The sequence below is a fragment of the Desulfofundulus luciae genome (genome assembly GCF_030813795.1).
GTDB lineage: Bacteria > Bacillota > Desulfotomaculia > Desulfotomaculales > Desulfovirgulaceae > Desulfofundulus > Desulfofundulus luciae.
The window spans coordinates 1-51,332 of the sequence record NZ_JAUSUX010000020.1 but is presented as its reverse complement, the minus strand read 5'-3'; the positions used below and the strand labels follow the sequence as shown (position 1 = coordinate 51,332).

Annotated in this window: 58 protein-coding genes, 2 tRNA genes and 1 pseudogene; 25 read left to right on the top strand and 36 right to left on the bottom strand. The window is 54.7% G+C overall.

The features are described 5' to 3' along the window. The 5 genes from J2Z49_RS11315 to J2Z49_RS11295 all read left to right on the top strand — a co-directional run. A partial coding sequence (locus J2Z49_RS11315) for a helix-turn-helix transcriptional regulator (protein WP_307403068.1) occupies nucleotides 1-643 on the top strand: 643 nt, incomplete at its 5' end. A gap of 11 nt (nucleotides 644-654) precedes the next feature. Continuing rightward, complete coding sequence (locus J2Z49_RS11310; protein ID WP_307403067.1) at nucleotides 655-1,623, top strand: hypothetical protein; 969 nt, start codon at nucleotides 655-657, stop codon at nucleotides 1,621-1,623. A 149-nt stretch (nucleotides 1,624-1,772) separates the two neighbouring features. Continuing rightward, nucleotides 1,773-1,955 carry a hypothetical protein gene (locus J2Z49_RS11305; protein ID WP_307403066.1) on the top strand — a complete coding sequence of 61 codons (183 nt, stop codon included), beginning with the start codon at nucleotides 1,773-1,775 and terminating at the stop codon, nucleotides 1,953-1,955. 120 nt (nucleotides 1,956-2,075) lie between these two features. After that, nucleotides 2,076-2,243 (top strand): hypothetical protein, encoded by a 168-nt coding sequence (locus J2Z49_RS11300; RefSeq protein ID WP_307403065.1) that lies wholly within the window; start codon nucleotides 2,076-2,078, stop codon nucleotides 2,241-2,243. A 114-nt stretch (nucleotides 2,244-2,357) separates the two neighbouring features. Then, nucleotides 2,358-3,089, top strand: a complete 732-nt coding sequence (locus J2Z49_RS11295; RefSeq protein WP_307403064.1) for a restriction endonuclease — start codon at nucleotides 2,358-2,360, stop codon at nucleotides 3,087-3,089. A gap of 202 nt (nucleotides 3,090-3,291) precedes the next feature. Here the strand turns inward: J2Z49_RS11295 and J2Z49_RS11290 are convergent, their stop codons facing one another. The 4 genes from J2Z49_RS11290 to J2Z49_RS11275 all read right to left on the bottom strand — a co-directional run bounded on the left by J2Z49_RS11290 (nucleotide 3,292) and on the right by J2Z49_RS11275 (nucleotide 5,954). After that, nucleotides 3,292-4,104 (bottom strand): PI-PLC domain-containing protein, encoded by an 813-nt coding sequence (locus J2Z49_RS11290; RefSeq protein ID WP_307403063.1) that lies wholly within the window; start codon nucleotides 4,102-4,104, stop codon nucleotides 3,292-3,294. A 51-nt stretch (nucleotides 4,105-4,155) separates the two neighbouring features. After that, a complete protein-coding gene (locus tag J2Z49_RS11285) occupies nucleotides 4,156-4,734 on the bottom strand; it encodes a hypothetical protein (RefSeq protein WP_307403062.1) in 579 nt (192 codons plus the stop codon). A gap of 17 nt (nucleotides 4,735-4,751) precedes the next feature. After that, nucleotides 4,752-5,141, bottom strand: coding sequence for a hypothetical protein (locus J2Z49_RS11280; RefSeq protein WP_307403061.1), 390 nt, complete (start codon nucleotides 5,139-5,141; stop codon nucleotides 4,752-4,754). Nucleotides 5,142-5,645: 504 nt separating this feature from the next. Continuing rightward, a complete protein-coding gene (locus J2Z49_RS11275) occupies nucleotides 5,646-5,954 on the bottom strand; it encodes an IS110 family transposase (RefSeq protein WP_307403060.1) in 309 nt (102 codons plus the stop codon). 532 nt (nucleotides 5,955-6,486) lie between these two features. On the opposite strand from J2Z49_RS11275, the pseudogene J2Z49_RS11270 reads away from it, so the two are divergent. Further along, nucleotides 6,487-6,789 (top strand): annotated as a pseudogene (locus tag J2Z49_RS11270) (methyl-accepting chemotaxis protein); the annotation flags it as partial. Here the strand turns inward: J2Z49_RS11270 and J2Z49_RS11265 are convergent. The 4 genes from J2Z49_RS11265 to J2Z49_RS11250 all read right to left on the bottom strand — a co-directional run bounded on the left by J2Z49_RS11265 (nucleotide 6,786) and on the right by J2Z49_RS11250 (nucleotide 10,436). Next, nucleotides 6,786-7,655: a carbohydrate deacetylase gene (locus tag J2Z49_RS11265; protein ID WP_307403058.1), complete on the bottom strand. Its 870-nt coding sequence runs from the start codon at nucleotides 7,653-7,655 to the stop codon at nucleotides 6,786-6,788. The pseudogene J2Z49_RS11270 and the gene J2Z49_RS11265 sit on opposite strands and share 4 nt — an antisense overlap. Nucleotides 7,656-7,695: 40 nt before the next feature. Then, a complete protein-coding gene (locus J2Z49_RS11260; RefSeq protein ID WP_307403057.1) occupies nucleotides 7,696-9,081 on the bottom strand; it encodes an MFS transporter in 1,386 nt (461 codons plus the stop codon). Nucleotides 9,082-9,364: 283 nt separating this feature from the next. Beyond that, nucleotides 9,365-10,033: a flavodoxin family protein gene (locus tag J2Z49_RS11255; protein ID WP_307403056.1), complete on the bottom strand. Its 669-nt coding sequence runs from the start codon at nucleotides 10,031-10,033 to the stop codon at nucleotides 9,365-9,367. Nucleotides 10,034-10,229: 196 nt separating this feature from the next. Then, nucleotides 10,230-10,436 carry a hypothetical protein gene (locus tag J2Z49_RS11250; protein WP_307403055.1) on the bottom strand — a complete coding sequence of 69 codons (207 nt, stop codon included), beginning with the start codon at nucleotides 10,434-10,436 and terminating at the stop codon, nucleotides 10,230-10,232. Nucleotides 10,437-10,688: 252 nt separating this feature from the next. On the opposite strand from J2Z49_RS11250, the gene J2Z49_RS11245 reads away from it, so the two are divergent. After that, a complete protein-coding gene (locus J2Z49_RS11245; RefSeq protein ID WP_307403054.1) occupies nucleotides 10,689-10,925 on the top strand; it encodes a PIN domain-containing protein in 237 nt (78 codons plus the stop codon). 88 nt (nucleotides 10,926-11,013) lie between these two features. On the opposite strand, the gene rmuC is transcribed toward J2Z49_RS11245, so the two are convergent. After that, the gene (gene rmuC, locus J2Z49_RS11240) at nucleotides 11,014-12,390 is read right to left on the bottom strand and encodes a DNA recombination protein RmuC (RefSeq protein WP_307403053.1); all 1,377 of its coding nucleotides are present in this window, start codon (nucleotides 12,388-12,390) and stop codon (nucleotides 11,014-11,016) included. A gap of 258 nt (nucleotides 12,391-12,648) precedes the next feature. On the opposite strand from rmuC, the gene J2Z49_RS11235 reads away from it, so the two are divergent. Together J2Z49_RS11235 and J2Z49_RS11230 are read left to right on the top strand one after the other, a co-directional pair. Further along, nucleotides 12,649-12,963: an ArsR/SmtB family transcription factor gene (locus J2Z49_RS11235; RefSeq protein WP_307403052.1), complete on the top strand. Its 315-nt coding sequence runs from the start codon at nucleotides 12,649-12,651 to the stop codon at nucleotides 12,961-12,963. Between the two features lie 13 nt (nucleotides 12,964-12,976). Further along, nucleotides 12,977-15,064 (top strand): heavy metal translocating P-type ATPase, encoded by a 2,088-nt coding sequence (locus tag J2Z49_RS11230; RefSeq protein ID WP_307403051.1) that lies wholly within the window; start codon nucleotides 12,977-12,979, stop codon nucleotides 15,062-15,064. Between the two features lie 44 nt (nucleotides 15,065-15,108). On the opposite strand, the gene J2Z49_RS11225 is transcribed toward J2Z49_RS11230, so the two are convergent. From J2Z49_RS11225 to J2Z49_RS11170, 12 genes are all read right to left on the bottom strand, one after another. Beyond that, nucleotides 15,109-15,738 carry an ATP/GTP-binding protein gene (locus tag J2Z49_RS11225; protein ID WP_307403050.1) on the bottom strand — a complete coding sequence of 210 codons (630 nt, stop codon included), beginning with the start codon at nucleotides 15,736-15,738 and terminating at the stop codon, nucleotides 15,109-15,111. Nucleotides 15,739-15,886: 148 nt separating this feature from the next. Then, a complete protein-coding gene (locus tag J2Z49_RS11220; RefSeq protein WP_307403049.1) occupies nucleotides 15,887-16,906 on the bottom strand; it encodes a beta/alpha barrel domain-containing protein in 1,020 nt (339 codons plus the stop codon). 129 nt (nucleotides 16,907-17,035) lie between these two features. Beyond that, the gene (locus J2Z49_RS11215) at nucleotides 17,036-17,815 is read right to left on the bottom strand and encodes an enoyl-CoA hydratase-related protein (protein ID WP_307403048.1); all 780 of its coding nucleotides are present in this window, start codon (nucleotides 17,813-17,815) and stop codon (nucleotides 17,036-17,038) included. Nucleotides 17,816-17,829: 14 nt separating this feature from the next. Beyond that, complete coding sequence (locus J2Z49_RS11210) at nucleotides 17,830-19,377, bottom strand: acyl-CoA carboxylase subunit beta (protein WP_307403047.1); 1,548 nt, start codon at nucleotides 19,375-19,377, stop codon at nucleotides 17,830-17,832. A 431-nt stretch (nucleotides 19,378-19,808) separates the two neighbouring features. Next, nucleotides 19,809-20,111, bottom strand: a complete 303-nt coding sequence (locus J2Z49_RS11205; protein WP_072869820.1) for a spore coat protein — start codon at nucleotides 20,109-20,111, stop codon at nucleotides 19,809-19,811. 32 nt (nucleotides 20,112-20,143) lie between these two features. Next, nucleotides 20,144-20,365, bottom strand: a complete 222-nt coding sequence (locus J2Z49_RS11200) for a YvdQ family spore coat protein (protein WP_013821634.1) — start codon at nucleotides 20,363-20,365, stop codon at nucleotides 20,144-20,146. A gap of 166 nt (nucleotides 20,366-20,531) precedes the next feature. Beyond that, a complete protein-coding gene (locus tag J2Z49_RS11195; RefSeq protein ID WP_307403046.1) occupies nucleotides 20,532-21,425 on the bottom strand; it encodes a radical SAM protein in 894 nt (297 codons plus the stop codon). A 50-nt stretch (nucleotides 21,426-21,475) separates the two neighbouring features. Next, entirely contained in the window at nucleotides 21,476-22,567 is a 1,092-nt protein-coding gene (ychF, locus tag J2Z49_RS11190; RefSeq protein WP_307403045.1) for a redox-regulated ATPase YchF, read from the bottom strand. 36 nt (nucleotides 22,568-22,603) lie between these two features. After that, nucleotides 22,604-23,437 carry a carbon-nitrogen hydrolase family protein gene (locus tag J2Z49_RS11185; protein ID WP_307403044.1) on the bottom strand — a complete coding sequence of 278 codons (834 nt, stop codon included), beginning with the start codon at nucleotides 23,435-23,437 and terminating at the stop codon, nucleotides 22,604-22,606. Between the two features lie 59 nt (nucleotides 23,438-23,496). Further along, entirely contained in the window at nucleotides 23,497-23,718 is a 222-nt protein-coding gene (locus J2Z49_RS11180) for a NifU family protein (protein ID WP_307403043.1), read from the bottom strand. 91 nt (nucleotides 23,719-23,809) lie between these two features. Beyond that, nucleotides 23,810-25,159 carry an anti-sigma factor gene (locus J2Z49_RS11175; protein ID WP_307403042.1) on the bottom strand — a complete coding sequence of 450 codons (1,350 nt, stop codon included), beginning with the start codon at nucleotides 25,157-25,159 and terminating at the stop codon, nucleotides 23,810-23,812. A 13-nt stretch (nucleotides 25,160-25,172) separates the two neighbouring features. Next, nucleotides 25,173-25,811: an RNA polymerase sigma factor gene (locus J2Z49_RS11170; RefSeq protein WP_407650086.1), complete on the bottom strand. Its 639-nt coding sequence runs from the start codon at nucleotides 25,809-25,811 to the stop codon at nucleotides 25,173-25,175. A gap of 147 nt (nucleotides 25,812-25,958) precedes the next feature. Between J2Z49_RS11170 and J2Z49_RS11165 the strand changes: the two genes are divergently transcribed. The 4 genes from J2Z49_RS11165 (at nucleotide 25,959) to J2Z49_RS11150 (ending at nucleotide 28,123) form a co-directional block, all read left to right on the top strand. After that, nucleotides 25,959-26,047, top strand: a tRNA-Leu gene (locus tag J2Z49_RS11165). Nucleotides 26,048-26,229: 182 nt separating this feature from the next. After that, a complete protein-coding gene (locus J2Z49_RS11160; protein ID WP_307403041.1) occupies nucleotides 26,230-26,553 on the top strand; it encodes a hypothetical protein in 324 nt (107 codons plus the stop codon). An 81-nt stretch (nucleotides 26,554-26,634) separates the two neighbouring features. Beyond that, on the top strand, nucleotides 26,635-27,429 hold the full coding sequence (locus J2Z49_RS11155; RefSeq protein ID WP_307403040.1) for a DUF169 domain-containing protein: 795 nt from the start codon (nucleotides 26,635-26,637) through the stop codon (nucleotides 27,427-27,429). A gap of 43 nt (nucleotides 27,430-27,472) precedes the next feature. Continuing rightward, complete coding sequence (locus J2Z49_RS11150) at nucleotides 27,473-28,123, top strand: class I SAM-dependent methyltransferase (protein ID WP_307403039.1); 651 nt, start codon at nucleotides 27,473-27,475, stop codon at nucleotides 28,121-28,123. 192 nt (nucleotides 28,124-28,315) lie between these two features. Here the strand turns inward: J2Z49_RS11150 and J2Z49_RS11145 are convergent, their stop codons facing one another. Together J2Z49_RS11145 and J2Z49_RS11140 are read right to left on the bottom strand one after the other, a co-directional pair. Then, the gene (locus J2Z49_RS11145) at nucleotides 28,316-28,504 is read right to left on the bottom strand and encodes a hypothetical protein (RefSeq protein ID WP_307403038.1); all 189 of its coding nucleotides are present in this window, start codon (nucleotides 28,502-28,504) and stop codon (nucleotides 28,316-28,318) included. Nucleotides 28,505-28,828: 324 nt separating this feature from the next. Then, nucleotides 28,829-28,911, bottom strand: a tRNA-Leu gene (locus J2Z49_RS11140). Between the two features lie 121 nt (nucleotides 28,912-29,032). On the opposite strand from J2Z49_RS11140, the gene J2Z49_RS11135 reads away from it, so the two are divergent. The 4 genes from J2Z49_RS11135 (at nucleotide 29,033) to J2Z49_RS11120 (ending at nucleotide 31,541) form a co-directional block, all read left to right on the top strand. Beyond that, nucleotides 29,033-30,109, top strand: coding sequence for a hypothetical protein (locus J2Z49_RS11135; RefSeq protein WP_307403037.1), 1,077 nt, complete (start codon nucleotides 29,033-29,035; stop codon nucleotides 30,107-30,109). A 90-nt stretch (nucleotides 30,110-30,199) separates the two neighbouring features. Further along, on the top strand, nucleotides 30,200-30,544 hold the full coding sequence (locus J2Z49_RS11130) for a hypothetical protein (RefSeq protein WP_307403036.1): 345 nt from the start codon (nucleotides 30,200-30,202) through the stop codon (nucleotides 30,542-30,544). A gap of 40 nt (nucleotides 30,545-30,584) precedes the next feature. Next, nucleotides 30,585-30,719 carry a hypothetical protein gene (locus tag J2Z49_RS11125; RefSeq protein ID WP_307403035.1) on the top strand — a complete coding sequence of 45 codons (135 nt, stop codon included), beginning with the start codon at nucleotides 30,585-30,587 and terminating at the stop codon, nucleotides 30,717-30,719. Nucleotides 30,720-30,806: 87 nt separating this feature from the next. Continuing rightward, on the top strand, nucleotides 30,807-31,541 hold the full coding sequence (locus tag J2Z49_RS11120) for a hypothetical protein (protein WP_307403034.1): 735 nt from the start codon (nucleotides 30,807-30,809) through the stop codon (nucleotides 31,539-31,541). A gap of 56 nt (nucleotides 31,542-31,597) precedes the next feature. On the opposite strand, the gene J2Z49_RS11115 is transcribed toward J2Z49_RS11120, so the two are convergent. Next, complete coding sequence (locus J2Z49_RS11115; protein WP_307403033.1) at nucleotides 31,598-31,855, bottom strand: hypothetical protein; 258 nt, start codon at nucleotides 31,853-31,855, stop codon at nucleotides 31,598-31,600. A gap of 183 nt (nucleotides 31,856-32,038) precedes the next feature. Here J2Z49_RS11115 and J2Z49_RS11110 point away from each other — a divergent pair, with 183 nt between their 5' ends. Then, nucleotides 32,039-33,013: an inorganic phosphate transporter gene (locus J2Z49_RS11110; RefSeq protein WP_307403032.1), complete on the top strand. Its 975-nt coding sequence runs from the start codon at nucleotides 32,039-32,041 to the stop codon at nucleotides 33,011-33,013. A 113-nt stretch (nucleotides 33,014-33,126) separates the two neighbouring features. Then, nucleotides 33,127-33,711 carry a cell wall hydrolase gene (locus J2Z49_RS11105; RefSeq protein WP_307403031.1) on the top strand — a complete coding sequence of 195 codons (585 nt, stop codon included), beginning with the start codon at nucleotides 33,127-33,129 and terminating at the stop codon, nucleotides 33,709-33,711. A gap of 104 nt (nucleotides 33,712-33,815) precedes the next feature. On the opposite strand, the gene J2Z49_RS11100 is transcribed toward J2Z49_RS11105, so the two are convergent. From J2Z49_RS11100 to hisG, 4 genes are all read right to left on the bottom strand, one after another. Continuing rightward, entirely contained in the window at nucleotides 33,816-34,511 is a 696-nt protein-coding gene (locus J2Z49_RS11100; protein WP_307403030.1) for a rhomboid family intramembrane serine protease, read from the bottom strand. A gap of 176 nt (nucleotides 34,512-34,687) precedes the next feature. After that, nucleotides 34,688-35,374 carry an acetate--CoA ligase family protein gene (locus tag J2Z49_RS11095; protein ID WP_307403029.1) on the bottom strand — a complete coding sequence of 229 codons (687 nt, stop codon included), beginning with the start codon at nucleotides 35,372-35,374 and terminating at the stop codon, nucleotides 34,688-34,690. Then, nucleotides 35,371-36,765, bottom strand: coding sequence for an acetate--CoA ligase family protein (locus J2Z49_RS11090; RefSeq protein WP_307403028.1), 1,395 nt, complete (start codon nucleotides 36,763-36,765; stop codon nucleotides 35,371-35,373). The genes J2Z49_RS11095 and J2Z49_RS11090 overlap by 4 nt, the downstream gene beginning before the upstream one ends. 172 nt (nucleotides 36,766-36,937) lie before the next feature. Continuing rightward, the gene (gene hisG / locus J2Z49_RS11085) at nucleotides 36,938-37,807 is read right to left on the bottom strand and encodes an ATP phosphoribosyltransferase (RefSeq protein ID WP_307403027.1); all 870 of its coding nucleotides are present in this window, start codon (nucleotides 37,805-37,807) and stop codon (nucleotides 36,938-36,940) included. A 164-nt stretch (nucleotides 37,808-37,971) separates the two neighbouring features. On the opposite strand from hisG, the gene J2Z49_RS11080 reads away from it, so the two are divergent. Together J2Z49_RS11080 and J2Z49_RS11075 are read left to right on the top strand one after the other, a co-directional pair. Continuing rightward, on the top strand, nucleotides 37,972-38,736 hold the full coding sequence (locus tag J2Z49_RS11080) for an LCP family protein (RefSeq protein ID WP_307403026.1): 765 nt from the start codon (nucleotides 37,972-37,974) through the stop codon (nucleotides 38,734-38,736). 127 nt (nucleotides 38,737-38,863) lie between these two features. After that, the gene (locus J2Z49_RS11075; protein ID WP_307403025.1) at nucleotides 38,864-40,069 is read left to right on the top strand and encodes an amidase domain-containing protein; all 1,206 of its coding nucleotides are present in this window, start codon (nucleotides 38,864-38,866) and stop codon (nucleotides 40,067-40,069) included. Here J2Z49_RS11075 and J2Z49_RS11070 read toward each other — a convergent pair. Then, complete coding sequence (locus J2Z49_RS11070; protein WP_307403024.1) at nucleotides 40,066-40,593, bottom strand: BON domain-containing protein; 528 nt, start codon at nucleotides 40,591-40,593, stop codon at nucleotides 40,066-40,068. The two genes, J2Z49_RS11075 and J2Z49_RS11070, sit on opposite strands and share 4 nt — an antisense overlap. Before the next feature lie 188 nt (nucleotides 40,594-40,781). Between J2Z49_RS11070 and ade the strand changes: the two genes are divergently transcribed. Beyond that, nucleotides 40,782-42,587 (top strand): adenine deaminase, encoded by a 1,806-nt coding sequence (gene ade / locus J2Z49_RS11065; protein WP_307403023.1) that lies wholly within the window; start codon nucleotides 40,782-40,784, stop codon nucleotides 42,585-42,587. A 186-nt stretch (nucleotides 42,588-42,773) separates the two neighbouring features. Next, nucleotides 42,774-43,226 carry an MgtC/SapB family protein gene (locus J2Z49_RS11060; RefSeq protein ID WP_307403022.1) on the top strand — a complete coding sequence of 151 codons (453 nt, stop codon included), beginning with the start codon at nucleotides 42,774-42,776 and terminating at the stop codon, nucleotides 43,224-43,226. A 50-nt stretch (nucleotides 43,227-43,276) separates the two neighbouring features. Here the strand turns inward: J2Z49_RS11060 and J2Z49_RS11055 are convergent, their stop codons facing one another. From J2Z49_RS11055 to J2Z49_RS11025, 7 genes are all read right to left on the bottom strand, one after another. Beyond that, nucleotides 43,277-43,858, bottom strand: a complete 582-nt coding sequence (locus J2Z49_RS11055) for a peroxiredoxin (protein ID WP_307403069.1) — start codon at nucleotides 43,856-43,858, stop codon at nucleotides 43,277-43,279. A gap of 145 nt (nucleotides 43,859-44,003) precedes the next feature. Continuing rightward, the gene (locus J2Z49_RS11050) at nucleotides 44,004-44,765 is read right to left on the bottom strand and encodes an MBL fold metallo-hydrolase (RefSeq protein ID WP_307403021.1); all 762 of its coding nucleotides are present in this window, start codon (nucleotides 44,763-44,765) and stop codon (nucleotides 44,004-44,006) included. Nucleotides 44,766-44,820: 55 nt separating this feature from the next. After that, the gene (locus J2Z49_RS11045) at nucleotides 44,821-45,507 is read right to left on the bottom strand and encodes a hypothetical protein (RefSeq protein WP_307403020.1); all 687 of its coding nucleotides are present in this window, start codon (nucleotides 45,505-45,507) and stop codon (nucleotides 44,821-44,823) included. A 113-nt stretch (nucleotides 45,508-45,620) separates the two neighbouring features. After that, nucleotides 45,621-46,016, bottom strand: a complete 396-nt coding sequence (locus tag J2Z49_RS11040) for a DUF1284 domain-containing protein (protein ID WP_307403019.1) — start codon at nucleotides 46,014-46,016, stop codon at nucleotides 45,621-45,623. A 54-nt stretch (nucleotides 46,017-46,070) separates the two neighbouring features. Beyond that, nucleotides 46,071-46,901 (bottom strand): SPL family radical SAM protein, encoded by an 831-nt coding sequence (locus J2Z49_RS11035; protein ID WP_307403018.1) that lies wholly within the window; start codon nucleotides 46,899-46,901, stop codon nucleotides 46,071-46,073. 176 nt (nucleotides 46,902-47,077) lie between these two features. Next, nucleotides 47,078-48,541, bottom strand: a complete 1,464-nt coding sequence (locus J2Z49_RS11030; protein WP_307403017.1) for a hypothetical protein — start codon at nucleotides 48,539-48,541, stop codon at nucleotides 47,078-47,080. A 394-nt stretch (nucleotides 48,542-48,935) separates the two neighbouring features. Further along, on the bottom strand, nucleotides 48,936-49,142 hold the full coding sequence (locus J2Z49_RS11025) for a hypothetical protein (RefSeq protein WP_307403016.1): 207 nt from the start codon (nucleotides 49,140-49,142) through the stop codon (nucleotides 48,936-48,938). 297 nt (nucleotides 49,143-49,439) lie between these two features. On the opposite strand from J2Z49_RS11025, the gene J2Z49_RS11020 reads away from it, so the two are divergent. Together J2Z49_RS11020 and J2Z49_RS11015 are read left to right on the top strand one after the other, a co-directional pair. After that, the gene (locus tag J2Z49_RS11020) at nucleotides 49,440-50,357 is read left to right on the top strand and encodes an IS110 family transposase (RefSeq protein ID WP_307403015.1); all 918 of its coding nucleotides are present in this window, start codon (nucleotides 49,440-49,442) and stop codon (nucleotides 50,355-50,357) included. Beyond that, complete coding sequence (locus J2Z49_RS11015) at nucleotides 50,338-50,751, top strand: transposase (RefSeq protein ID WP_307403014.1); 414 nt, start codon at nucleotides 50,338-50,340, stop codon at nucleotides 50,749-50,751. The genes J2Z49_RS11020 and J2Z49_RS11015 overlap by 20 nt, the downstream gene beginning before the upstream one ends. Nucleotides 50,752-51,332 lie beyond the last annotated feature (581 nt).

The following is a 51,332-nucleotide window of genomic DNA, read 5'->3' as shown; positions in this document are numbered from 1 at the left end:
CCTGCGGCAGGAGATGGAGCGCTACGTATACGTCTCGGGGCACGGCCCGGCAAACCCGCAGAAGAACGCGCGCCTGGTAGAGCGGATACTCCAGGCCATCCGCCTGGCCAAAAGGGTACGGTTGGCCTACCGGCGCGCCTCCGACGGGCAACTGACCACACGCGAGGTCGAGCCGTACGGCCTGCTCTGCCGGCACGGGATCTGGTACCTGGTTGGCCGCTGCCTCGCCGCGGGCGAAAGGCGCGTCTTTCGCCTCGACCACATCGACCGCCTGGAACTGGTGGAAAGCAGCACCTACACCATCCCGCAGGACTTTTCGCTCCGGGATGCCTACGCGCACGCCTGGGGTGTCTGGACGGAAGAGGAGCCCGGCCCCCCGGAGACGGTGCGCCTCCGGGTCAGTCCCGGCCTTGCCCACAAGTTCCGCGTCACCCGCTACCACCCCAGTCAGGCCGTAAAGGAGCTGACGGACGGGGGCATCGAGGTGCGTTTTGAGGTGGCCGGCGCCGGAGAGATGATCCCCTGGCTGCTCGGCTGGGGCGCGGCTATAGAGGTACTGGAGCCGGGCTGGCTCCGGGAAGCCGTGGCCGAAGTGCTGAGAGAAACGCTCTCGCTTTACCGGCATGAAACCGGCAGTTTCTAGAAGGTGTGGGGATGCAGCCGAAATTTCGCTTCTCTTGCGATGGCAACCGGCTCATCTGGGTGGACTACGGGCCGGAAGATTACAGGAGGTTCCGGGGCGGAGACGACAACGCCTACCTTGACTTTTTGGCCGCTGCCAACCGTGCCTGCCAGGAGGCGCGGGATGAACACCCGCTGCACTGGCCGGTGCGCGTGCCTTTCGACGCGGAGGACTACGCGGCCTGGGCACGGGAAAACCCCACAAAGGCAGGTCAGCCGGACGCTCACCTGGAGTGGGCGGTATGGGTTGCCCGGCAGCCGCAACGTCTGGCAGCCCTGCGCTCGCGCCACCGGCTGCAGTGCTACGTCCCCTCGGACGAGCTACTCAGAACCGAAACCACGGTGTGGGGCCTCCCGGTCGTGGTATACGACGCGGCTACGGCCCACAGCCTTACCGCTCCCCTGCCGCCGGAATTTCTGCAGGCGGTCGTACGGGAGCTTTTCCGGAAGTTCTGGCGGGATGCCACACCCTTCGAGCGGCTTTCACCGCTGCGCGCCCGGGGGTTCGCCGCCGTTCCCGGCGACCGCCTGGTTCTGGCCATGCAGGTCAAGTACCTGCAGGCTGCCACAGCTCGCTTTGCGGCCCGCGTACCGGCAGAACTACCGGCCTCCTTCACCGTGCCCGCCCGCCACCGCATCAGGCCGCCCCGGTCTTACCCGTGGCTCGAGATCCTGAGCCTGCCGCTTTTATTAATCGGTGCCCATGACGACGTAGAGATAGCGGAAATACTGGCCCGCTGCTCCGAGCCGGAGGAACTCCCCCTGGAACTGTGGGAGAGTTTCTTTGCAGAGCGCGGAATCACTTTCCTGACCAGGGAGGCCCACCACTTTTTCTTCGAAGTCCATGCAGAGGGGTACATCGAGGAAATCAAGGGTAGTCTTCGCTCCGCGGTGGAGAAACCAAACCCGCTCCGCCGGAACAGGCTGCGCAGGGTAAAGTGAAGTATCAGAAATGGGGGGCGAGCCTAGCCGACCCCATCGGGCAGTGGGCGCTGGCAGTGGCACAGGACTCGCTGAAATTGTCTTCTTAGTGCCTCCGGCACGAAAACCGTCCCGGCCCCGTATTCCTCCGGCCGGACGAGCAACTGCATGTGGAGGTAGTGGCCTGGCTCGTAAAGGTCGAGGTGGGAGGAGACACCTGTTTTAGCCGGGAGCAAGTAAAACTGTGGAAAGAGTACCTGCTGTCTTTCGGAATTGACTCCTGCACCGGCGGTTTTGTAGGGGCATCTTGGGCCGGTGAAATCGTAGCGGGAATCAGGGAGGAAGAGTGCTAATGAACAACTATGGAGAATTAGAGAGAAATCTGTTACCTGCTGGCAGGAATTACCGGTTATGTTTAAAAAGTTTTACTTAAAATCCGCATTTTTATTTTCGGTGAAGGGGGATGTACGGTTATGACTACTGTTGAAAAGAGGTATTTCGTGTTTCGTACCGCCGATTCGGAGAAAGATTTTATCTGGAGCGAACTGCAGCAAGGCCGCCTGCGGCAAGGGTGGGGTATTCCGGGCACCCAGTTAAAAGAAGAAGACGGAACAATTGTAAACAAGGATGTTTGGAAGTAGCGATACAAACAGGCAGCCCAAAATATCTGGGAGGACCCCGTCACAGACCAAGAAGCCGAAAGCCGTTACTGGATACTTTATCCCCTCCTGGAAGCGAAAGAGGGAGATATCGTAGTGGTGCCTAAAGTGCCAACCTGGGGGCATTTTGTGATAGCCCGCGTTACCGATGGGTACTCTTTTGACTTTAACTTAAAGCCAGATGATGCCGATTTCCGGCACAAACTTATGGTCGATCCGAACAGCTTGCGGGTTTTTCCTCACTACGCCAATGAAGAAACTCTGATTGTTGCTGGCAAGCTGCGCGGATATCAGAAAGCCGTAAACAACGTATGGGACGAAAAGATGAAAGAAGCTATTGAAAGGCTGCTGGAAACTGAAGACAAGACAATAGGTTCCAAAGACATCGACCGAATCTTTAGAGAATCAATGGAAGAACTTTTGAGAAAAGTGCTACATAGTGTACAGAATTACCCACCCGGTACCTTTGAGAACCTCGTCAAAGGAATATTTGAGGCCAGCGGATACGAATTAGCCCGTTCCCACTTTTTCGACGGTTCCGGTGGAGACGCAGACTTTGTTTTTAGCCTCAAACCTCCAATTCTGTCAGAGGTTGCCTCTAAGAGCCTAACTGTGTATGTTCAGGTCAAGAACAAAAAAGGCGTTGATAATGGGGATGTTAACGGTATAGATCAGTTATCAAAAATTGCCAAAGAGCCAGATGCTTTGAAGATCTTGATCTCAAGCGCAGACAATTTTACTGAGGAATGCATACGCAAAGCCGAGGAAAACGGTGTTACCCTTATAGGAGGATTAGATGTTGCTAGATTGCTTCTGTTCAAAATCTAGATAGTTACTTCGAGCAACCACCCACTTGATGAGAAGCCGCTTTCGTAAGATATGGGCGAGCAGGAACCTATCAGGCAACCGGTACACCGGTCCAGCTACCTGCCCGTCTGTGAGCGCCGTGAAAACTTTTGTCCAGCCAGCAGGTTGCAACGTACCTGCCACGGTAATTTCTCGTTCGCCATGAAGTCGCTGGGTAGGTGCTTTAGCTAAACTTAAATTCTCTGGCCCATGAGTGCCGGCAGTTGTTTGTGCATGGCTTAGGGGTTTCTTTTTTTAGTTCGCCGTTATCTAACAGGTAATATGAGTGAATAAAAATCGTTAATATTTCCTCAGGCGCTTTCCTTATTATGTCTTTTATTTCCCCGAGGTAGTCCTTTTGTCGCTGATTATCTCTCCCGTGGGGATAAATGTTGCAAAAAACCAGGGATATACAACGCAAATTTCCTTTACTGTGTTGATAGGCAAGTTGCAACTTTCTAATGTCTTTCTTTATCTCATCAATAAAACCCTTGTTCAATCTGATAACATATTTGTACTCCAAAGCATATAAAAGTTCAGTGGTAATATCGTGATTCTTGAATATGCCTTGCCGTTTTTCTCGTTCCAGGGCGAGTATGTAGTCCTTATTGACAATATGATTCAGATATTTATACTTATCTTCAAGGCTGTCTGCAGCAGCAATTCCACTCAGGCAGAGATCTACAAAATCAGGGTTTAACAAGACCAGGTCATAATTTCCTCTATCCCCTTTTTTTGACTCTAATGAGTAGTATTGAGGTGGCTGGTTAAAGTCTTTAAGTTCATCTTCGATATAACGAAAATTAGTTGGGTATTCCTGGTGTAGGCAGTTGACAGCTATACCATTAACCTGCCTCTCCATTTTCCTGGTATATAGACAATAGTATAAATAAGAGCGTAAGTCAGCTTCGGTAAAAAATATTTTTGGCGCTTCCCTAAATTTGTTGATGGCTTTCAATACACCTGTTTTTAACAAATCATCTATTAGCGTCGACATGGGTAACTTCCCCTCCCAATATGGACTTGGCTTCCAGTGTTATCCAGAGAATCAAAGATTTATTTCTGAGACATTTCTCCCAGCCAGTAGATATGCTTCGACATGAGCCTCAGCTCTGATATTGCGTATATTTGCTTCCCAATCATAAAAAGCTGCAGGATCCCAGTTGTCTGTGATTAGTAAGGCAATTCTCGTTCGCCTATGACAATTTCCTTGCATGTGCTGTACAAGTTTCTCTATGGCCTGCCTGCAGTTTAGGTGCCCTTTACCTTTTGCATATGATGGCGAATTCAGCGAAATGAACAGTGCTATATCATAGCATCGAGAACTTGGAATTCCCGGATAGCAATTTATTTCGCCAGAGCCATGACCAACAGCTTCTTGAACTATTCGAGGTATATCATCTGAACGTATTCCCTGATTATTATTCTTTAGTTCATCAATTAATATTGCTAATTTTTCAACAATCCGACGAAATTCACTCATCTTCGTATTCCCCCTCATCTCGCTATCTGGTTTATTTTCCTTCCGGATGCTTGTTTTTTCTTCCAACCCAAAACCGAAGGCGGTGCGGCGAACAAGGTCTTGCCAAATACGATCTTGCCGGCTACAGAGTGAGATATAGTTCATTGCTTGCGGTTTTAGGTTCATTCCAGCAGGTACGGTTTTAGGTCTTCGAGGCTGATGTTTTCCCAGAACGCGCCGTCTTTTATTAACTTCATGGCTATATCTATTGCCTTCTCTTTGAAGTCTTCATAACCCATATCTTTGTCTGCCGGCCCGAAATTATGGTGGCAGTCTTTTGAATGAGCTCCCAAACAGCAAGTACCGAAAACAGACGTCTCTAAATTCACGGTGAATAAAAGCTCACCGTCATCTTTCCGGTAGCAGAGCAGCCGGTAAGGGTAGTTTACCATGGGGAATTCTTTCTCCCCTGCCTTCACAAAAACGCCCACGATTTCACTGGTGAGATCGACCTTTTCGATGATTTCCCCGTCTTCCAGGTAATCACCAAGGAACGGGTCGCATACGGCCATCGTAATCCCTCCTCCCTGCTTGTTTTTCTCTCAGGATAGCAGGAGGAGATGACACACTTGTGTCCGCGAAACTTAAGACGGGAAATTTTCTGATGCCGTCTTTTTCTGCATCAAACTCCCGGGACACTTAAAAGATGTGATATGAGCAGGTCTCGTATTGCCCAACCGGGCGGCGGTATCCCTTGTTTTCCTTGTTGCGGGACTACCGGCCGCCTTTATTATTTCAAGTTACTCGAATTTTTTTCGGACCCCGGCAAGGAAAGTTTAATTTTTGCCGAATTATTTTTCTGGATTGGCCAGATCATCATAAAGGCAACATTAGAGGGAAAGCGGTATTCTGCCGCCCAAGTGCAAACTCAAGTATTTTTATAAAGAGTGGGGTGAATATGTTAATGGGAGTTTTTTAAAAGCGTGCAAAAGAACTTGAGAAAAGAAAAATAAATCACCCTGGAAAAATAATTTCTTCCAGGTAATAGTAATCACTAACATTAGCATTAGCTGAGATTACTGATTAACCACTGTCCTTTCCGGTTTAGTGTAGGCCCGGTTATCGCGCGGCCCAAAGGGTGCTAACTCTGCCGCTCCGGTCAGGTACAAAGCCAGGTGCCAGGCATAAAAAGAGGTGGCTTCCATCCCGAAGGCGACCGCCTGAAAACCATGCCTGGCTAAAGCCCGGCAGGTCTCCCGGACCAGGGCTACGGCGCCGTCGGCATCATTGGGGAAAGCAAGGCGGTTCCAGCAGTCGTTGCCGCTGTCGTCAATGAATCTCGCCTTGTTTTCCTTCAAGCCGACGTCGATTCCGACGTATAACATCAAAATCACCTCCTTCCCAATGACCTGGGAGGTTAACAAGACTTTGGGGTTCCCCAGCAGCTCTGACCTCATTTTGCAGCCTTGCGGCATTAGCACTGTCCTGGCTTTTGGCGATGCACAAGCCGGCTGCTGCTACCGGGCCAAAAGGTAGGTGTGCAGAGTAGGGGTTAGCACTACAGGTCAGCAGTGGGGACGCAATCTTTCTAAGCACTATTATGCAGGGAGTGGTAGCGTTTCCCCAAAACCAGCCTCGCGGCAAAGATTCTCCTGGAGAACCCCAAAATCCTGCGTGTGAGCCTGTGGATATGCCGCTCGTGTGGACTTGTGGACAGGCGGAGGAGATTTTCTCCCCGCCAGGAGCTGTTAAACCGAAAAACTTCGTTTACAGGCGGTCCCTTGACCTAATTCTCGCCTGTCCACAGGGTCCACACTCGCTTGGACAACGCTTCGCGTTGCCCACATATCCACAGGCTCGGCGGCGATGAAATCATCATCATGACCATATCATTATTTGATTTTCAAAGAGCAAGCTCAAACCAAGCTCCTGGGATTGAACGCCGCCATTGAAGCGGCCCGCGCCGGCCAGATGGGCCGTGGATTTGCCGTGGTGGCCCAGGAAGTACGCAAGCTCGCCGAGGAAAGCAGCCGCTCCGCCAGGGAAATAGAGAAGACTCTAAACCAGTTCAAGCATTCCATTGAAAGGGTTACCGCCGGCATTGAAAAAAACAGCGCCATAACCCGGGAGCAGGCGAGGACAATGGAAAAGATAGCTGAAATGGTGGAGAAACTACAGCAAATCAGCTCCCACCTTCATGAAGTAGCCGGCAAACTCTAACCAGGGGGGGAACCTGCCAGATCCAGGTAACTCCCCAGTTTGACTCCTTGATCAAACAGCCATTCCTTGGTGGCAGGGTCACAGAGAATGGCCAGTTCCCTTTCCCGCTGCCAGGTGTAGCTGCTCCGTTGCCTCAGTTCTTCGTCCGCCAGACCGGGATGGGTCATCAACTCCATCACCCTGGCACCGCTCTGCAGCCCGGCAGCAACAAACCGGCGAAACGATTCTCCGGAAACCTGCTCACCAAACCATTGGCCGCAAAAGTAATCGGGAGTGGGCACACCCTGCCGGCTAAGCCCCTGGCGCATGGAAGAGTCCAGGCTCCGCACGGGCAGCCCGTAGCGCCGGGCCACGTCCAGCAGGGCTTCCAATATTACGGGATGTGTGTGGACATGATGGTGTGTATCCAGGTGGCTTACCCATACCCCTGCCGCCCTGACCTTTTCCACCTGGGCCAGGAATTCCAGCTTCACTTCCTCCACGTTTAAGAGCCCCGAGAGAAGGGCGTCCCTTTTTTTAAACCACCCCCGGCCATCTACCAGTGAAGGGACGGCTGCCGGGTCGCACAGGGGCCTGCCCGCCGTCAAGCAAAGGTGTACCCCGGCAGCCTTCAGACTACCCCGGCGTAAAACAGCCAGGGCATCCCCGGTCCCCGGCTGGTTGGCCATCAGGCTGGTGCTGGTGACCACCCCGCATTCCATGGCTTTAATAATCCCCCGGTTTACTCCCACCGTGTAACCGAAGTCATCGGCGTTGACGATGAGCAGCACAGCCCCTGTCCCTCCAGTCTCGCCGCCTTTATCATCCCCTCTATCCCCGACCCGTGATGTGGCCGCTGCTGGGGAAGCCGGACTTTTCACGGTCACGCCCGGGGAGAATCCTTTCTCCCGGTTTTAAAACCAGGGCTCACTCAGACCTGGGCGGTCCGACCCAAAGACATACCAGAGTACCGATCAGGGAAAGAAACATTGCCGTCAGGTAGGCTTCCTGTAGACCGGCCAGAAAGGCATCAGACCGGCCCAGATCCAGGTAAGCGGCCTGCCGGGTGGTCAGTATCGCGCCACCCAGGGCGATACCCAGCACCATGCCCACATTGCGGGTAGTGGCCAGCACCCCTCCAGCGATACCCAGGCGGAATTTTGGCACCGCCCCCATCACGGCACTGTTGTTGGGAGACTGGAACAATCCCGTACCCAGGCCGAACATACTCAGTCGCCAGGCGACGTCCCCAGGACCGGACTGCTGATTTAACCCGGCCATGGCCAGGGCGGCGACGGTACAGATTAACGATCCTGTAAAGGCCAGCCCCCGCTGGCCTATTTTATCCGATAACGCGCCGGCTAAAGGGGCGACCACCAGCACCGTCAGGGGAAAGGCGGTCATGATCGTCCCCGCCCGGCCGGCGGAATAACCCACTACCTGCTGCAGGAAAAAGGGCGTCAAAAATACGATGACATACTGGGTCATGAAATTCAAAAGAGCGGCCCCGTTACCGGCAGAAAAGACCCTGCTCTGAAACAGCTTCAAATCCAGCATGGGCTCGTCGGAACGCTTTTCCACCACGATGAACTCGCCGAGCAGAACTAAGGCGACAACGCCGAGCAACAAGATGGGCCAGGACCAGCCGGCAGCTTCGCCCTGGCTGGCAAACAAAAGCAGTGCACCAAGACCGCAAAAGGCCAGCAACGCTCCCGGCCAGTCAAATGACTGGCGCTTTTCGCTGCGGACATCGGGGAGAATGCGCCGGCACCACAGATAAGCAGCGACACCTATGGGCACATTGACATAAAAGATGGCCCGCCAGCCCAGGGTATCCACCAGCAGGCCGCCCAGACTCGGTCCCACGGCCAGGCCGAGGGCCATGATCATTCCGTTCATACCCAGAGCCCTGCCCCGTTCCTGGGGCGGGAAGGCAGCAGTAATGATGGCGGGGGACATGGCCATGGTCATACCGGCCCCGGTGGCCTGCAAAGCTCTCAAGAAGATCAGCCACCCCAGACCGGGAGCAAGGCCGCAGAGGGCGGAGGTAACGACGAAGATCAACAGCCCGATCAGGAACAGCCGTTTGAAACCGAACATGTCTCCCAACCGGCCAAAGGAAAGCAAAAAGCTGCCCAGCACCAGCAGGTAGGCCATGGACACCCAGCCCACCGTTGCCGGGTCCACGCCAAAAACCCGGGCAATGGCCGGCATGGCAATGTACACTATACTGGCATCAATGGGACCCATGATGGACCCAAGCAAAACCGCTGCCAGGACGTGCCACCGACCGGCATAATCTCGGTCCTTCACATCTTTCCGCCTCCAAACACTTGATATATCCCAGTCACCGGAACCTGCCCTGATCAATGTACCAGGAAAGCCCCATGGTAACCATACATGCGCGCAAAGAATAATTCGGCACGAATTCCTCCATCCGCCGACGAGCCCGGCCAGGTCGCCGGTATGATCCACGTGGTGGTGGGTAAAAGGATGAGGCGCCATACCGCCAAAAGGGGATGGCCGATTCCGGCCAGGTAATCGCAAATTTCTTTTTCCGCGTATTAATTATTTGCTTCATCAGTACGTATAGATGTTACAGCCAGCCTTTTTCCTGCCAGTAACGGTATTCCCAATCCCACCTGTCCCTCCGCTTAATGATTACGTCCCGGAAATATTTACGTAACCTTTCCTGTTCCTGGAGCTGCTCCGGAAATTCTTTCTTTTCCTCAATTGCCCGGGCCAGGGTGACTCCCAAGGCCCTCGCCTGCCTTAACGGTTCCGCATCCGCTGGTATTAGCCCGTCGTCCAGGACGCAAGCCACCCGTCCAACGCTTTGCGCTCCCAGCCGTTTCAACAGCCACTCCAGGTAATCGGCCGTTTCGCCCTGGCCGGAACCCCCGGCAGTACTTACCACCGCTCCGTATTTACCCATCAGGCGCTGGCAGTGAATGGCATTACCCAAACGGTCAGCCCAGGTCTTAAATTGAGCTGTGACATGGTAAATGTAAACCGGGCTACCCAGCACCAGCCCATCGACAGATAGGATCTTATCAAATAGAGAATTGAAGTCGTCTTTCTGGATGCATTGCCCCAGGTGATGGCAGCGATCGCAGCCGAGGCAGTAGTTTAATTTTAAATTTGTAAGATCAATATACTCGGTATCCGCTCCAACCGATTGGGCACCCGCCAGCACTTCTTTAAGCAGTTGTCCGGTCCGGCTGTGGTTTTTCCTGGGACTGCCGCAAAGCGCTACAATTTTCATCTCCCGCCGGTTGCCTGGATGGTAACCGGCTTCACCTCCTATCTTGTAAAGTAATAGTCCCCTGGAAGCTCACGGGAGAATAAAACATAACCTGACATCAGTTTATATCAGGTGGTATTGGTTGGCAATACCTGTTTTGGATAATTATTTATACCCCTATACCCCCATTCACGAAACCGCTATTTTGCCGGTATGTTTAGCAGGTTAAAGGCGGGATCCCTGCATTCGGCCGGAAGTCCAGGTCACGGTAGAGGTAATGCAATTCCAGAGCGTCAAAGTCTGACTGGTACACTTCTTTGAGCCATTCGTTAATGCTCCGCCTGGAAAGGGAATTGCTGATCCGGTTCAACACTATGTAACCATATTCAAAAATTCCCGGCACGCTCCAGCTTTTTCCCTGCATACCCCAGCGCCCGGCCAACCGCTTCGGCGGCCTGTCCCGGAGAAGGGGCGGGCCGCTCCGTTTCCGTCCACCAATAAAAAGCCGGGTACTCCGGAAAAGGGACGCCCGACCCTCGAAAAAACTACCTACCTACCGGCTTACCTGCCTTACAAATGGTCATAATATAAATTATACTTTACAATCGGGTACTACCGGGGCAAAGGGGGAAACAAGGAGGTAGACATAGTTGTTGCCTTTCCGAAGGGCAGGATTTTGATAGAGGTTAAGTACAGGGAAGACACTTCTTTAAAGAAGAACGATGCAATAGTTGAACTTGCGGATTCGACAGACACTCTGGGAGCCGTGCTTGTTACCAGGAATGCAGATGATTACGGAGTTTTGCCTTTTAAAACCAGCACGCCTATAGTTAAGATACCCGCATTCGCATTTCTTTACCTGTTGGGTCACGCGGAAAGGGAATCAAAAGAGGGGATGGCTTTCCCGCAATAACCTGGGAACATAGTCCCGACCCCGCCCTGCCGGGTTTTTTTCCGGGACGGCACCCCGCAGGAATTCAAGCACGGCTGCCCTTCACGCCCTACTCCCGCTCCGGGGGCAATTCCCGCAGCGCGATTTCCACCTGGCTTAAGGGTAAAAGTTCCTTACCCGGCATGGCGGCCCCCAGCTCTTTTAAGCGCCTGGCCCCCGGCACCACCCGGCTCTCCCAGGAACCGACGGCATTGTTAAAGGATTGAGTGGCCTTCTGCAGGCCATCTTTTATTTTAGCCAGGTGTCCGGCAAACTTGCACACCCGCTCGTAGAGCTCCATGCCCGCTTCGGCAATTTGCCGGGCGTTTTCGGCCATTTGATGCTGTTGCCAGCTCAAGGCCACAGTACGCAAAAGGGCAATTAAAGTGGTGGGAGTGGCCAGCAGCACCCGGCTGGCCAGGGCATCTTCAATCAACCGCCGGTCCTGCTCCACGGCGGCGCTGAAAAAGGACTCCCCCGGTAGGAAAAGGACTACGAAATCCGGGCCGGGCGTAAACTGGCTCCAGTAGGCCTTGGAACCCAGGGACTGCATGTGCGCCCGCACGGCCTGGGCATGCCTTTGCATGGCCTGGCGCCACGCGTTTTCATCGGCAGACTCGGTGGCTTCCATATAGGCCTTTAACGGGACCTTTGCATCCACCACCACCGTCCTGCCCCCCGGAAGCTTTACCACCAGGTCGGGACGCAGCCGCCCCCCCTCCGTCTCCACCGATACCTGTTCCACAAAGTCGCAGTACGGGGACATGCCCGCCACTTCCACCACCCGGCGCAGGGTTATTTCCCCCCATCTCCCCCGCACCTGGGGAGCTTTTAAGGCATTTACCAGGTTGCTCGTCTCCCTGTGCAGCAACTGCTGGGTCTGGCTGAGCTCCTGCAGCTGCCTTTTTAAGCTTCCATAAGCTTCCTGGCGGGCATTTTCCATAGCCCGCACCTGGGCCTCATACCGGGCGAGCTCCTCCTTCAGGGGCTTAATAAGGGCATCGATAGCTTCCTGCCGCTTCTGGAGATCGCCCCGGGCTTCCACAACAACGCCTTCCAGTACCTGGCGGGCCAGGGCAATGAAAGCCTGATTGTTGCTTTTTAATGCTTCGGCAGAAAGGGCTTTAAAGGTATCGGTAAGGCGCTGGGTGGCTTCGGCAAGGAGTTTTTTCTGCTCGGCAAGGCTATTTCTGGCCTCTTCCAGGGAAGTTTCCGCCCTAACCCGGGCCTGGTGTTCCCGGACCACCTGCAGGCGGAGATCATTTAATTCCTGTTGCACCTGGTTTAGCTGCTGGCGCAGTTCGGCATTAATGCCTTCCGCCGCCATCGCCTTGCTCCGGACGGCCACAACCTCAGCCGACAGGGCCCGTATACGGATGCCGGCCAAAAGCCAGCCGGCCAGCACCCCGGCAGTTAACCCTGCCAGCAGGTACAAAGCTTCAAACATGTCCGTCAGATCATCTCCTTTCCACCGAACACCTCCATTTTACTCCAGCCCGGGCACGGGGAGCAACAACCGGCTAACATACCCCCTCCGGGACCAAACGGACCGGTTTCATGCTGGCAACATTTTAGCAGCTTGACAAATAGTGATTGGTAAAATATAATTCACTTAAGTAATTGCTTAATCTTTTAATGATGGATAAGGGGGGTATTTCATACGACCAGATATTTTCCCAATAACGACGTCTGTGACACCTTTTGTGTGTCCACCGCAATCGAAGATCTCAAGGACAAAGTGCTGGAAGTAGCCGGTTTGTCCGAACTTTTTAAGGTGCTGGGAGACGAAACCCGCACCAAGATCCTCTACCTCCTGTCCTACAGGGAACTTTGTGTATGCGATCTGGCGGAAATCCTGGAAATGAGTTTACCTGCCGTTTCCCACCACCTCCGGCTGCTGAAGGCAATGCGCCTGGTGAAGTACCGCCGGGAAGGGAAAATGGTCTATTATTCCCTGGATGACGACCATATCGTCAACCTGATCCGGGAAGCCCAGGCGCACTTTGCGGAAGAGCGGTGAAAGGAGTATGTCCATGCGCTACACCCTGGTTGGTCTGGACTGCCCAAATTGCGTAGCCCAAATAGAGCAAGAATTGCAACAGATTAAGGGGTTGGAACATGCTGCCATCAACTTTGCCAACCGCACCCTGGACCTGCCCCCGGAGCTGGCGGGGCGGGCCCAGGAGGCTATTTACCGCGTTAAACCCGAAGTAAAGCTGGTGAAATCCAGTGAAGCTAAACAGGCAGGAGAAAATACAAACGGTAAAAGAAACCTTCTCATAACCGTCATCTCGGGCGTCCTTCTGGTTGTTGGCTTTCTCTTCCAGGAACCTCTGCACCAGACCCCTTACTCCTGGGCCGAGTACCTGGTCCTGCTTACCGCCTACCTGCTGGTGGGCAGGGAAATCCTCTGGCAAGCCCTGAAAAATCTCGGACGCGGAAAAGTTTTTGACGAGAATTTCCTCATGAGCCTGGCCACCCTCGGAGCCATAGCCATTCACCAGTTGCCCGAAGCGGTAGCGGTAATGCTTTTTTATTCCATCGGAGAGTACTTCCAGGAAAGGGCCGTTAATCGATCCCGTCGCTCGATAGCCACCCTTCTGGATATCCGTCCCCACTACGCCAATTTGCTGGTGAACGGCGAAACCAGGCAGGTAAAACCGGAGGAAGTGGTAACAGGCCAGATCATTGTGGTCCGCCCGGGCGAAAGGGTGCCCCTGGATGGCGAGGTTCTGGAGGGAGTATCCTTCGTAGATACCTCGGCGCTGACGGGAGAATCCGTACCACGCAAGGTGGAAAGGGGAGAAAGAGTCCTGGCCGGCATGATCAACGGCCAGGGCCTTCTGACCGTAAAGGTAACCAGGCCTTTTAAGGACTCCTCCGTAGCCCGGATCCTGGAACTGGTGGAAAATGCCGCGGCCAGAAAGGCCCCCGTAGAAAAGTTCATTACCACCTTTGCCCGCTACTATACCCCGGCAGTGGTGCTGGGAGCCCTTGCGCTGGCCTTTATACCCCCGCTGGTGGTTCCCGGTGCCACCCTGTCCCAATGGCTCTACCGGGCACTGATTTTCCTGGTCATTTCCTGCCCGTGTGCGCTGGTCATTTCCATACCCCTGTCCTATTTTGGCGGCATCGGCCGGGCTTCCCGCCAGGGCATTCTGGTCAAGGGGGCCAATTACCTGGACGCACTGGCCAACCTGCATACGGTGGTCTTTGATAAAACGGGAACCCTCACCCGGGGGGTTTTCCGGGTCAGCCGGGTGGTAGCTCAAAACGGCTTTCAACCGGAGGAAGTGCTGGCTTATGCTGCGGCGGCCGAAGCCTACTCCACCCACCCCGTAGCCCAGTCCATCCAGCAGGCCTGGGGGCGGGAAATTCCCCCGGACAGGGTGAGCGACTACCGGGAAATCCCGGGGCACGGGATTACGGCCCGGGTCACGGGCAAAAATGTTCTGGTCGGGGGGGACCGCCTACTAAACCGGGAGGGGATCTCCCATGGCATATCTTACGTAGAAGACAATACGGTATTTGTAGCCATTGATAAAACCCTTGCCGGGTACATCGTCATCAACGACGAAATTAAACCCGATGCCCGCCAGGCCATTGCCAGGTTGAAAGCCCTGGGAGTAAAGAACGTGATTATGTTAACTGGCGATGAGGAAAGGACTGCCCGCCGGGTGGCCGAAACGCTGGGCATGGATCAGTATTACGCCCAACTCCTGCCGGAGGACAAGGTGCAACGGGTGGAAGAACTCAAGGCCAACCTGCCTGCCCGGCAGAAGCTGGCCTTTGTCGGTGATGGTATCAACGATGCCCCCGTTATTGCCAGGGCCGATGTGGGAGTGGCCATGGGCGGGCTGGGTTCCGATGCGGCCATTGAAGCCGCCGACGTGGTGCTCATGGAGGATGCTCCCTCCAAACTGGCCACGGCCATGGAAATTGCCCGTCACACCAGGACAATTGTCAAACAAAACATCATCCTGGCCCTGGGCATGAAAGCGTTCTTCCTTGGCCTTGGAACCCTGGGGCTGGCCACCATCTGGGAGGCCGTCTTTGCCGACGTGGGGGTCGCCCTGCTGGCCATCCTCAATGCCACGCGGGCTCAAGCCGGCAAACGATAATCCAAATCACGTGCCTTTTTCGAGGTGGCACCACACCCGGGCCATTAAACCGGGCAGCTTCCATTTTCGTTCCGTAAAGCCACCTCGTGGATGGCAGCACAGCGCTTGCGCTTTTCCACAAAACCGATTTTTTCCTTAACCGTCTTTACCCTGGTTTCCAGGTCCCCTCTTACTATGGTGTAGGGTACATTCATGATGTCCAGGAAATTTTTTATCTTGGCATCCACGACCACGGCAAAATCACTGTCCTGGTACCTGATGCCGTCTTTTTCCACATCAAACTCCCGGGGCACGTAAAAGATGTCGTACTCGGGCAGGTCGCGCATGGCCCACTCGTACAGTTTCATCAAGGCGTAAACTTCCTTCGGGTTTTTGAAATCGCAGCTCAACAGGCCGTACACGTAATTCAAAATGGTGGCGTTGTCGCAGAAAATAATGTCGCAGTAGGAAAGCTCCTCTTCCCGGCGCTTTTGCCCTTCGTAGAGTAGAAACTGTTCAAAAATGCTCCTGGGTACCCCGTACCAGGCAATGTATGAGCGGGCAAATTCAAGGCATACGTCACTGATATATCCGGCCATGCTGTAATCCACATCTAACTGTTTGCACAACGTTGTCTTACCCGTACCCGGACCACCAAGAATGGCAATCTTTCTGGTCTTTTTACCCTCGGCCATATCCTGATTCCTCCCTTCTCAGGATGTTCATGATTTAGACATTCGCCGTAGGACCACCCGTTTCCTTTTGACGTAAAATACATGGGATAAAAAAGACCCCTTCCGCCTGCCCGGCGCGAGGGGTCTTAATAATTCCAGATCCCGTCGTCTACTTATGACCCGTGGGCCCTTTGGGAATGCGGCCGGTACGGACGCATTCGCTGCGCAGTCGCCTGCCGACAATTTTTTCCACCATACGCCCGATTTCCAGCACCCGGTCCACATCAACCCCCGTGTCGATGCCCATCTCGTCCATCATCACCACCATATCCTCGGTGCAGACCAGGCCCACAATGTTGGGGTCCTGGTAATAATATGAACCGGTACCGGCGACGGGAACGCCGTCGACAAAGTTGGCCGGCTGGCCGCCGATACCGCCCATGGTACTTTCAAAATGGTTGATGCCGGCCAGCAGGGCGGCCAGGACATTGGCCAGCCCCCAGCCCCGGGTCACATGGAAGTGGGCGATGTGCAGGTCCGGGTTAGGAAAAGCATCCAGGACCATGGAAAAATACTCGTACACCCTGTTGGGCGGGGCGGAACCGTCATGGTCCGCATGCTCGATATCGTCGGCCCCCAGCTCCAGAAAGCGCCTGGTTACCTCCAGGGCTGCCTTCATGTCCGTGGGCCCTTCAATGGGACATCCCCAGATGGTGCTCACGGTGCCGTTGAATTTCATCCCCGCAGCGTGGGCTTTTTTAATGCAGCGTTCCACTTCCGCCCAGTAGGCCTTATGGTCCAGGCCGGAGTTCTTAATCTGGTGGGACTCGGAAGTGGACACCATCATCAGGATGCGGTCCGGGCCGTAACCTTCCTGCCGGGCGCGAATGGCCCGGTCCACCGCCCTTTCCCGGATGGTTACGGCCGTCAGTTCCACCCCGGGCAGTTTATCCTGCACCTTCTTGCTGGTGCGGATGAGCTTGAAAAGCTCCTCCGCATCGGCAAACTGGGGCATTCCCCGGGGGTTGCCGAAATTGGTCACCTCCAGGCGTTTGAAACCGGCCAGAATCAATTCCTCCAGCACCCACAGTTTGGCCAGGGTGGGGATGAACTTTTCTTCGTGCTGGAAGCCGTCCCGCACGGTGATTTCGCCCAGAACCACCTTTTTAGGATATTTTAACTCCGCCATACCAGTTCCTCCCTCACTTAAACCTGTCGGATGCTGCGCCGTTCTTGCCCGATGCTTCGCGCCGGCATTACGGCACCCCTGCCGCAAGGGTTTTAGTGAATCTAACCCCTTCAGCCGCCCTTTGGCCGGCTACCTGTTCCTGTACACCGGTTTTCTCTTTTCATTGAAGGCCCGCAGACCCTCGTCCCGGTCTTCCGTGGCCAGGCAAACGTTGTAGCACTCCGCCTCCAGGGCAAAGGCGGTGTGGAGATCCAGCTCCAAACCCAAATTGATGGCCCGCTTGGCCTGCTGCAGGGCAATGGGGCCGTTCTGCACTATTTCCTGCATAATCTCCATGGTCCTGGCCATCAGGTTTTCCGCCGGGACCACATAGTTGACCATGCCCAGCCGGTAGGCCTCAGCCGCGGATATGCGCCGCCCGGTAAAAATGAGCTCCTTGGCCTTATTGCGTCCAATTATCCGGGGGAGTAACTGGGTCCCTCCCCCACCCGGGATAATGGCCAGGCTTACCTCCGGCAGGCCAAAGGACGCCTTCTCCGAGGCGATGATGAAATCGCAACCCAGGGCGAATTCACATCCCCCGCCCAGGGCATAGCCGTTCACGGCCGCCACCAGGGGCTTGGAAAACGTCACCACTGCTTCAAAGGCCTTCACAAACAGGGCCCTTTGCTTCTTCATTTCTGCCCTGGTCATGTTCCTTCTCTCTTTTAAATCGGCCCCCACACAAAACGCCCGGTCCCCCTCGGCCGTAAGCACTGCCGCAAACACCTGGTCGTCCTGTTCCAGCTCCTCCAGGGCCGCCACCAGTTCCCGGGCCATCTGCGTGCTCAGGGCGTTCAAGGCCCGGGGCCGGTTAAAGGAAATGATCCCGATTTGTCCCCGCTCTACCTTAATGGTTTCGTAATCCATTCCCCCACCCTCCCCTATACCGGATAAACCGGGTGCTTGCGCTCGGAAAAATGCTGTCTTTTGGACTCATAAAGTTTGAAGCGGGCGATCAATTCCGCCCGTAAATCCCCGGGCCGCACAATATGGTCCACCACCAGCTCCGAGGCCAGCCGGTAGATGTCCACATCTTTAAGATACTCCTGCTGTTTTTGCTGGATGAAAGCCGACCTTTCCTCCGGGGGCAGGGCATTGATCTTGTTCTCGTAAACGGCCTTGACTGCCGCCTGGGGCCCCATCACGGCCACCTGGGCGCTGGGGAGGGCCAGGCAACAGTCGGGTTCAAAGGCCGGGCCGCACATGGCGTACAGGCCTGCACCGTAGGCCTTGCGTACGATGACCGAAATTTTGGGCACCGTGGCCTCTGAAACGGCGGAAATCATTTTGGCCCCGTGGCGGATGATGCCCTGCCGCTCCACATATCCCCCGACCATAAATCCCGGGACGTCGGCAAGAAACAGCAGGGGGATGTTAAAGGCGTCGCAAAGGGTAACGAACCGGGCCCCTTTATCGGCCGAGTCTACAAAGAGCACGCCTCCTTTTTCCCGGGGCTGATTGGCCAGCAGACCCACCACCAGGCCGCCAATGCGGCAGAGGCCGGTAATCAGCTCCGGGGCAAACAGTTTCTTTATTTCAAACCAGGTACCCCGGTCAATTATCCGGTCAATTAGCTCGTACATGTCAAAGGGTTCGCTTTCCCGGGATGGTATGATATCTGCAATTTCCCGTCCCTCCAAAGGAGGCTCTTCCATGGCCATAGGCGGCCGGCCTAAATAGTTCTGGGGCATATAGGTCAGGTAGCGGCGGCAGGCTTCAATGGCTTCCGTTTCCGTTTTACAGAGCAGGTCCCCACAGCCGCTGACGGTGCAGTGCATGCGGGCGCCCCCCAGGTCATCCAGCGTGGTCTTCTCCCCAATAACCATCTCGACCATGCGTGGAGAACCCAGGTACATGCTGGCATTGCCCTCCACCATGAAAACCACGTCGCAAAAAGCCGGGATATAGGCTCCACCCGCAGCAGAGGGACCGAAGAGCAGGCAAATCTGCGGCACCATACCCGACATTTTCACTTCGTTGTAAAAGATGGCTCCGGCACCGCGCCGCCCGGGAAACATCTCCACCTGGTCGGTAATGCGGGCGCCGGCAGAGTCGACCAGGTAGATCATGGGGACCTTCATATCCATGGCCGTCTCCTGGATGCGCAGGATCTTTTCCACCGTGCGCCAGCCCCAGGAACCGGCCTTCACCGTGGAATCATTGGCCATCACACAAACGGTACGCCCGTGGATCTTGCCTGTACCGGTGATCACCCCGTCGGCGGGGAGGTCTTCCGCCAGGTTATTGGCGAACAGGCCGTCCTCGCAGAAAGGGGCGCCGGGATCCAGGAGGAGTTTAAGCCTGTCCCTGGCAAAGAGTTTGCCCTTCCCGGCATTGCTCTGGTGATATTTGGGTGCCCCGCCCTTTTTTATGCGTGCCTCCTTTTCCACCAGCTCTGCATCCAGGGTCTTTAAATCCACGCCATCCATGTTCTCATCTCCTCACATTCCTCCTACTATCACCTGTCTACCAGCTTTCATGAGCTGTTTTTACTTCGATACCGGGCATTATCATGGATCCGCCAATGCAAAAGGGCTGCGTGGTGCACGTTTCGGCTCCTGAAACGTAAAAAACCCATCCCCAGATGCAGGAAAAGCAAGCCTACCAGCGATTGCAAAGGTAGCCTTCCGGCAGGGCATTGTTCCCGCTGTTTACACCGTCCCCCTTTACAACCCGCTGTCTTGAGTAACCTTCCGGCAACTGTTTTTGATTGTTTACACGACACAAGGCTTGCGACCGGGCACAAAGGAAAAAGACCGGGCTTCTTCCTCCCCGGTCTTCCCTTTCCTGTTTTTACCTTCAGGTAGCCCACCAGTGGCAGGCTTCCGGCCGTATTCCTCTACGGGAGTCCCGATTCAGTTTACATTTGCGCGGGACCCATTCCGGGAGCCATTCTCCCCATAGGCCCCTCGGGCCCACGGATGTTGGTAGCTTCCGGTCCCATAGGCGTACCCGTGAAAACGGGATCGAGAGGGTACCAGCCCCGGGAGTGCATCAGATCAAAGATCTGCTTCTGGGTGTTCATTTCTTCATTGTTGATATGGATAAGGGTGTTCCGCACCCGGTCATTGGCCGCTTCCAGCACGGCCATGTGGTAGCCCGTGGAGATCATCTTGGCTCCGGTGAGCATATCGGCCAGGATATCCCGGTCGGAAAACTGCACCGCTAACACCTCCTGTGTGTGGAAATTGGCAATTAGTGTTGCGCCATGCGCGGCAATCCGGCATCCTGGAGCAGGTTGTTCAGAGTGCTGATGTGCCGCTGCCCTTTGTCAATGCACTGCTGCAGCAGGCCCTGGATGGCCGGGTCCCTGGTCTGATTGAGGTAAAAGCGGGCTTTCTTGGTGCACAGTTCCTCAGCCCTCAACTGCTCCATAATGTGAAGTTTCTCCATTTCGGTCATCCGCCAGTGATGCATTTGTTCTCACCTCCTCTTGCGGCCTAGTATTTCACAGGAAAAGTATTTTATACCACCTTAATTAAAACACTGTCGTCAAACCCTATAATAAAAAACGGCGGTCGTTCCGGACCCCTTGCCGGATCAGGAACGACCGCCGCTCAAGCGGTAAAAAGACATTTAAGTTTTATGAATAAATACGCCGCAAACCGCATTCCCGGGCAATTTCCACCGCCCGGCGAAACTCCTCCCGGGTAATCCGCCGGGAAAGTTCCGGATAGCGGCGGGCCTCATGGGCCGGGTAATATTGATCCATAATATTTACAAAGGTGTTGGGGGATATCTCCTCGGCCAGGAATTTCATCACCGCCCCGGTACGGGCGAGATCCCCTGGCATGACCAGATGGCGCACCAGCAGTCCCCTCACGGCCATGCCCCGCTCATCCACCACCAGATCTCCTACCTGCCGGTGCATCTCCTTAACCGCCTGTTTGGCCACCGTAAAATAGCCGGCCGCCCTGGTATAGCGCTCACCAATCTCGTCATCTCCAAATTTGATGTCAGGCATGTAAATATCCACTATCCCGTCCAGCAACCTTAAAGTGTGCAGGGCATCATATCCACCGGTGTTATAAACCAGTGGCAGGGTTAAGCCATCGCCGGCGGCAATATACAGGGCCTCCAGGATTTGCGGCACATAGTGGCTGGGGGAGACCAGGTTAATGTTATGGCAGCCCATGTCCTGCAATTCCAGCATGGCGCCGGCCAGCTCCCGGGCGGTCAGTTCGCTGCCTTCACCATACTGGCTTATATCACAGTTCTGGCAAAACCGGCAGGCCAGGTTGCAATGGGCAAAAAAAATGGTTCCTGAACCGTGCCGGCCCACCAGGACTTCCTCTTCCCCGAAATGAGGCCCCCAGCTGCTCACCGCCGCCAGCCGCCCGCCCCGGCAGAACCCCTTTTCCCCCTCCAACCGGTTGACGTGACAGTATTGGGCGCAAACAGTGCAATCAGCCAGGAGCTCCACCGCCTTTTCCACCCGGGCCGCCAGTTCGTCCGGAAAAAGATCGCGGTAACCCATAGCTCAAGAAGCCCCCAATTGCCATTTTCTCCTAATTATACGTTTTTACCTTACACATTAAACCTGAAGTTGATAATGTCTCCATCCTGAACAATGTAGTCCCTGCCTTCCAGGCGGGCAAGGCCTTTTTCCCTGACCTTAGCCATAGAACCCATCTGGTAGAGGTCATTAAAGGCCACTACTTCCGCCCGGATAAACCCCCGCTCGATATCGGAATGGATTTTACCGGCGGCTTTTTTGGCATCGGTACCCTTGCGGATGGTCCAGGCCTTGACCTCATCCTCGCCAACGGTAAAGAAAGAAATTAAACCCAGCTCCTCATAAGCAGTCCGCACCAACCGGTCCGAGCCAAGTTCCTTAACCCCCAGATCAGCCAGGAACAACTCCCGGTCCTCCGGCGACAGCCGGCTGATTTCCATCTCCATCTGGCCGCAAATTTCAATCATTTTTAAACCCCGGGCCGACGCCGCCTCCTCCAGGGCCTCCCGTCCTGGATACCGCCGCGATTTAAACTGCTCTTCATCGGTATTCACTACTAAAATCACGGGTTTTTCGGTTAAAAAATTATAATTGCGCAGTACCGCCCTTTCTTCTCCGGTAAGCTCCACCTGATGCAAAGGCACCTCGTTTTCCAGGGCGTCCAGGCATTTTTCCAGCACTTCCAATTCAAAAGCGTTCGCTTTATTAATTTTCTTGCCTGATTTAATGCGACCAATGCGTTTTTCCAGCAGTTCCATATCGGCAAAAAGCAGCTCAAAACTAACGGTCTCCAGATCCCGCAGGAGGTCAATTTCCCCCTCCACATGGGGGACATCCGGGTCGGCAAAGGCCCGGAGCACATGAACCAGCAGGTCCACCTCCCGGATACCTTCCAGGAACTGATTTCCAACTCCCCTGCCCTCACTGGCTCCCCGCACCAGGCCGGGCACATCGCTACACTGTACCTGGGCGTAAACGGTGCGGCGGGGGTTATACAGGCGGGAAAGAAAATCCACCCGGGGATCCCTTACCCGGGCCATACCTACATTGGTCTCGGTTTTGCCGGTCATAAAGTTTGAAGTTTGTACACCGCTTTCGGTGACCAAATTAAAGATGGTTGTCTTGCCCACCATGGGCAGGCCCACAATGCCAAAACTTAACATCTGCTCACCCCATTCTTTTCTATTCTATCAGAGGGATTACGGGGCGAGCAACTCCAGGGCATAGATATCCGTACGCCGGTGGCGCAACAAAGGCAGTTCCGAGCGAGTCTTCTCAATCAAATCCAGATCTATCTCGGCATAGACAATCTCTTCCCCTTCCCGGGCCATGCTGACCACATTCCCCCAGGGATCCACTACCAGGGAGTGGCCATAAGCCACATATGGTGCCATGGGATCCCGGGCCGGAGACGCCCCGATGAAATAGGCCTGGTTATCAATGGCCCGCATGCGGAAAACCAGCTCCCAGTGGGCCGGGCCGGTGGTCATGTTAAAGGCCGCCGGGATCACCACCACCCGGGCTCCTTTTAACACCATCAACCGCATGAGTTCGGGAAAACGGATATCATAGCAGATGGCCACACCCAGGTCGCCCAGTTCCGAGGGAATCACCGTAACCTGATTTCCGGCACCGATGGTGCTGGATTCCTTAACCGTTAATCCGCTGGCCAGCTCCACATCAAAAAGATGCATTTTCCTGTGTTTCCCCAGTAACCGCCCGTCAGGAGCAAAAATAAAACTGGTGTTATAAACCTGATCGCCATCCCGTTCCGGCAGGGAGCCCCCCACCAGGTAAACCCCTTCCTCCCGGGCCGCCCGGGACAGCATTTGTAAGCTGGGTCCTTCCGGGTAACTCTCTGCATACCGGGGGAAAAGCCTGGCCACGTAAGGACAATTAAACATTTCCGGCAGAACCACCAGCCGGGCTCCCTGCCTGGCGGCGCGGGCAATCATCTCCCGGGCGCGAACAAGATTTTTTTCTTTTTCCTGGTGTATGGTCATCTGGCATACGGCCACCTTGTACCGTTGCACCTGGGCCACCCCCTTTTATAGAAAAAACCCCTGCTGGTGCAGAGGCTTTTTTCACGGCTTTAAACTTGAATGACTTCTTTAACCTCCGGAACTGCCTGCTTGAGCGACCGCTCAATCCCCATTTTCAGGGTATAGGTGGACATGGGTCACCCGCCACAGGCACCCTTTAACCTGACCTTTACCACACCATCGGCACCGACATCTACCAGTTCCACATCGCCACCGTCCCGCTGCAGGGCAGGGCGTATTTTATTGAGTACTTCCTCAACTTTTTCCCGCAATCCCCTTCCCCCCCTTTCCTGATTTTTAAAGACAGTTAAACCTAGTATGGGTTTGCCCCTGAAAACTTATTCTCTGGCGTTTTGCCCTACCCTATTTTACCTGCAATTGGTCCTGCTGGCAAGAAGAATTTGCACACAAAACAAGCTCCACCGTGGTCTTTTGGGCAGCTTCGGACAGGGCGTGCAATTGACCCGTTGTTTTTCTAATCTCGCCCTGCACCCGCTCCAGTTCCGTTAAATCGGAACCAGTGGAGGAAAGGAGTTCTTTTTCCTTCTCCTTTAAAAGGTTCAGGTTTTTTACCAACCCGTTATATTCCAGGGTGATATCCCGGAAGTTGGTCCGGGATCCCTTGACCTGTCCCAAACTCTTTAGTTCTTCCCGAAACCCCGGCCAGTATTCATTGGAGATAACGATCATCACTTTAGACTGCCCTTCTGGTTCTTCCGGCCCCACCAGGGCGTTATATTTTTGCACCAGGTTTAATACTTCTTCCCTGGCTTTACTGATATCGAGTACTTCCAGAATCAGCACGAACTCTTTAACGGTTTTGACACCGGTCCTGACCTCGTCCCCACCCGGGGAATCCCCAGGCTCCTGCGCCATTCCAGCCCGGGGAGCACCTGATGCGCTTTTTCCGCTGGCTTTGGCCCGCAGTCCTCCGTTTGAACCCGAACGGCTGGTGCCCGCGGCCCGTTTAATTTGTCCCCCGGCGGTTGTTTCCGGCGAACTAAAGGCCATTAATTCCGGGACATTTTGCCGGGATGCCGCGGGGGGCGGGTCAGCGTGAACTTTTTCCTTTACGACGCCGCCGGATTGAGGATGCCGGCCGGCAAGACTATCAATACGTATATTTGCCCGCTGGGATAACTCCCCGCCCTTTCCGTTACCTTCGCGCAGTGTATAATTTGTCCCGGCACGATCTCCCTCTCCTCCTGCCTGAATTTCCCCGTAACCATCCCCATCTTTAGAAGACCCGGTTCCCGGTTCAAGAGTTTCCGGCCGGAGCCCTGAAGGGGCGGTGCTCACCTCTTTTTTAAGGGAGCGGTCAGCCACGTTTATCGATGGGGCGGTATCCCGGCCCTTATGCCAGGGCCAAAGGTTCTGCGGAAGGATATGACCGGCCCAAACTGAGGTCAAAGAAAAGACGACCACCAGTATGGCTGCAGCAGCAATAAATTTAGGCCAGCCCAACCGGAACCTGCGCCGTGGAGCGTAGATACGCCGGCCTTCCAGCTTGTGAAGCAACTGCTCCCTAAAGGACTCCGGGGGAGACACCCCGGGGAGACCGCGCAACAGTGTCACGCTGGCCACTAAATCTTCCCACTGGTACCGGCAGGTCGCACAATCTTCTAAATGCGCCTTAATCTTCGCTTGCTGGGAGGGTTCCACTTCACCGTCCAGGTATGCCGAGAGAAGTTCCTGGATCTGCTGACAACGCATATGCCATCCCCCCTTACTTAACCAGACGTGGCCGGAACGCAAAAAGTTCCTGCCGTCCGGATATTTTCTGCCGGAAGGCCTGACGGGCGCGGCTGAGGCGGGATTTAACCGTCCCCGTAGAAATGTCCAGGGCCGCAGCTATTTCATCGTAGGAAAGACCCTGGATCTCCCGCATGACCAGCACCAGCCGGTACTCCTCGGGCAGATCGTTAAGGCAAGCCTGCACCATTTCCTGAAACTCCCGGCGTTCCAAAACGTCGTCGGGAGAAAGACCCTCACCCACGGGAGGGGGAGGACCGGTCGGATTAGCTGCCATTTCATCCAGCGAGGTTTTTTTATGGCGTTTCTGCCGGCGCAATTCGTCCCGGCACAGGTTGGCAGTAATGCGGTAGAGCCAGGTAGTAAAACTGGCTTTCCCTCGAAAGCGGGGCAAAGCCTGATAAACCCTGATAAAAACCTCCTGAGCCAGGTCGGAGGCATCGCTGTAATTGCCGGTAAAACGGAAGGCAACGGTAAAAACTTTCTTCTCATAACGGCGTACCAGTTCTGAAAAGGCTTCCAGATCGCCGGCAATGGTACGTTCTATCAATTCTTGATCATCAGGGTGCAAAAGGATCCACTCCCACCGGGCAAAATATGGCGCTTTTGCCATAATGAAGTATATTCTTCTATAAACGGAAAGCCAATCCTGCTCACCCCCGGAAAACCTTTGTGAACAACATTCCAGCCATGCAACAACAGGAAAAGGTTGGGGCATTGACAATTCACCGGCGATGTGCTAATATTTAAACTACTGTATGCCGAAGTGGTGGAACTGGCAGACGCGCCGGACTCAAAATCCGGTGGGGCTCACACCCCGTGCGGGTTCGACTCCCGCCTTCGGCACCATGAGGAAATTCAAGGGTTTGCGTCCTTGAAAGAAAATACCTCCGGTCACGGGAAAAGTGCTAGTCCGGTGGTGGTGAAAAGGTACGCAAACCTTACCGGGTTCAACCCCTTCCGGCTACCCGTTTCGTAAAAACTAGGGTAGCGAAGGGGGTTTGTTTTTTCATGGCGAAGGGGAAACTGACTTGAGAAGGATTTTGCCTGAAAAAGTGGCCGGCGTCATATACAGCCGTAAATCCCGGTTTGATGTGCCCGGTAATGGTTTTAATCGCCTGGTGAACATTCCGTCACTGCTCGAGCCGGTTGAAAGCGATGGAGTAAATCTTTCGCGGGCGTGGAATAGGATGAAGGGGGCAGTGAAAAAGCCCTGGTTAGCCCCTGTGGTGGGTTGCGCCGGCGGGGTGGGCGTGGCGGCTGTACTTAAAGCAGCGCAGGGAGGATTGTATTTTATCACGGTCATAGACCCCACGCCTGAAGGAAGGAGCTTCCAACGCTACAAAATTTGGTGAATAAAGAGGCATCACCAGCCAAGCAGGAATTTGCCTGCCGGCGGGGAAACTTTTTTTAACCTTATCTGGGGGGCGAGAATTATGCAGAGTAAAATTGCCGCGGCCATTAAGCTCAAGTATTCCCCGGTAGCGATCCTGTTAACTGACGAAAAACCGGAAGGAGCACTGCAGTTCAAGGAAGGGCGCTGGGGCTGCGTGGTAGCCATGTTCACCGCTGCCGCTAAAGGCCGGACGGCTGTGTTTGACCGGAAAACCTTTGGTTGCCTTGGCGGCGGCGTCGGACTGGGATTCGGCAACCAGTACGTCAATTTTCCCGGCGGCATCGAATACTTTATCTCCACCGGCAACAAGGAGTTTTGCCGCAGCGAGATGGGAAAAAACCTGGTGCGCAACCTGCCGGCCCTGGAGGAGGGAGAGCGCTATTTTAAATCACCGGATATAGCAAAGAAGTTTGTGGACACCCTGCCCATAACTGATGTTCCCACCACTTACGTGGTATTCAAGCCTCTGGAAGAAGTAACCGCCGGAGAAACTCCCGCCGTCGTCGTGTTCCTGGCCAATCCCGACCAGTTGTCAGCCTTAACTGTGCTGGCCAATTACGAGAGCGGCGGCAGGCTGAACGTCATTGCACCTTTTGGGGCCGGATGCCATACCATCTTCCTCATCCCTTATGCCGAAGGCAAGTCGGAACACCCCCGGGCAGTAATCGGCTTGACCGACATATCTGCACGCAAGCATGTGGACAGGGACCTGCTCTCCTTTGCCGTACCTTACAAAATGTTCCTGCAAATGGAAAGCAATGTAGAGGGCAGTTTTTTAGAAAAAGAAAACTGGCTGCAGGTGCTGGAAAGGAATCAGCCAGAGTCCTCAAAGTGATTTAAAAACAAACCCGTAAGATTCACACAGAGAGGCCGGACGCATGCATGGATTAAACGTGCCTACCAGGGAAACCACCATTTTCCTGCCGGGGTTAACCCTGTCCCTGTTGGTAGCCAGAGATATGGAAGATTTAATCACAGATCCCGCGGACGAGGATAACATTCCTTTATGGGCCGAAATCTGGCCCGCAGCCAGAGGACTGGCCCGGTACATCTGGGAAAATATTTCCTTTTCCGGCGACACCGTTTTAGAATTAGGTGCCGGGGTTGGCTTGCCGGGCCTGGTCTGCGGACTTAAAGGAGCCAGGGTAACCTTTTCCGACTACAAGCCCGAAGCTTTGCAGATTTGCATGGCCAACGCCGGACTTCACGGAATAAAGGAAGCGGATTGCCTGCTGGCCGACTGGCGGGATTTTAAAACAGGCCGGCAATTCGATTGGGTTATTGGCTCCGATATTCTCTACGACCCCAAATTTCATCCTTTCCTGGCTGATATTTTTAACCGTTGCCTGAGGCCGGGCGGCCAGCTTCTCATCTCCCACCCGGGGCGCCCGGCCACCTTTGATTTTTTGAAGGAGCGGCTGCAGGAAAACTTCCATGTGTCCGCCGAAAAAATAATGCCCGTAACCATCGAGGATCCTTATTTCCCCCACCACGACATATTCATACATCACTATGCAATGCGGGCATAGCAGGCAAAACAATCCCGGCTGTGCAAGGGTCCCCCTTGCAAGCTGCCATAAAATCAGGGGGCTCCCCCAATCGGGGGAGCCCCCGGGCCTTCCTGGATAAAGGTGCCTGGTTGCAACACGACCTGTGAGAGGTTTACGAACTGGAAATCTCCTGTTGAAGGCGCAAGGTAGCCTCATCTATATCATGCGGCTTCAGCCATTCAGGGAAAGGGAATGGCTTTCGTTTGGCAAATTACGCGTGTAACATTTTTTATGCCCCCGGATCAGGCGCAACTCCGGCCTGATTTTTTCACTTTTGAGCATCTCCGCACGCATCAGTTCGGCCTGGCAGAATGGTTCTTCCAGGTATTTCGTCACCAGGTGCTTTATCCATTCCCGCATTTCACTCACTCCTTTCGGATACCACCTCAGCCGGATTATCTTAATTTTACAAATGTAAGCCCGGGCGGAAAATACTTTTCCCGCCAATTGCCTTTTTAGCCTGGCGAGTTTTTCACAAACTCAGGAAATCTACCAAATACTTAGGCGAACTGTTCACAAGCCGCCCGCACATGCCGGGGCGGCACGGGGAAAAAGAAAACGTGGACTTAACTTGCCCACGACAAAAGGCTTACTTAATTCCGGCACGGAAATATAACCACAACCTGTTACAAACAACCTGAAAAATAAAAAAACTGAACCGCACATTTCAGTGCGGTGTTTTAATGGTGTCGGAGGCGGGACTCGAACCCGCACGGTTTCCCACACGCCCCTCAAACGTGCGCGTCTGCCAGTTCCGCCACTCCGACATCGCATTTTTAATTATACGACTTACAAAACCCTTCTGTCAAGGGTATAATATTTTTACAGCCGGCGGCCGCGGGTGCTAAAAATCTGCCCGGGACCTTTACCGGAAAGGATCGATTGAGGATGCCCAATTCCATATGGATTTACCGTTTATATGACGTGGCGGAGGAAATCAAGCTGGACATCGTGGAACAAACGCTGGCCCATACCAAACCCACTTCCAGGCTGCGCCTTTCCCGGGCGCGACTGAAATCCATACATATCCCCAATCCCCCCGTGACCGTAGAACTGGGGGAAGAACGGATCAGGCTGGGCCGGCAGGATTTCCGCGTCCGTTTTACCGGTAAGATTTACAACCTGGGCGTGGTCAGCCTGACCATGCACATTCTGCTCCCTATGGGATTCAGCTACCAGGAGATCAGGGATCTGGCCGTGTATTTAAGCGAAAACGAGGAAACAGAAGGCATAACGGAAGGGATTTTCCAGAGCAAGCTGGAAGAAGTAATTGAAGGCCTGAGCAAAGCCATGGTTCACCCGGGACTGCGGGGAGCCGAGGAAGATTATATTCTGTTTTTCTTCCAGGAATGGAACCGGGATTGGGATCCCGTACCCCTGTTGCTGGCCGAGCCGGAACCCGTGAGCCCCCAGGTGCGCAGGGAAACCTTGCAGCACTCTTTTTCCTATGGCCCGGATGATCTTACCATCATTACCTGGGCCTCAGCCCTGGTATACGATGCGGCCGGCAGCCATGATATCCCCGACTTGCTGGAATTTGCCCTAACACAACTGCTGGAACTCCGCTACTACGACAACCTGCTCAGCGAAGAGATGGGCAAAATGTACGATGACATTGAAGAAGCCGAACGGGTTACCCAACTGCGGCGCCTGGGGCACTACCGGCATATTATGAACCGTTTAATGGAACTGGTTGTTGACATAAATGAAATCCTGGAAAGGATTCAAAACTCCCTTAAGGTAACGGAAGACGTTTTCTATGCCCGGGTGTACGGAGCCGCTTTATCCGTTTTCCGTACCAGGGCCTGGGTGGAAAGCATCCAGCGCAAACTCTCGGTAATCATGCAAAATTATACCATGCTGAGCAACCGGCTGGTGAACCAGCAGTCCGTCCTGCTGGAACTGGCCATTGTGCTGCTCTTTCTGCTGGAAATCTTTCTCACCCTTCCTTCCCTTATCCACTAGCCTTATTTTTGACCCGTAAACTTTTTACCAAAAATAAATTTACCTGAAGTGCCAGCCTAAAAACAAAGAAATGTACATAAAGGGGTGCTAATGATGAACGATATGAGCCCGGACGTCCATAATTTGCTGGCTTTTTTACAGAACCTGCGGGAAAAAACCGTACCGGAAATAAGCCAGGCCTGCGCGCAGAAAATCCGCCGCATGGAGCTTACCGGCGATCCCGACCGGGCTCTGGTGGAGCATTTAAAGTCCATGATCCTGCTCATCCGACACCTGCGTCGCCCCCCCGTAGCCAGGGACGAAATGGTACGGCGCTTTCTGATCGAGTTCTTTACCAGGATACAACAGCATGACCGCCGGGCAAAACATGTCCTCGAGGTGCTGCGTAAAATGGAACCCGGCAATTCACAAACCAACAATTCCACCGCTGGTTAATTGGTCATCCCGCACCTCATGCCAGGAGTGGCGCCCGGCGATGGAGGAACTGGAAAAACGCGTCACCCGCCTGGAACAGGAGCTTTCCCAGGCAGCAAAGCAAATCCGGGGACTCGCCTTTACCCTCGCCCTGCTCCCGGCAGGGGCCAGATTTTTGCTCACCAAAGGGTGGTAGACGAAAATTTGCTTTCCCGGTAGGAAAACGAAATACAGAGGTAGAAGAATATCCAGCAACCCAACCTGCCCGGCGGGGGTATTCAAGTTGTATCCTCAAACCCACGTTTACTTCGCCGAGAGAGTTTGCGGGGAGCTTTCGGACGCCATGGTTTTAGGCAGCATTTTCCCCGATATGATTGCCGCCCTGGCCCCCGGCCGCGAAGAAAGCCACGGCCGGGGAAAAGAGCTGCTGGCCGCCCTGGGGGACGATCCCCAGTTGCGGGATTTTGCCCGCGGGGTACTGACCCACGGGGTTACCCCGGAGGGCCTGGATTACTATGGGGACGAAAAATACCTTCACTACGAACGGGGTTACTGCTTTGAAAAGGGCCGCCCGATAGTGGAGGAGACCATCCGGGCATGCAACCTGCCTCCGGCCATGGGCTGGTGGAAAAGCCATAACATCGTGGAAATGGGCATTGAACTCATCATCGGCGAGGGTAGCTTTTACGGCCGGGCCCTGGCCGCCGCCTTTAGCAATGCCGCCCTGATCGATAAAATCAGCCGGCGGGTGGCCCCGCTATACGGTGTGGAGCCCCGCCGGCTGTACCAGCGCATCCACAACTTTCCCTATTACATTGAAATTGCCCGGCTTACCCCCCGCACCCTGGCGGCCAAGTACGATGTGCAGATGTTTTACAAACACCGCATCCACATCGACATCGAGCGAACAGCCCGGCTTATTGCCACGGCCCGGAACATGGTGGAAGCAGACCTGGAGGAATTTTTCAAGCACGCAGAAGAACAGGTGCGGCAAAACATGCTCAAAGCAGGGGCTTAGGAACCTGTAGCAAAAAGTCCCGGCCATGCCTGACCGGGATTTTTATTTTGAGTAATTTACATTAATGCCGGTCCCAGGGCAACCGACTTTACCACTACTCCTTCGATTTTTTGCAAATCCTGCTCCAGCGTTTTGCGCTCACTTTCATCGGCCTCCATGGTCAGGGTGATAATCCCCCGCCTGCGGCTGGGATCCGGGATCCCCGACCGGCTTAAAATCCTGGATCCGTGCCTGGTCAGCACCTGCTGAACCTCCGGCGCCCTGTCTGCTCGCCCATCCACTAAAATCCCCACCACACAAATATCCTTTTGCATTACCACCATCCTCCTCCAGCTTTTTTTTACCGGAACTCAGAAACTACACCCTTAACTTAGGGTACCTGTAGCCTAGTATTTACCCTGCCGGTAGTTTTTATTTCAACGGATAGTAAAATAAGGTGATTAACCCAAAGCATGGATAATATGCTTTTATAGAAAATCGCAAAGGGGCTAGTGCATGTGTGTGAGGTCCTTGTGCCGGTCATTTTCCTGGCCCTGGCCTTCGACTTTATTAACGGTTTCCATGACACCGCCAACGCCGTGGCTACCTCCCTGGCCACCGGCGCCCTGACACCCCGGTCCGCCATCCTCCTGGCCACTACCTTGAACCTCCTGGGGGCTCTGACATTTACCGGGGTGGCCCTGACCATTGCCGGAGGCATTATCGATACCGCCATCCTTTTTAATAACCCCAAAACCATTTCGGCCGCCCTGCTGGCGGCCATTGTCTGGAACCTGTTAACCTGGCTTGGCGGGCTGCCCAGCAGTTCTTCCCACGCCCTGGTAGGCGCCTTAACCGGCGCTACCCTGGCCGCAACAGGCCCGATAGGGGTTAACCTTGCCGGGTTGAGCACTATTTTTCAGGCCCTGGTCCTGTCCCCACTCCTGGCCGTAACTGCCGGTTTTGCAGTCATGACGGTCGTGTTTTGCTTATCCGGAGGCCGGACCGGTCCCCATCTAAACCGCCGGTTCAGATACTGGCAGCGCCTGGCCGCCGCCCTGCAGGCCTTTTCCCATGGGACCAACGACGCACAAAAAACCATGGGGGTAATTACCCTGGCCCTGGTCCTGACCGGATACCAGGAGAGTTTTGTGGTCCCCCTGTGGGTTAAGGTCCTTTCGGCCCTGGCCCTGGCGCTGGGAACTTCCTGCGGCGGCTGGCGGATCATCCGTACGGTGGGCAGGGGCATCACCCACCTGGATCCGCCAGCAGGTTTTGCCGCCGATATGGGCTCGGCCATGGTCATTTTGACGGCCACCCTTTTAGGATTACCCGTCAGCACCACCCATGTCATTTCTTCTTCCATCACCGGAGTGGGCCTTACCCGGGGAGCAAAGGCCGTATCCTGGTCCACAGTGGCCAGAATTCTTTTAGCCTGGGTTCTCACCCTGCCGGCCACCACCGCCCTGGGGGCGCTGTTTTACTTCCTTTGAAAATAAAAAGACCTTATACATCATACATCGGCAAAAATTTACGGTTGATTATCCAATCAACTTACGTTATACTCGCCAGTGGCCTGGGGGAAACGACGAAAGGAGTGGAAACCATGGCTTTTTTTCTTTGGTTCAAAGAGAACAAAGCAGCCGTAATGGCTGCTACCGCGGTTATGGTAGTGCTGATCTTTGCCCTGGCGGTATTGCCGGGCAACGGGGATGCCACCACTGGAATTGCGGAAAACTCCAAAACGAGCAAGATCACTGCGAACAATTATAAAATATCCCAAAGGCATTCTTTCCAGACGAAAGTCAATGCTCAGGTATCCCGCGGATCCAGCATCAGCCGGGACGACCTTATACTCATGGCCCGGGTGATTGAGGGTGAGGCAGCCGACGAGCCTTATATCGGCAAGGTAGCCGTAGGGGCCGTAATCCTGAACCGCACCCGGAGCGGGGAATTCCCCCACACCATCCGGGGAGTGATATACCAGCCCGATGCCTTTGAGGCGGTAACCAACGGCCAGTATTTACGGCCCCTCACCCCTGAATCCATCGCCGCAGCCCGGGAAGCAGCCAGTGGTCATGATCCCACGGGCGGAGCCCTTTACTACTGGAACCCGGCTAAGGCAAGGAGCACCTGGGTCTGGTCCCGGCCGGTAATCATGCAAATCGGCAACCACGTCTTTGCCCGGTAAGAAACGGCAGGGGAGATACCCCTGCCTGTACATAGTCACATTAATACGGCACCGGCTACAGGGAATGATATCCCTGCGGGATTCCCCTGCTTATACGTACACCCTTACCACCAGGGATACTCGTTGCGCAGCCGGCTACGAGGGGTCAAAAGCTTCATTAAGATCATTCCGGCTACAAAACCACCTACATGGGCCCACCAGGCCACCGGGTTGACCACCCCACCCAGGGAAGCCGCGCCGTTAAAGAGCTGGATGACAAACCACAGGGCCAGGAAAATTACCGCCGGCACTTCCATCAGGGTGAGGAAAAAGAACACCGGCACCAGGGCCAGGATCCTTGAATGGCGAAAGGTAATAAAGTACCCGCCCAGAACCCCGGCAATTGCCCCGCTGGCACCGATAACCGGTACGGGTGAAGTAGGGTTGGCCAGAATATGGGCCAGGCTTCCTACCACGCCGCAGAGCAAGTAAAAGAGAAGAAAACGAAAGTGACCCAGGCGGTCCTCCACATTATCCCCGAATATCCACAGGTACAGCATGTTGCCCCCGACGTGTACCCACCCGCCATGCAAAAACATGGCCGTAATAAAGGGTATTAACAGGGGTTCCAGCGGCGCTCCGGTTTGCAGGGCATGGGTTACCTGGGCGGGAATAACGCCCAGGTTATAGAAAAGCTCGCTTAGTTGTGCCTGGGAAAGTCCCAATTCTTTAAAAAAGAAAACCCACAGGTTGATCAAAATTAAAAGCCAGTTCACAAAGGGCCTGCGTCGCGGGCGGATGCTATCGCGTAAAGGAATCACTAAATCAACCCTCTTCTCCTGTTTTTTTGCCGGGAATTGACCACACGCAAAGGGCATCAGGCTGTGGTCATTCCTCCAGTATAGCATATACTTTTCCGGCCATTTCTGACAAGGATTTTATTGGCACCAGTAGCCCACAAAAAATGCCGGGCCGCTTTCATAGCCCGGCAAAAATCCTACCCTGCCAGCACCATCCGTGCATCCAGGACCAGCGCTCCCCGGTCATAAACAACTACCGGGTTTAAATCCATCTCCTGGATTTGGGGATAACTGGCAACCAGATCGGAAACCTTAACCAGTATATTGACGAGAGCCTCTTCGTCTGAGGGCGGGGCACCCCGGTAACCGGCCAGCAAACGGTATCCCCGCAAGGACTGGATCATGTTCCGGGCCACACCGGGGCTTACGGGAACTAAACGAAAGCTGACATCCCCCAGAATTTCCGTAAACACCCCACCGAGCCCGCACATGAGCACGGGTCCGAACTGCCGGTCGGTAGTAACCCCGACAATCATTTCCCTACCCGGCGGGGCCATGGGCTGCACCGTTACTGCAGCCGCGGGATCTGTTGCCCTCGCCCGGGCCATGATCTCCCGGTAGGCCTGACGCACATGCCGGCCATCCACCATGTTCAAGGCCACCCCACCTGTATCCGACTTGTGGGCGATTAAAGGGGACCGCACCTTTAAGACCACGGGATAACCCAATTCCCCGGCCAGTTCCACCGCTTCGTCCTCATTATGAGCCAGCCGGCAGGGAGTCACGGGTATTCCCACCTTACCCAGAATTTCCTTCACCTCGTCCTCACATAAATACCGGCGCCCGGCAGCCCGGGCCTCCGCTAAGAATTCCGCAACGTTCACCGGCTGATCCCTCCTCGTTGCAGGGCGTAATGTAAAAGGGCCGAGACTCCCCAGGCCGCCTCCTCGGGGGTAATGTAGACGGGGATGCCCCGGGAGTGCAGGATTTCCCTCTCTTCCCTTACTTGTTCCTGGGTCGAAATGTACAGGGCCACCACCGGCTTGCCGCTCTGCTTTTGTGCGGCCAGCAGTTCCGGAGTGGGACAGCGCCAGTTCAGGTGAAGGCAGTAGGCAGCCACCAGGAGATCGATTCGCGGATCATCCAGCACCGCTTCCACCAGCCGGCCAATGGCAGCTGCCTGCATGCCCTGTCCCGCTGCATCCAGGGGGTTTTTGAGCACCACCGGGGGGTTTTGACCCAGTACCTCTTTGATCCTGTCCATAGTACTCTCAGTAAAGGGAGGGAACACCCCGCCCCGCAAGTTTACTTCATCCAGCAGTACGATACTGGGACCAGCCGTATGGGTCACCACCCCTACCCCGTTTCCCCGGGGAATGGGAGCCATGGCCAGGGCTTTACAGGCAGCCACCATTTCTAAAGTACTCTCCACTACCAAAAGGCCGAACTGTTGCAGTATCTGCCTGTACATTTGATAGCTGCCGGCCATGCTGCCGGTATGGGTGAGGGCGGCAAGGTTCACCGCATCAGAACGCCCCACCTTATAAAAAACCACCGGCTTACGCCGGGCCACCTCACCGGCTACCTGTACCAGGCGCCGGGCATCATCGGTGCCCTCGACAAAAACGCCAATGACCGCCGTACTGTCGTCCCGGGCCAGGTATTCCAGGTAATCGCTCAATTCCAGGGTGCTGCGGTTGCCCACGCCCACCCACTTGTTGATGCCCAGGCCCTCATCCATGGCTTTTTGCAGTATGGTAAGCCCCACACCACCGCTCTGGCTGACGAAGGAAACTTTGCCCCGGGGTAACCGCAGGGGATAAAAAGTGGCGTTTAGATTGGCCCGGGTATTAATCAACCCCAGCGTGTTCGGGCCAACCACTTCCATGTTATATTGCCGGGCCACGGCAATCAGGCGTTCTTCCAGGGCCTTCCCTTCCGCCCCCATTTCCCGGTAGCCGCCCGCTACGCAGATAACCCCTTTCACTCCTTTTTTACCGCACTGCTCCACCACTTCCACGGTAGCAAACTGATTTACCCCAATTACCGCCACATCCACCGGTCCGGGCACTTCTTCCAGGGAACGGTATACCGGCAGGCCCTGCAGGCTCTCAAGGCGGGGATGTATTGGATAGATCTTGCCCTGAAACCCCGAATAGATAAGACTTTGTAAAAGGTTATAACCTACCCGGTCGCTCGATTCGGTAACCCCTATTACAGCCACGCTGCGGGGATAAAAAATACTGTCCAGCACCTCCAGTTTATTGCCGGGCAATCGCGATCCCTCCCCATAAATGATCCCCCTATGGTTTAATTCTAAGAACTTTCTGATAAACCTTCCGGCCGGCAAAATAAAAACTTCCCCGGCCCGGGGAAGGTTAGAACTGAAGAATTGCACATCCTGGCGAACTCCGGAAGTCAGCTCAGGGTAACGTGCATGCCCGCCTTCAGGGAATCACCTTGGTCAACGGGTACTCAATGATGTCATGTGCACCTGTTCTTTTCAAGGCCGGGATCAAATCCCGCACTTTTTTCTCATCCATAATTACCTCCACCGCACACCAGTCGCAATTTACCAGCTGGGAAATGGTGGGGTGTTTCATGGCCGGCAACAACGCCAGCACATCATCCAGCTTCTCCCTGGGCACGTTCATCTTCAGGCCCACCTTGGCGTCGGCCCGGAGCGCCCCCTGCAGCAACACGGCCAGGTTTTCCAGCTTCTCCCGCTTCCAGGGATCCTCCCAGGCTTTCTTGTTGGCATGGAGGCGGGGGGTTGATTCCAATATGGTGGCAATCACCCTTAAATTATTGGCCTTCAGCGAACTACCGGTTTCCGTAAGATCGGCAATGGCATCCACCAGGTGAGGCACCTTGACCTCGGTGGCACCGTAGGAATATTCCACGTAAGCCTCTACGCCGTGGCTGGCAAGAAACTTTTTGGTCACCCGGACCAGCTCGGTGGCAATGCGCTTGTTTTGCAAATCGGCCACCGTCCGGATATCGCTATCATTGGCCACAGCTAGCACCAGACGGATGGGGTTGGTGGTTTGTTTCGAATAAACAAGCTCGGCCACCTCCACCACGTCGGCCTCATTTTCCATGATCCAGTCCAGGCCGCTGATGCCCGCATCCAGCACACCCTCATGCACATACCGGGGGATCTCCTGGGCACGCATCAGCACTATTTCCAGCTCCGGATCGTCAACGCTGGGAAAGTAGGAGCGGCTCTTGACCGCCATATTAAAACCGGCCCGTTTGAATAACTGAAAAGTGGCTTCCTGCAGGCTCCCCTTTGGCAGGCCCAACCGCAACTTCAATCAAAACACCCCCACAACCCTTCTTTACTTTAATATGATAAAATACTACCCGATAAAACTATCATCCAGTATAGATCAGTCCCCCTCCCATGTCAATAGGAAGTTGCATAAAAGGGAAATCCCGGTGCAAAATAAATCCGGCACGGCAAAGGAGGTTACGGGCGTTGAATTCCCGGAAGTTGTTGTGGTACGCCTTTCTTGCAGTGTTTACCTTACTTATTTTTTTAAACACGGCTACTGAAGCCCATGCAGAACAACAGCAACCCGGCAACCCGCAAGACAAACAAAACCAGACGACCGCGACGGAAAACGTCCTCATTTTCTGGACCGACGGTCCAAAATTAAAGGCCGTTACCCTGATGGCCGTCACCCCGCGCAAGAAACCGGTGGGCATTGTCTCCATCCCCATAAACACCCGCATCCATGACATCCGGGGCGTGAAAACACTGGAGGAACTCTACCATAAAACGGGACGTGAAGGGACGACGGCATACCTGGAAAAACGCTTCGGCATACCCATTAACCATTACGTGGATATCAGCCAGGCTACCCTGACCCGCACCAGCGAGGCGCTGGGGCCGGTGGAGATGGCCGGCAAACAAACTTCTTTGCTGGAGGTATTTGAGGGGACTTACACCAGCCAGCGCATGGACCTGCAAGCAGAAATCCGGGCCCTGGCGGCAAGACTGATTGAACCGGCCGTACTGATCAAACTGCCGCGCCTTTTGTGGATTTTTACCAGCGGGGTGGAGACAAACCTGGGTATGGGCCATATCCTGACCCTTTACCAGGCCCTGCAGGGGAACGGCCCGGAAATCCTGCGCAAACAGGCCCTCCCCGGGCGGGACTATTTTGTCGGCCCCGCCAGGTACCGCGAGGTAGCCCCGGATGCCTGGAACCGGGTACTGCGGGAAGTCACCTGCACTTAAAGACAGTGTGACCGCTCGGACGAGCGGCTTTTTCTTTCAGGCAGAGTTACCATTATTAAACGCGCAAGCCTCTTTCACTGCTGGAAAACATATAAATGTTATGGCCTAAAGCTGGAGGAGGGGCTTTATGTTATTGCGCAAAATTGTTTTACCACTAATAATTATCAGCATGACCGGCATTCTTGGAGCTTCAAATTGCCCAGCCGCCGGCTCGCCCGTCTCAAAAAAGGAATTGGAAACCACGGTGAAGCAAATTTTTGAAACCCGCGCCCGGGCCATTATTACCGGAGCCGATCCCGCCCCGGTCCTGGCCTGCTACGATACCGGGGCCAGGCTGGGGCGCTGGGCCCTTGCCCATGAGGAACACAAGCTGAATTTTGTACAGCAGTGGGCTAAAAAGCGGGGGTTGCGGTTCATTGAAGCAAAACCATCAATACACATCACCTGGTTCCGTGTTCGTGGAGATACCGCCGAATTTATTGTCCACCAGACCCTTCAGCTGGGGTACGTTTACCCCAAAGATCCTGCCGTCAACCGCTTTGGCATCGGCACCCGGCATTGGATGGAGCTGGTAAAAAGGGACGGAAAGTGGCTTATCCGGAAGGACTTTTATACCGACGGGCTGGGTGACGACACCCTGGTACCTAAACCCACGCCCGCAGACGGCGCCGCCTGTATAGGAGCGGTGGTAAAATCCTCCCCCGCAAAGAACTATTCCCCCGGTATTTTCGACCGGGAGGGGGCGGCCCGGTACGCGGATAAATACGCCGGCCTGGCCTGGGGAGCCGGCAACAATCACAAATACAACCCCCGTTACCGCGACCTCAACGGCAACGGCGGGGACTGCACCAATTTTGTGTCCCAGTGCCTGGGGGACCAGGAAGGAGGCAGGCTCCCCATGGACGGCACCTGGTACTACCGCTACGACCGCAACGGCGGTTCGGGGAGCCGGGCCTGGGTGCAAACCGAGGCCTTTGCCAGCTGGCTCCTGTACAGCGGCCATGCCCGGCGGATAGCCCGGGGTACCTTCCCGGAATTGAACCAGCCTGGCGTCAAATTTCCCCGGGGAGCCGTACGGGAACTGCAAAAAGGGGATGTGATCGGCTATGAGGAAAAGGGGCGCATCGAGCATTTTGCCATTGTGGTCGGGACGGACTCCCGGGGTTACCCGGTGGTGGACGCCCATACGGTGGACCGCTACCACTGCCCCTGGGATATGGGGTGGGACAAGAAGACCGTTTTTCACCTCTTCCGGATCAATGACGGCTCCCAACAGCTATCCAGGGCCCGGAAAGAAAAGTTGGGGATAAGTCGCCGGACTTATCCCCCTTAAAATATACGGGCTTCCCCCTCGTCTTCCCCGTCATTGTTCACCTGGTGGTGGAAGATGGCCTCCAGGCTTTCATCATCGTAACCACCCGGGGGGCGCAGTTTAAGCTGGCTGATCACTTCCTTTACCCCCCGGGCCCTGGCGGCCGCGGCTTTAGCCCTTTCAATTTCCCCGGCGTTGTCTACCCGCCCCTGGAGGAAAACCACTCCCTTAACGCTCTTTACCCCCACATGACGGCGGTTGACACCCGCCGCATCCAGTTCCTCACCCACTTCAAAGGCCACATCATCGTCGGTGATGGCCCCATCGGTACTTACGGCCACGCCGTTTTCCACCGCCCGGATGCCTTCGATAGCCGAAACAATCCGGCTCACCTGTTCCCTCTCAGCCAGGGTATCCACGATGCCGGTAATGCGGGCTCTGCCGTCCACTACATCGGCCTTCAATCCGTATTCCCTGGTACGCACGTCGCTGTCCAGGACGGCCTGCACCTTTTGTGTTAAAATCTCGTCCCGTTCTGCCGGCAAGACAACCCCTCCTTACGTCAGTAAAAATAAAGTTCATGCAGGGCTCTCTCCAATACCACCAAACCCTTTAAAGGACAAACTGCCCCAACTAAAAATTAAGTGCAGTTTTCCCCCCCTTACCTGCAGGTATTATTCCCTTTCACACGGTAAATATAGTGGGAAAACCATTCATCTTGCGGGGTGAAAAAATGGCATATCAACCCAACCGGCGTCCCCTGTGGGAAGTTACCGCCGATCTGGCCCTGGCCGCCCAGGGGAAAATACCGGCCGATGTGGTAATCAAAAACGGCCGGGTGGTGAACGTGCATACCGCCGAAATCCAGCCCGGCCTGGATGTGGCTGTTAAACACGGCCGGGTGGTGCTGGTAGGCCGGGCCGGCCATACCATCGGCAAGGATACCCTGGTGATCGATGCCGGGGGCTGTTACCTGGTGCCGGGCTTTCTGGACGGGCATATTCACGTGGAAAGCAGCATGGTTACCGTCACCCAGTTTGCCCGGGCGGTAATCCCCTGCGGCACCACCACCATTTTCATGGATCCCCATGAAATCGCCAATGTCCTGGGCATGGAGGGCATCCGCCTGATGATGGAAGAAGGGGAAAGGCTGCCTTTAAAGGTTTTTACCACCATGCCCTCCTGCGTCCCCGCCGCCCCCGGCTTTGAGGATGCCGGGGCAAGCATCGGGCCGGCGGAAGTTCGTGAAGCCATGACCTGGCCGGGGATCATCGGCCTGGGCGAAATGATGAACTTCCCCGGCGTGCTGGCGGGAGATCCCCTGGTGCACGGGGAAATACAGGCCACCCTGAAAGCAAATAAGGTGGTCACGGGACACTATTCTATCCCTGAAACGGAAGTGGGCCTGCCGGGTTACATTGCCGCAGGCATATGCTCCTGCCACGAATCCACGCGCATGGAAGACGCCCTGGCCCGCATGCGCCTGGGCATGTATGCCAAGATGCGGGAGGGTTCGGCCTGGCAGGATGTTAAGGCTACGATAAAGAGCATCACCGAAACCCGGGTAGACTCCCGCTACGCCATCCTGGTTTCCGACGACACCCACCCGGAAACCCTGCTAACCCTGGGCCACCTGAACCACGTGGTGCGCCGGGCCATCCAGGAAGGGGTCGACCCGGTGCGGGCCATCCAGATGGCCACCATCAATCCCGCCCAGTGCTTCGGGGTAACCCGGGATTTGGGCAGCATCGCCCCCGGGCGCTGTGCCGATATTTTGTTTATCCCCGATCTTGCGGACATGAAGGTGGAACGGGTCATGGTGGACGGCATGATGGTGGCCGAAAAAGGGCGGATGTTATTTGACCTGGCGCCCTTCGATTACCCTGAAAAGGCCCGTCACTCGGTGCACCTGCGCAAGCCCCTTGCCGCCGGCGATTTCACCATTGCCGCCCACCACGGGAAGAAAGCCCTGGTGCGGGTAATGGAAGTAATCGAAGCCAGGGTGGGCACCTTGCACCGGCAGGTGGAAATGCCTGTGGAAAACGGGGAAATCAGGTCTTCCGTGGAACTGGATGTGGCCAAGGTGGCCTGCATTGAACGGCACGGCGGGCCGGGAAACATGGGCCTGGGCCTGGTCAGGGGCTTTCATCTTAAAGGAGGCGCGGTGGCCTCCACCGTGGCCCACGACAGCCATAACCTGCTGGTGGTGGGCATGGACGACGCCGACATGGCCCTGGCCGCCAACACCCTGGCCGAATGCGGTGGCGGCATGGCGGCCGTGCTGAACGGCCGGGTGCTGGCCCTCTTGCCCCTGCCCATAGCCGGGTTGATGTCCGACCGGCCGGTGGAAGGGGTGCGGGAAATGGTGGCTGCCCTGGAACGGGCCTGGAGGGAGCTGGGCTGCCCCCTGGTCTCCCCCTTCATGACCATGGCCCTTTTATCCCTGCCGGTAATACCGGAGCTGCGGGTGACCAACCGGGGCCTGGTGGATACGGTGAACTTCCGTTTTGTGGATCTGGTGATTGAGGAAACGGTGTGATACTGCCCTATCAAAACCTGGCAGTAATCGGCCTTGATCAACGAAGCCTCCGGGGAAAATTCCCGGAGGCTTCATTGATTTTTTCAACCCGGGCCCGGGTTAAAGAAGGTATCCACGCATAACCGGCGGGAGTAGCCGATCATAATAGAGTTCAACGTTCAACACTTATCTAAAGGGTGAACCCCGTTGATCAGCCTGAAAGAAATGCTTGCCAGGTTGCTGCTGGCTTTTTTAGTGGGATTTCTCATCGGGCTGGAAAGGGAAATACGCCACAAGCCTGCCGGAGTGCGCACCCATGCCCTGGTCTGCCTGGGCTCCGCCCTGTTCACCTTAATCAGCAGCTACGGTTTTACGTCCTTAATTGGAACAAATCCCTACCAGCCGGGGGACCCGGCACGCATAGCCGCGCAAATTGTCACCGGTGTAGGTTTTATTGGCGGCGGCATTATCTTCAAGGACCGGGACCACATCCGCGGCCTCACCACTGCCGCCAGCATCTGGCTTACCGCCGGCCTGGGCACGGGTATAGGTGCCGGCCTTTACGTGCCCACGCTGGTGGCCGCAGTTTTAGGGTACATCACCCTGAAACTAAACCGCCTTCTCCAGATGTGGGGCTTGGATAATTCGGGGGAGGAGTGAAAAAATCAAGCCCCGTCTTAACAACGGGGTAGGAGAATCTCTTAGCCCTCCTAAATCGTCCCGGCCCTTTCAAAGTCCCGCCTGATACCAGGCTGACCCGGATGCCACTGAGCGGGTACACCTTCGCCCGTAGCGGCAGCGTACTGGATAGCCTGGATCACGCGGATAATTTCGTCCACGTTCCGCCCCACTTCCCGGGGGTAGACGCAGTAATACTCAATACGGCCCTGGGGGTTGATGATGAAAGTGGCCCGGTAAGCTGCACCGGTCTCCTCATCGAGCACGCCATAGACACGGGATATTTCCTGGTTGCGGTCGGAAAGCAGTGGATACTGGACCTTGCGGGCCGAGGGAGACACCTCGGCAAACACCTTATGGGCGTAAACGCTGTCTGTGCTGATGGCCAGCACCTCGGCACCCACCTGGGCAAACCGGTCGTAACGGGCAGCAACTGCTGCCAACTCCGTAGGTCAAACAAAAGTAAAATCGCTGGCGTAAAAGAAAAGTACCACGTAACGACCCTGGTAGTCGGCCAGGCGAATATCGACCCTCCTCCCCCGCCAGTAAGCTTCCGATTCAAACAAGGGAGCCGGCTGGCCCCGCCTGATACCCCGCGGGCCTGCCGTCACCATAGCCGCCGGAGCCTTATCCAAAAAAATCCCTCCCTTTACTTGCTGCTTTTACAATATGCTATGACTCCGGCCGACCGTGTGTTTACGCTCCCCTTATGTATTTGCTACTATAAAAACTAAACCATTTTTAGCCCCTGTGATATTGTCAAACTGATCCACCCTGGAAGCCGCCGTGGACAAAATGATACTGTGAAACATTTAATCCGTTGGCCAAAAAATACGCTTTTTCCCGATAGCGTTGCAGGTAGCTTTCGATGTACTGCCTGACCTTTTCATAAGGTTGATAAATCCCGAAATGCCCCTCGCAGAGGATATCTGGCTTAAGAGCCAAAAGCCTTCGCATCGATTGTTCCCAGGCGGCCAGATCCGAACCCCAAGCGGGATGAAACGGACCGTGGATGTCCTGTCCGAAAAGAATCCTTTTCCCTCCGAGGTCAACGTAAGGGGAAATTCCTCCGGGAGTGTGGCCGGGTGTATGGAGAAAGACAAGTTTAAGACCCCCCAGATCCAGGGTTTCTTCTTCGCCCCGGAGAACAACGTCCACCGCCACCGGCCTGTATTTCACGCCGTAATAACTTGCCGCGGTCAGCGAGACATTTTTCCCTTCCATTGCCGGGAGTTCATGCTCGTGGGCCACCACTTTGGCCTGTAATTTTTCCTTAAGATAGGCCAGCCCTCCCGTATGGTCAATGTGGCCGTGCGTCGCCACCAGATATTTCACTGAAGCAGGGTCAAGGGCAAGCTTCTTTAGGTTGCCGATCAGGTCGGGGGCACTGCGGCCCAATCCGGCATCGATTATGGCCAGCTCACCGCCCCCGTCGAGAAGGTAAACGCAGCAATCCTCCGGGGCGGTGATTTCCGGACCGCCGATCTGGTAAAGGCCGTCGCAAATTTTAAACGGTTTCACTATAACTCCCTCCCACCGCAAGGGGCCTTCTGTTCCTGTTATGGATTTATGAAGTTTATTCCTCCTTCACGTTACCAAAGTTGTCAACCCAATAGATCCTCAGCGGCAAGGCTCTGCGAAGCCAGGAAATACGTGAAGCCAGCCTTTCGTATGTAGGAAAGCCATGGGGCAATGCCAATGCAAGTTCAACTGCGGAGTTCTCGCTGCGGTACAGAATGACGTCAAATACTGCCTGTGCGAAATAATGGCGGGCCTGTGTATAGGAGTTGTTCTCCGGAAACCCTTTGACCGAGACCCATAATTCCCGGCCCTCCGGCGTAACCGCAACTATGTCTTTCCCCTGCAACCTGGACGCAGTGTCCGTAACGCTCCGGATGAAATAACCTTGAGCTGCCAGGTATGCAACCAGCTTAGACTGGATATTCCCCTCCCAGTACCAGGGAGGTTTAGTCTTTAAATCCTTCTCTTTTTGGGATGAAGTTTCAGTCCGCGTGATGTCAGCTTTAGCCAGAAAGCTGGCATAATTCTCTATACCTTTTTCAATCCAACTAACTATTTTGATTTTCGCACAAAAAGCGCATTCCCCTTGTTCACGCCTGATCGTTCCCGTATTTGCCAAACTGGTACAGTTCTGGTAAACCGTTTGACGTGGATTTATTCCAGTGATCCTGGTCAAGCAGTCATCGCACACCGGCACGGCGGTTTCAGAGAGGGTCTTCAGTATACGTTCCCTATGCGTCAATCGTTACCCCCCTGTGCGTAACATAATCTTGCTAATTTAAGAAGAAATAAAGCTTTTACAACCATAGGTATGCGTGTCCCCCATGTTGGCGACAAATAGAGGGAAAAGCTGGTTCAAACCAGCCCCAACACTATCTTTTTCTCGGCGCAGACTTCTCCCCAATCGCACCCCCCGTAGAAAGCCGTCAGCCACTCTTTGGACATCGCCATCACTTTGGCCCTTATTTCATGCCAGAGCACCTTTGACCCAACTTCGACACCAAGGTGCGCGGCCGCTTCCGCATCCATTTCTCTGATTTCTGCGTCCACCCCGGGCCTGGCGACGCACTTTTCTCCCTGGAGCGTCGGGCAAGCCCGGCAGATGTCGTCCGCGCCTTCAACTACCTCTATTTCCTCGCCCTCCGTAGCCCTGCGCACTACGTCTTCCAGGTTTTCGACAAATTCCCGACTGTATCCCTCGCTCCGGTAGAAGTGAAGGCAAATCAAGTGGTGACCCCTCAATCTGATCATACAAAACCGCTCCACCTTCTTGGTCCGTTATTTTTGGGCCATGCACCTACGGTTTTAATCAACCCTTAAGTCGTAGCCGTATTTCTGCGAAAGGGCAGCCAATTCTTCCGAGAGTGCTTTTAAGTACCCGCGGGGATCACAAAGGTACTGTTCCAGGTGCTTCAGTGCCCAGGGAAGCATTGTCTGGTAAGCAACTTTTAGACGATACACGGAAGCAGGATAAGGGTTCAGCGAATCGAGGTAGACTTCCTTAACCCCGGCTTCTTTCAGGCCAGATATAAGCTCCTCCAGCACCCCGGGAGCGTCGCTCACTCCCGGAAGAACAGGCGCAATAAAGGCCCATACGTGTAAACCTTCGCCAGTAAGCCTTTTCGCGGCCAGGAGGCGCGCCGACGGCGTGGCGGCCCTGAGCTCTAACACAGCGGCTACCCTGTCATCAGAAGTGGTCACAGTAAAACCGATGGAACAATTTTTCAGCTTCTTGAGCACATCCACATCTCGTACTACAATGTCAGATTTCGTAAGCAGGTCAATCTCCGCGTTTGGCCACTCCTCCGCAAAGATCTCCAGGGAACTCCTGGTAAGACCGAACTTTTCTTCCGCAGGCTGGTAGGCGTCTGTAACGGTACCAAAGATAATCCTGCCTGAAAGGTTCCTTTTCCGCCGCAATTCTTCCCTCAAAACCTCCGGGAAGTTGACTTTAGCGGCCACGAATTCGCCCCATTTCCCGGAGCGGCCGGAAAAACGGAGCACTGTGTCCGCATAGCAGTAACGGCACCCGTGGGAGCAGCCGACATAAGGGTTCAGGCAGTAGCGGTAGCCCGGAATGCCGGTCCTGCTGAGGGCCGTTTTGCAGTAGGTTGGGTTTATCGCCGCTTTGGACATTTCGACGTGGCTCCGTTCCTTTTAGTCTCCGAAAGTATGGGCAGTATTCTCCCCTTTTCTCTTCTTCCAGGCCGCATTCCCAATAATCGTGACCCAAAACGTAGCGATTGTTTGTCCTTACAAGCAGGACGGGCAAGAATTGTTCTCTACGGTGGCATTATTCATGGATGACTGGCCTATCCCCTCTTTAATCTATCAAACCAGCCAATCACATTGCCCAACAGCCTGATGGCCCCTCTCTTGATGCGTTCCCCCAGTGGAGGTCCATCCAGGCCAAGCCTGTTGGCCTCCTCCTTCAAACGCTTCGCACAGGTATCCACTTTCTGCAGGGCCGATATAAGTCCCGGGTGATTAAACCTCTCTTCTTCCATTACCCAACGGCAGACCTCCAGGCCCGGCTTATACAGACCGTGTTCCCACTGCGAGCGGTCATAGTATGCCTTATCGACGACGGCTGCCCAGGCAGCCTTCTCGCGCAGCCCCTCTATCCTATTTTCTATCCTGCTCTTTATCTCCCGGAACAGAAGACACCGGCGTGACGGCCAGAGCCAGCTCAGGAAGTTGATCTTCAAGCGGCGTCTGACTGACCCGATCTTGCCCTCCAGTGCCGCGACCTTGTGCTCTATGGCCTCCGGCACCAACCGCACCACTTCATATAACGCCCTGTTCAGCTTATCCTTGGCCTCCTCCAGGGGCTGCAGCCGAGCACTGTTGGCCAGTTTCCTGCCGGCCACAGCGCCGGCTACTGCCCCGAGAATACTCCCAATAGCCGCTCCGACCGGCCCCAGCACCATACCGCCAACGGCCAAACCCACTTTGCTGCCGATAAAACCGCCGCCGCCTACCATTGCTACGTCCCTTCCGACATTCCTTGCGGCCTCGGACAGATTAACGCGGCCGTCTGCCAGCAAGACACCTTCTCTCACCGCTGCCAGAGCCAGAGTGATGACCGGCACGTGGAAAGGCATCGAGTCAATTGCGTGAACACCATGGATTGTATTATGTACATGCTCCGCGACCTGGGAGTGGATAAGGTCTTTATCAACTATTACGTGGCTGTTGTCGGCAAAGTGCTGTCCCATTTCAGCATTGACGATGACCGGAATATCCGGGTACCTCTCCAGGTGCTCTTTGATAATGGCAGGGTCCATGACACATTTAACCTGCAGGGGGTGGCCGTCCACCAGCAGGTCCCAGCCTTCCTGGTTTGGTGTGTCGGGAAACTCCACCACATGCCCCTGGGCGGCAAGGTGTGCCGCCACTATCTGCTCGGCCGCGTACCCCTGAAGTCTCTCCACAGCTCCAGTGATGGAGGCCTCGCTGCCGGTGTAGAACTGGTCATGGACGTACGCGCCGAGCCGATTAAACGTACTCAGATCCAGCTTGCTGGAGAAATCCATGGCCTCCAGTACTCGGTCATCCATCATGGCCAGGGCGTGAACGACATCATAGGCCGTGGCACCAGCCACTGCAGCTGGCTCTATTATCCGGTACCACGGACTTCCAGTCAACTCGCCGAGCTTGTCCTCTGTAATAACCTTCTGGCTGAGTTCTTCATGGAGCTTCTCCCATCGGTAGCGCCGCAATAAGGCAAATCCCACCACTGCAGCAGGGACGGCGAGAATTATACCAACTACCATTCTTTCCCTCTTTCCCTCTTTCCCTAATTTGCATCATACCATTACAATGTTCTTCAGTCACGACCTCTCCGCCGTTCAATCGCCGCTCCTCCAAACATTCTACACCAGCTTAAAGCACACAGAAAAATGGAGAAAATTTCTGGATACGGTATGCTCGCAAATTATTTTATCAATAGGCAGAAAGATTCCAACAAAACTGGCTAAAGCTCCTTCTTTGGAGTTTTCTTGGTAAACTTTAGCAAAGTGCCAATCTACGTACTCGGATTTAGTAGGGTTTGTTACGGCAAGTAAAATTACAACAGCTCCTCCGTGGGGGCGTCCCCTCCTAGGACCTTACACCATACTTTCATAGGTAGGCTGCAAACCGGCATCTGTTGTTCCGGAGCCTTCTCATTCAGGCTGTAGGTATTGAACCTCTTAAACGTTCATAGATCTTATGCTCCCCGAGCCTTCTTAGCCGCTCAATCATTGCTTCTTTCCTCTTTGCGATCTCAGGAGTTACAAGGTCAGTCTCGTCCAGGGCTTGTAAGATAGAGACAACCTCATTTCTATGCGCCAAATTGATTAATAACCCCTCATACTCGTATGCCAGCAGCATCATTTCACCCCCAGCCGGTTCATGGCTATAATCAGGCTGTCCAGGAAGCCAGGTTCGTTAATGTCGTAGTTTGCCCATCCTCCATCGATGCTTTGATTGATGTAAATTTAGTGTTTCAATTCCTCATAGGTAGGCTGCAAACTACCTGTTCCCCTGTCTGCATATTTGTTGTTCAGACCTTTCAATTCCTCATAGGTAGCATTCCTGTAATCAGGAGTAGTGGGGCTTGAGGGAAAGAAAAAATCCTGGTATGGTGTAAATGCCAAAACCCAAAACCACCAATACCAGGAGGGATCAGCGATGTACAATCCCCTTTCCCAGAAGCTTGCCATGATCACACCTGAAACCTTAATTGTGGGTGTAGACGTGGCCAAACAAACCCACTACGCCCAAATGACCAATTTCCGGGGGGAGGGACTGCACAAGCCGTTCCCATTCCAGAATACCATATCCGGCATTGGTGATCTAGTCCAGCAAATCAAGACGGTCCAGTTTAAACACGGCCTGTCTAAAGTTTTGGTGGCCATGGAGCCTACCGGCCATTACTGGCTCCCCTTAGCCTGTGTCTTAAAAACGCAAGGGATTACGGTGGTCCTGGTCAACCCGCACCATGTCAAAAAGGCCAAGGAATTGGACGACAATTCACCAACCAAACGGGACGACAAGGATGCCGGGGTAATTGCCCGCCTGGCCAGGGATGGTCGTTTCTACATCCCGCACATTCCAGCCGGCGTAATAGCGGATATCCGCAATCTCGTCAACTTCCGGGAACGGTTAAACAAAGAACTTCAACAAAGCGAAGCGCGAATCAACACCATTCTGGACCTATATTTTCCGGAGTTTCAAGACGTTTTCAAGTCTGTTGAAGGAAAGGCCGCCATGGCTGCCCTGGATAATTTCCCTTTCCCGGCTGACCTCACTGAAAAGCCGGTAGATGAAGTGGCTGCCGTTTTAAGCCAGGCCACTCATAACCGGGTCGGGCTCAAGCATGCTGAGCTCCTAAAGGATAAAGCCAGGACCTCGGTGGGTGTAAGAGATGGCCTTGAAGGCGCCAGGATGGAGCTCCGCTACCAGCTACGCCGGGTCAAGGAAATCCTCAAGGAATGCGAGCTGGTTGAGGCTCCGCCTGGCAGAACTGTTGAGGGAAATCCCTTATGCCGGGTACCTGCTCACCATCCCGGGAATGAGCATACTGCAAGTGGCTACCATAGTTTCTGAAGTGGGCGACCTGAACAACTACCGCAATGCCAGGCAGTTAATAAAGCTGGCCGGCTTGAACCTGGTGGAAAACAGTTCAGGCACCCACAAGGGAAGGACCCGCATCAGCAAGCGGGGCAGAGCAAAGCTGCGCTGCGCGCTCTTCCGGGTAGCCCTGGTTTTGGTGGCCAGAACGCAGGAATTTTCGATACTCCACCACTATTACACCACCAGGCCCAACAACCCACTGAAAGGAAAGCAGTCCCTGGTGGCCATTTGCTGCAGGCTTTTGCGCATCATCTTTGCCCTGGCACGCAAGGGAATGGCGTATAACCGGGATTTGGTTTTGCCTGAAAGCCATCCGGCCTTAGTACATGCCGGACCGGTTAGACCAGTGGCAAAAGTAGCCGCTTAGGCCGGTATCCACGCAACGGCCCGTACCTGCCACGGCTTTCCTTCCGTTCTACCGGGCTGCAGGCGGAAGGTGCTGGCTGCATCATAACATTGTACCGTGATAAAGCCCTTGCCACATGGATCTTGACAATCATGCAGCGCGGAGAGCCAAAAATCAAACCATGAGGGCAAGTAGACCCTGTTAGGTAGCACAATGGCCTCCACCCCTGGGCAGGTGGGACGAAGGAAAGTCCGGAACCGGCACGGTTATTGGTATCCCGGGAGACATGAGAGGGTATATCGCCAGGGTAAAGTGTGGAGAGAAGAGCGCGCGAAAAATTGTCACACAAGCAGCCCTGGTATTTCTGCATACACCACCTTCCAGACAAAGGCATAACTGGGTATCATTATCAGTCATAGCCCTGCTGAAAAATGAAAATGGCTGAAATTGTGAGATTAACGAAGATTATTCAACCTTATTGAGAGAGGCTGCAAACAATAGATTCTCCCCTTGCGTTTGTCAATATAAAATTGATCCACCTGATAATGTGAAAGTGATCCACCAATGATAAAGTAAAAGTGATCCACTTCCACCGTTTTACC

Excerpts from the sequence above, each read along its gene's own strand:
- J2Z49_RS11250 (WP_307403055.1), bottom strand. The coding sequence starts at position 10,436 with ATGCAGGGAAAAAGCTGGAGCGTGCCGGGAATTTTTGAATATGGTTAC.
- J2Z49_RS11130 (WP_307403036.1), top strand. The coding sequence starts at position 30,200 with ATGATGAACGATATGAGCCCGGACGTCCATAATTTGCTGGCTTTTTTA.
- J2Z49_RS11290 (WP_307403063.1), bottom strand. The coding sequence starts at position 4,104 with ATGTCGACGCTAATAGATGATTTGTTAAAAACAGGTGTATTGAAAGCC.
- J2Z49_RS11020 (WP_307403015.1), top strand. The coding sequence starts at position 49,440 with ATGTACAATCCCCTTTCCCAGAAGCTTGCCATGATCACACCTGAAACC.
- J2Z49_RS11105 (WP_307403031.1), top strand. The coding sequence starts at position 33,127 with ATGGCTTTTTTTCTTTGGTTCAAAGAGAACAAAGCAGCCGTAATGGCT.
- J2Z49_RS11115 (WP_307403033.1), bottom strand. The coding sequence starts at position 31,855 with ATGCAAAAGGATATTTGTGTGGTGGGGATTTTAGTGGATGGGCGAGCA.
- rmuC (WP_307403053.1), bottom strand. The coding sequence starts at position 12,390 with ATGTTTGAAGCTTTGTACCTGCTGGCAGGGTTAACTGCCGGGGTGCTG.
- J2Z49_RS11040 (WP_307403019.1), bottom strand. The coding sequence starts at position 46,016 with ATGATCAGATTGAGGGGTCACCACTTGATTTGCCTTCACTTCTACCGG.
- J2Z49_RS11030 (WP_307403017.1), bottom strand. The coding sequence starts at position 48,541 with ATGGTAGTTGGTATAATTCTCGCCGTCCCTGCTGCAGTGGTGGGATTT.
- J2Z49_RS11200 (WP_013821634.1), bottom strand. The coding sequence starts at position 20,365 with ATGCATCACTGGCGGATGACCGAAATGGAGAAACTTCACATTATGGAG.
- J2Z49_RS11225 (WP_307403050.1), bottom strand. The coding sequence starts at position 15,738 with ATGGCCGAGGGTAAAAAGACCAGAAAGATTGCCATTCTTGGTGGTCCG.
- J2Z49_RS11025 (WP_307403016.1), bottom strand. The coding sequence starts at position 49,142 with ATGATGCTGCTGGCATACGAGTATGAGGGGTTATTAATCAATTTGGCG.
- J2Z49_RS11215 (WP_307403048.1), bottom strand. The coding sequence starts at position 17,815 with ATGGATTACGAAACCATTAAGGTAGAGCGGGGACAAATCGGGATCATT.
- J2Z49_RS11300 (WP_307403065.1), top strand. The coding sequence starts at position 2,076 with ATGACTACTGTTGAAAAGAGGTATTTCGTGTTTCGTACCGCCGATTCG.
- J2Z49_RS11255 (WP_307403056.1), bottom strand. The coding sequence starts at position 10,033 with ATGAAAATTGTAGCGCTTTGCGGCAGTCCCAGGAAAAACCACAGCCGG.
- ychF (WP_307403045.1), bottom strand. The coding sequence starts at position 22,567 with ATGTTAAGTTTTGGCATTGTGGGCCTGCCCATGGTGGGCAAGACAACC.
- J2Z49_RS11310 (WP_307403067.1), top strand. The coding sequence starts at position 655 with ATGCAGCCGAAATTTCGCTTCTCTTGCGATGGCAACCGGCTCATCTGG.
- J2Z49_RS11035 (WP_307403018.1), bottom strand. The coding sequence starts at position 46,901 with ATGTCCAAAGCGGCGATAAACCCAACCTACTGCAAAACGGCCCTCAGC.
- J2Z49_RS11145 (WP_307403038.1), bottom strand. The coding sequence starts at position 28,504 with ATGCGGGAATGGATAAAGCACCTGGTGACGAAATACCTGGAAGAACCA.
- J2Z49_RS11125 (WP_307403035.1), top strand. The coding sequence starts at position 30,585 with ATGGAGGAACTGGAAAAACGCGTCACCCGCCTGGAACAGGAGCTTTCC.
- J2Z49_RS11285 (WP_307403062.1), bottom strand. The coding sequence starts at position 4,734 with ATGAACTATATCTCACTCTGTAGCCGGCAAGATCGTATTTGGCAAGAC.
- J2Z49_RS11170 (WP_407650086.1), bottom strand. The coding sequence starts at position 25,811 with ATGGCAAAAGCGCCATATTTTGCCCGGTGGGAGTGGATCCTTTTGCAC.
- J2Z49_RS11280 (WP_307403061.1), bottom strand. The coding sequence starts at position 5,141 with ATGGCCGTATGCGACCCGTTCCTTGGTGATTACCTGGAAGACGGGGAA.
- J2Z49_RS11155 (WP_307403040.1), top strand. The coding sequence starts at position 26,635 with ATGCAGAGTAAAATTGCCGCGGCCATTAAGCTCAAGTATTCCCCGGTA.
- J2Z49_RS11075 (WP_307403025.1), top strand. The coding sequence starts at position 38,864 with ATGTTATTGCGCAAAATTGTTTTACCACTAATAATTATCAGCATGACC.
- J2Z49_RS11210 (WP_307403047.1), bottom strand. The coding sequence starts at position 19,377 with ATGGATGGCGTGGATTTAAAGACCCTGGATGCAGAGCTGGTGGAAAAG.
- J2Z49_RS11135 (WP_307403037.1), top strand. The coding sequence starts at position 29,033 with ATGCCCAATTCCATATGGATTTACCGTTTATATGACGTGGCGGAGGAA.
- J2Z49_RS11175 (WP_307403042.1), bottom strand. The coding sequence starts at position 25,159 with ATGCGTTGTCAGCAGATCCAGGAACTTCTCTCGGCATACCTGGACGGT.
- J2Z49_RS11220 (WP_307403049.1), bottom strand. The coding sequence starts at position 16,906 with ATGGCGGAGTTAAAATATCCTAAAAAGGTGGTTCTGGGCGAAATCACC.
- J2Z49_RS11275 (WP_307403060.1), bottom strand. The coding sequence starts at position 5,954 with ATGTTATACGTCGGAATCGACGTCGGCTTGAAGGAAAACAAGGCGAGA.
- J2Z49_RS11230 (WP_307403051.1), top strand. The coding sequence starts at position 12,977 with ATGCGCTACACCCTGGTTGGTCTGGACTGCCCAAATTGCGTAGCCCAA.
- J2Z49_RS11195 (WP_307403046.1), bottom strand. The coding sequence starts at position 21,425 with ATGGGTTACCGCGATCTTTTTCCGGACGAACTGGCGGCCCGGGTGGAA.
- ade (WP_307403023.1), top strand. The coding sequence starts at position 40,782 with ATGGCATATCAACCCAACCGGCGTCCCCTGTGGGAAGTTACCGCCGAT.
- J2Z49_RS11150 (WP_307403039.1), top strand. The coding sequence starts at position 27,473 with ATGCATGGATTAAACGTGCCTACCAGGGAAACCACCATTTTCCTGCCG.